Genomic DNA, 46,087 nt, shown 5'->3' with positions numbered 1-46,087 from the left:
TGCGGGCCGACGGGGCCGGAGGTGTGCGGGGGAGGGGGCCCCCCCCCCCCCCCCCCCCCCCCCCCCCCCCCCCCCCCCCCCCCCCCCCCCCCCCCCCCCCCCCCCCCCGGGACCTGCGGTCGGGAGGCCCCGGCGCGCGCTGGGTCGGCGCCGACGCCCTGCGGGAGCTGGAACGGCGGCCTCCCGGTAGATCGTGAGCGCGGTCACTGGCACGATGCCGCCATGCGCGGGCTCATGCAGGACTTCCCCCTCACCATCGACGCGATCTTCCGGCACGTCGAGCAGCACTACGGCGACGGGACGATCGTCACCGGCAGCCCGACCGGACCGGTGCGCAGCACCTACGCCGAGTGGGCAGGGCGGACCCGCCGGCTGGGCGGGGTCCTCGACACCCTCGGCGTCAGCGAGGACGGCCGGGTGGGCACGTTCGGCTGGAACAGCCAGCGGCACCTGGAGCTGTACTTCGCCGCGCCGGCCACCGGCCGGGTGCTGCACACCCTCAACATCCGGCTGTTCCCCGAGCAGCTGACCTACATCGCCAACCACGCCGAGGACGAGGTGGTCTTCGTCGACCGCACCGTCCTGCCGCTGTTCTGGCCGCTGGTCGACACGATGAAGACGGTCAAGCACGTCGTCGTCATGGACGACGGCGGCGACAACGAGATCCCCGACGACCCGCGCGTCCTGGACTACGAGGCGCTGCTGGCGGAGGCCGAGCCGGTCGACTTCCACGTCGAGGACGAGAACCGCGCCGCCTCGATGTGCTACACGTCCGGGACCACCGGCAACCCCAAGGGCGTCGTCTACAGCCACCGCTCGACGTTCCTGCACACCATGGGCGTGATGCAGCCGAACGCCTTCGGGCTGGGCATCCAGGACGTCGCGATGCCGGTCGTGCCGATGTTCCACGCCAACGCCTGGGGCATCGCCCAGGCCGCCCCGGCCGCCGGCGCCTCGCTGGTCATGCCCGGGCCGATGATGCAGCCCGAGGCACTGGCCAAGCTGATCGTCGAGGAGGGCGTCACCTTCACCGCCGGCGTCCCCACCATCTGGCAGGGCGTGCTGCCGCACCTGGCCGGCAAGCCGCACAAGCTGCGCGACATCGGCTGCGGCGGCTCCGCGGTACCCAAGGCGCTGTCGGAGGCCTACCGCGAGCAGGTCGGGCTGCCGATCCTGCAGGCCTGGGGCATGACCGAGACCCACCCGGTCGCCTCCTCCGGCGTCCTGCCCAAGCGGTACGCCGACGCCGACGAGGCGACCAAGGCCGACCAGCGGGCCCGCGCCGGCATCCCGTTCCTCGGCGTCGAGGCCCGGATCGTCGACGCCGAGAGCCTCGAGCCGCAGCCCTGGGACGACGAGGCCACCGGTGAGCTGCAGGTCCGCGGCCCGTGGTGCGCGAAGGACTACTACAACCCCGACGCCGGCGTCGTCCTGACCACCGACGACGGCTGGATGCGCACCGGCGACGTCGCGGCGATGGACCCCTTCGGCTCCATCCGCATCGCCGACCGCACCAAGGACCTCATCAAGTCCGGCGGCGAGTGGATCAGCTCGGTCGACCTCGAGAACGCGATCATGAGCCACCCGAAGGTCAAGGAGGCCGCGGTCGTCGGCATCCCGCACCCGAAGTGGGACGAGCGGCCGCTGGCCTGCGTCGTCCTCAAGGAGGGCGAAGAGGCGACCGAGGAGGAGATCCTCGAGCACCTCCGGCCGCTGGTGGCCAAGTGGTGGATGCCCGACGCCGTCGAGTTCATCGACGAGGTCCCGAAGACCAGCGTCGGCAAGTTCTCGAAGAAGGACCTGCGCACCCGCTTCGCGGAGTACGCGCCCAGGTCCTGAGGCGGGGTCCTAGCGGACGAAGGGCGGCCGGCCGGTCTCGCTCACCAGGGGCCGGCCCGCCGCCTCCCACTCCCCCATGCCGCCGCCGACGTTCACCGCGTCGTAGCCGTTGAGGTTCAGCCACGCGGCGACCCGCGCCGAGCGCCCGCCGCTGCGGCAGATCACGTACACCGGGTCGCCGTCGGGGACCTCGTCGAGCCGGGCCGGGACGTCGCCCATCGGGATGTGCGTGGCGCCCTCGGCGTGCCCGGCCACCCACTCGCCGTCCTCACGGACGTCGAGGAGCGCGGCGTCCTCGGGTACCTCGACGGCGGACACGGTCGGGACCTGCTGCGGCATCACGCACCCCATCCTCCCAGGTGGGGCCCTGCCGCACCGGCGGGCTGGGAGGATCGGGCCGTGACGTCCGCTCCCCCCGCGCCGCCGGTCCGCGAGCCGGCCTGGTCGCTGTCGCGCTCGGCCATCTGGCTGTGGGTCACCCAGGGGGTCGTCGGCACGCTCGTCTACGGCGTGGTCGTGGGGGTCCTCCTGCTGGCCGTGCCGGCGTCGGTGGGCGGTCCGGTGCCGGTGCTGCGGTGGCTGCTGCCGGTGCTGGTCGTCGTGTACGCGGTGGTGGCGATCGGCGTGCGGCCGTGGATCCGCTACCGGGTGCACCGCTGGGAGGTCACCGCGGACGCGGTGCACGCCCTCACCGGCTGGCTCAGCCGCACCTGGACGCTGGTGCCGGTCGCCCGCATCCAGACCGTCGACGTCACCCGCGGCGTGCTGCAGCAGCTCTACGGCCTGGCCAGCGTCGCGGTGCTGACCGCCTCGTCGCAGGGCACCGTCCGGGTGCCGCACCTGGAGGTCGCCGTCGCCGAGCGGGTGGCCGACGACCTGGCCCGCCGGGCAGAGCAGGTGCGGGACGAGGCCACGTGACGGACCCGGTCCTGACGGCGCCCGGGCTCACCGCCCCGCGGCGCACCTCGCCGCTGGTCGTGCTCGTGCACACCGTCACCTTCCGCCAGGCCCGGCAGGTGGTGCCGGCCGCGATCCCCGTCGTCGCCGCAGTCGGCGTGGACGGGCCCGGGGTCGTCGTCGCGCTCGTGGCGACGGTGACGGCGCTGTCGCTGCTGTTCGCCGCGCTCACGTGGTGGCGGACCACCTACCTCGACACCGCGTCCGCGGTGGTGGTCACCCGCGGTCTGCTGGCGCGGTCGGTGCGCACGGTGCCCAACGACCGGATCCGCGGCGTGGAGGTCGAGGCGCCGGCGCTGCACCGGCTGTTCGGGCTGGTCCGCGTCCGCGTCGACGCCGCCGCCGGCACGCTCACCGGCGGGGACGAGGAGGTCGTCGTCGACGGCGTCCCGCGGGCGGAGGGCGACCGGCTGCGGGCCTCGGTGCTCACCCACCGGCGGGCCGCGGCGCCGCTCCCCGGGGCGGACCCGTCCGCCCCGCCGCCGGAGGAGCCGGCCGAGCAGGAGCTGGCCCGGTTCGACCGGCGCTGGCTGCTGTACGCGCCGCTGGTCGCCAGCTACCTGGCGGTGCCGCTGGCCGCGGTCGGCGCGCTGTCGCGGCTGCTGCAGGAGCTGCCCCGGGACCTGCGCCCGGACCTCGACGGCCCCGACCTCACCGACGTCCGCGTCCTCGTCGTCACCGCGGTGGCCGCGGTGGTGCTGCTCGCCGTCGGGGCGGTCGCCGGGGCGGCGGTGGTCAACTGGGGCTTCCGGTTGGTCCGCCGCGGGGGCTCGCTGGTCGCCGTCCGCGGGCTGGTGACCCGGCGGCACACCGAGCTGGAGGTGGACCGGATCCGCGGCGGCACCCTCGCCGAGGGGCTGGGCATGCGGCTGGTGCGCGCCGCGCGGGTGAACGCCCTGGTCACCGGCCTGGGCGCGGCCAGCCGGCGCGGCCAGCTGTTCCCGCTGGGCCCGCGCGAGGAGGCGGTGCGGCTGCTCGGCCTGCTGGTCGACGACCCGGGCCCACTGACGCCGCACCCGCCCGCCGCCCGCCGGCGGGCGGTGGTCCGCGCGGTCGCCACCGGGCTGCTGGTCGCCGCGGCCGGGGCCGTGCTGACGGCCCTCACCGGCTCCTGGGGCGTGCTCGCCGCCGGGATCGTGCTCACCGTGCTCGGCGTGCCGTTGGGCCTGGGTCGCTACGCCGCGCTCGGGCACGCCACCGGGGCCGGCTCGTTCACCGTGCGCAGCGGGCTGCTGGTGCGCGAGCAGGCGGTGCTGCAGCGGCGGGCCGTCGTCGGCTGGCAGGTCCGGCAGACCTGGTTCCAGCGGCGCGCGGGCCTGGCCACCGTCGTCGCCTGCGTCGGGGCGGGCAGCGGCGGCTACGCCGCGGTGGACATGGCCGCCGACGACGTCGCGGCGTTCACCGCCGCCGCGTCGGGACCGTGGGCCACCGCGCCCGGCACGGGAGCGCCCCGCCCGGCCGGCTGACGGTGGATCGCTGGCCCGTCGGGGCCAGTTCACCGGAACGCGGGAGTGTCGATCATCGGCCCGGGTAGCCCGGCGCTCGATGACCGCCGCCCCGCGGCACGCCCGCTCAGTGCAGCCCGCCGGTCTCCCTGCCGAGCCCGACGCGGCCGGCCAGCGCGGCCGCCTCCACGCGGGTGGCCACCCCGAGGCTGCGCAGCAGCGAGGCGACCAGCCGCTTGGCGGTCCGCTCGGACACGTGCAGCGTGGTGGCGATGTCGACGGTGCTCGTGCCGTCGGCCACCAGCCGCCACAGCCGGCGCTCGTCGCTGGTCAGCCGGCCGGCCACGGTCTGCTCGCCGGTCGGCGCGGCATCGTCGAGCAGCCGGCGCAGCAGCGCCTCGGGGACGACCGACCAGCCGTCGAGCACTGCCAGCAGCGGGCGGACGAGGTGCTCCGGGTCGGCGCTCTTGGGCAGGAAGCCCGCCGCGCCCGCCCGCAGCGCCTCCAGCGCCGCGTCGGCCTCGGCCAGCCCGGACAGCGCCACCACCCGGACCACGGGGTCGGCCCGGCGGATCGCCGCGATCGCCCGCACGCCGCCCGGGGGCGGCATGTGCAGGTCCACGACAGCGACGTCGGCGTGGTGCCGGCGCACCAGTGCGGCTGCCGCGGAGGCGTCGTCGGTGGTAGCCACGACGCGCACCCGTCCGTCGCTCACCCCGGGGAGCAGCAGCGACAGCCCCCGGCTGAACAGGGGGTGGTCGTCGACGACGACCACGTCCACGTAGCCCTGACGCCCAGCCCCGGCGTCGGTCGACCCCACGACCCTCCTCCCGGTCCGGTGCGCCCGGCGCACCGGACCCCCCGCACCCGGAGGTGCCCGTGACCCTCGCCCCCGACACACCCCGTACCGCCCGGTCCGGTTCCGGCCGCCTGCTCCCCGACCTGGCCCGCGTGGTGCGCGACCACCTCGTCCGCGCCGCCCGCGGCCCGCGGGCGGGCCAGGAGCCGCTCCCCACACCCGAGGGCGCGCTGCTGCGGGCCATGTGCCACGACATGCGGAGCCCGCTGGCCTCGCTGGAGGCGCTGCTCGGCTCCCTGGACCGCGAGCCCGCGCAGCGCGGGGAGCTGCTGGAGCTCGCCCGCGCGCAGACCGCCCACCTGTCCTCGATGTTGCGCACCGCCGACGCCTCCGGCGGGGCGACGCGGCGGCCCCCCGGGGGCCGGCTGCTCGGCGAGGTGCTCCGCGCGTCGGTGGCCGCCTCCGGCCTGCCGCTGCGCCAGCTGACCCTGGCGGTGCAGGAGTGCGCCGCCGGGGTGACCGTGGCCGACGCCCGGGTGCAGCGGATCCTCACCAACCTGCTGGAGAACGCCCACCGGCACGGGGACGGCGCCGCGGTGCTGCTGACGGTGGTCCACCGCGACGGCTGGGTCCGGCTGGCGCTCACCCAGGACGTGGCGCGCCCCGAGCGGGTCGTGCAGTACCTGCGCCACGACGCGCCGCCGGTCGACCTCACGGGCCTCGGCCTGTGGTCGGTGCAGCGGCACGCGCACGACCTCGGGGGCGCCGTCGTCTGGGCCACCTCCGACGCCGGGCTCACCCTCTGCGTCCAGCTCCCCGACCGGTGAGGGGGACGGCACCCGGCCGCGGTGTCGGCCGGTGGACCGACGGGAGACACGGCCGACGGGAGGCACGGCCCGGGAGACACGGCACGGACGACGTGGCACCGGGGGGCCACGGGACGGCACGGGCGGGCCACCGGACGCGGGCAGATCCGGGGTGTCGCCGCAGCGGCGGCGGCGCGACGACGCAAGCCGAGTGAGGGAGAGCCCGTGTTCACGCACACCCACGCCCTGCAGTACGAGGCCAAGCCCGACGGCCCCGACCCGGACTTCGCCCGCAAGATGCAGGAGGTCCTCGGCGGTCAGTGGGGCGAGATGACCGTCGCCACGCAGTACCTGCTGCAGGGCTGGAACTGCCGGCTGCCCGGCAAGTACAAGGACATGCTCCTCTCGATCGGCACCGAGGAGCTGGCGCACGTCGAGATGATCATCACGATGATCGACCGGCTGCTCGACCACGCGCCGCTCAAGCCCGACTCGGCCGACCGCACCAAGGAGGCCGCCGCCGGCTACGGGCAGCACAACCCGCAGCACCTGATCCAGAACGGCCAGGCCGCGTCCTACATGGACAGCATGGGCAACCCGTGGACCGGCGCGTACGTGACCGCCAGCGGCAACCTGTACGCGGACTTCATGTACAACGCCACGGCCGAGATGCAGGGCCGGCTGCAGGTCGCCCGGCTCTACAACATGACCGACGACCCGGGCGTCAAGGACCTGCTGCGGTTCCTCATCACCCGCGACCACATGCACCAGCAGCAGTGGCTGGCCGCCATCGAGCAGCTCAAGGAGGACGGCCTCGAGGGGCTGCCGGTGCCCGAGGCCTTCCCGCTCGACGAGGAGGTCGGCGACCTGGGCTACACGTTCATCCAGGCCTCCGACGGTCCCGAGGCCGCCAACGGCCGCTGGGCCTCCGGCCCCTCGATCGACGGCCGCAGCGAGTTCCGCGCCGCGGCGATCGAGGCCACCGCCGACGCCCCGACGCTGCCCCCGGGCGACCCGCGGCTCTACAGCACCCCGCAGACCGAGGCCCACACGATGCTGCAGAAGGCCAAGGACCTGCTCAAGTGAGCCGCTGACCCCGACCACCGCGCCGTCGCCGCGCCGGCGGCCGGGCTCCCGCAGCCCGGCCGCCGGCCGGCGGGGTGCATCCCGCGAACGGCAGTCCCCGGAGGTCCCCGTGCACCTGCCTGCTCCCGCCGCCGTCCTGACGGCGGTCTACGCCACGGCGCTCGCCGTCGCCGTGGCCGGCGCCGCCACCGGCTCGGTCCGCGAGGCCCTGGCCGGCCTGGTCGTCCTCACCGCCCTCGTCACCCGCTGGGCGGTGCGCCGCTCCCGCCGCGCCACCCCCACGACCGCGGCCGCCGTGGCGACGGTCGACGCCGCGCTGCCCGACGTCCCCCTCCCCGAGGCCGTCCCTGCCCGCGCCGCCTGACACGCACGAGGCGCGCGCCCCCTGACGGGGACGCGCGCCTCGGCTGGTGCCGTGCTCGGTCGGCGACCCGTCAGTGGGCGACGGCCTTCTCGGCACCGATCCCGGTGAGGGAGCGGACCTCCAGCTCGGCGGTCTTGTCCAGGTCCGGCTTCTCCTTGGACAGGACCGTGCCCAGCCAGCCGAGGAAGAACGACAGCGGGATGGACACGATGCCGGGGTTGTTCAGCGGGAACCAGTGGAAGTCCACGTCCTGGAACAGCGACGGGGACAGCCCGGTGGCCGGGTTGACCGGCGCACCCGACACCACCGGCGAGAAGACGATCAGCACGATGCAGGCGATCAGGCCGCCGTACATCGACCACAGCGCGCCCTGGGTGGTGAACCGCTTCCAGAACAGCGTGTAGAGGATCGTCGGGAGGTTCGCCGACGCCGCGACGGCGAAGGCCAGCGCCACCAGGAAGGCGATGTTCAGCCCGGCCTGCAGGGCGAGGATGCCCAGGCCGATCGAGATCGCGCCGATGACGACGGCGGTGATGCGGGCGACCCGCACCTCGCCGTTGGGCGGCACGTTGCCCTTCTTGATGACCGACGCGTAGACGTCGTGCGCGAACGAGGCCGACGCGGTGATCGTCAGGCCGGCGACCACCGCGAGGATCGTCGCGAACGCGACGCCGGCGATGATGCCGAGCAGCACCGTGCCGCCGAGCTCGAAGGCCAGCAGCGGGGCGGCGGAGTTGACCGCGCCGGGGGCACCGAGGACGGTGTCCGCCCCGACGAGGGCGCCGGCGCCGTAGCCGATCACCAGGCTGAACAGGTAGAAGATGCCGATCAGCCAGATCGCCCAGACCACCGAGCGACGGGCGTCCTTCGCCGTCGGCACGGTGTAGAAGCGCATCAGCACGTGCGGCAGGCCCGCCGTGCCGAGCACCAGGGCCAGGCCCAGCGAGACGAAGTCCAGCTTCGAGGTGCTGGTGGCGCCGTACTGCGCCCCGGGGGCCAGGACGTCGCGGCCCTCGACCGCGTTGTCCTGCGCGGCGCCGAGCAGCGAGGACAGGTTGAAGCCGAACTCGCCGAGCACCCACAGCGTCATGACCAGCGCGCCGGCGATCAGCAGCGAGGCCTTGATGATCTGCACCCAGGTCGTGCCGCGCATGCCGCCGACCAGCACGTAGATGATCATCAGCGCGCCGACGAGGACCACGACCAGCGCCTGCGCGGCCTCGCCGGTGACCCCCAGCAGCAGGGTCACCAGCCCGCCGGCGCCCGACATCTGCGCCAGCAGGTAGAACAGCGACACCGCGAGCGTGGAGATGGCCGCGGCGGTGCGCACCGGGCCCTGCCGCATCCGGAAGGCCAGGACGTCGGCCATCGTGAACCGGGCGGTGTTGCGCATGAGCTCGGCGACCAGCAGCAGCGCCACCAGCCAGGCGACGAGGAAGCCGATCGAGTACAGGAAGCCGTCGTAGCCGTAGACGGCGATCGCCCCGGCGATGCCGAGGAACGACGCCGCCGACAGGTAGTCGCCGGCGATGGCCAGCCCGTTCTGGGTGCCGCTGATGTTGCGGCCCGCGGCGTAGTAGTCCGCCGCGCTCTTGTTGTTCCGGCTGGCGCGGAAGGTGATCACCAGGGTGACCAGCACGAACGCGCCGAAGATGCCGATGTTGAGCGCCGGCGTGCCGATGGTGGCGTCGGCGGCGAGCACGTCAGCGGGCACGCGTGGCCCCCTTCCCGAGGTCGGGGCCACCGCGGCGGCCGGTGGCGTACTCGTGGTGCTCGAGCCGCTCGCGCATCTCGTCGGCGATCGGATCGGTGCGCCGGTTGGCGTGCGACACGTACAGGTGGGTGATCACGAACGTCGACAGGAACTGCCCGAGCCCGAGCAGGAGCCCGATGTTGACGTTGCCGAACACCCGGGTCGCCATGAAGTCCGGCGCGTAGGTGGAGAGCAGGACGTAGAGCAGGTACCAGGCCAGGAAGGCCACGGTCATCGGGAACGCGAAGGCCCGGAAGCGCCTGCGCAGCTCCGTGAACTCCGGCGAGTCCTGTGCCTGCCGGTACTCCTCCGGCGTCAGCAACCGCCGTTCGGCGGGTTCGGTCACGGCTGTGCCCCCTCGTGTCGACCTGTTCCGGACGTGTGACGGCGCTCACCATAGGTCGGGGCCGGTGGGGTCGGAAACCGGCGAAACTTTCGGTGCCAACCCGTGACCTGAGCTTCCGACCGCCGTAACGCCGTGGAAGTGCGCCGGCGGTGCACTGGGGACATGACCGCGACGGCAGGGACGTCGACCGCACGGTCGACGGGGTGGTTCCCGGTGGCCCGCGCCACCGAGGTCGGGACGACGCCGGTGCCGGTGGGCGCCGGCGGGCGTGCGTACGTCGTCGTCCGGCTGCGGCCCGGCGGGGAGGTCAGCGCCTTCCCCGCCCGGTGCCCGCACCGGCTGGTCCCGCTGGCGGCGGCCACCGTCGTCGGGGGCAGGCTGCAGTGCCCGTACCACGGCTGGCGGTTCGACGCCGACGGCCGCTGCGTGGACGTCCCCTCCCTCGGGCCCGACGGCAGCGCGCCGCCGCGGGCGGACCTCCCGGTGCCGTGGGCGGTCGAGGAGCGGCACGGCTGGGTCTGGCTGGCGCCCGAGCCGACCGCCGTCGCCCTCCCGCCGGTCCCCGCCGCCGAGCCGGTGCCCGAGCCCGCCCCGGCCCCCGGGCCGCCGCCGGGGCCGGTGTTCGGCAACCTCGACCCGTCGCTGGAGCACGCCTGGCACCCGGTCGCGCTGTCCCGCGAGCTGCGGCCCGGCGGCTGGCTGCAGGTCCGGCTGCTCGGCCGCACCTGGGCGCTGTCCCGCGGCGCGGACGGCCTGTCGGCCGACCCGCCGGCGGGGGGCGTCCGCGAGCGGTTCGGCGTCGTCTGGCTGGCGCCGGCCGAGCCCCGCGACGTCCCGCTCGAGGTGCCCGAGGACGGCGACCGGCGCTTCGTCCGGGGCTGGCTGGCGCCGGTGCGCTCGCCCGGCCCGGCCGGGCCGCTGGCCGACGCCCTCCTCGATCCCACGCACGGCCCGTTCGTGCACGGCGGTCCCGAGGACGACGCGCCGGCGCCCGAGGTGACGCCGGAGCCGGGCGGGTTCACGAGCGTGCGCGGGCAGGGCGCGACGGTGGCCACCGCCGTCCACCGCGCGCCGTTCCAGCTGCGGCGGCGGGTGGAGTCCCCGGCGTCCGGCGCGGCGACGACGACGCTGTTCCTCCTGCAGCCCGAGGACGCCGACTCCACCCGCGTCTACGGCTGCCTGCTGCTGCGGGCGGGGCACGGCGAGCCGCTGCCCGGGCCGGACGTCGTGGCCGCCGAGGTCACCCGCGCGCAGCAGGCGCTGGTCGAGGACCTCGAGCTCCAGGCGCAGCTGGGGAGCACCGGGCTGCCGCTGTCGGCGCGCGACGAGCTGCACGTGCGCGCCGACCGGCACGGCCTGGCGCTGCGCCGCGCCCTCGCCGACTTCGCCGCCGGCCGCTGAGGCACCGGCCTCACCGTGTGGTGCCCGCCCCCACCGCACGGCGTGAGGGCGGGCACCGCGAGCCGGGGCCCGTCAGGCCGGCTCGAGCTCCTCGCCGCACGCGGGGCAGCGGGTGGGCGGGTCCTCGTCGGCGAGCCGCCCGCACGCCGGGCACACCCGCGTCAGCCAGCACGCCGGGTCCCCGCCCTCGTCGTCCGGACCGGTGCCACCCGCCGGGCGCGGGCGGACCTCCTCCTGGGACATCCCGCCTCCTCGCTGCAGGGCCGACGTGCGCAGGGCCGACGTGCGCAGGGCCGACGGTACGGCGACCGGGACGGTGACGCGGGTCGCGGCGGCCGCCCGGGCCCGGCTGGGAGCATGGACGTCGTGCCGTCGCCCGCCCCGCGCCGAGAACGAGCGCGCCGCACCGCCCTGACCGCCGCCGCCCTGGCCCTCCCCGCGGGCTGGCTGGCCCGCGCGCTGTGGGGCCTGCCCACGGCGATCGGCGCCGGCCGGCGGGAGATCCGGCCCACCGTGGCCGGCTCGCCGCAGTGGTCGCACGGCAAGTTCCACAACACGCTGCCCACGCCCACCCTGCCGCCGCCCAACGCCCGCCGCGGCCTGCTCCGGCAGTGGCACGACGACCGGCACGTGGGCCTGCCCGCCCGCCCGGTGCCGCTGGCCCGCCCGGAGGTCCCGGCCGAGGCCGGCGAGCTCGCCGTCACCTGGTTCGGGCACTCGAGCGCGCTGCTGGAGGTCGACGGCGCCCGCGTGCTGGTCGACCCGGTGTGGGGGTACCGCGTCTCGCCGTCGCCGGTGTTCGGCCCCACCCGGCTGCACGAGCCGCCGGCGCCGCTGGAGTCCCTCCCCCGCGTCGACGCCGTGCTGATCTCGCACGACCACTACGACCACCTGGACCTGCCCACGGTGCGGGCGCTGGTCGAGCAGCAGGACGCGCCGTTCGTCGTCCCGCTGGGCGTGGGCGTGCACCTGCGCCACTGGGGCGTGCCGGAGGACCGCGTCGTCGAGCTGGACTGGGACGGCGCGACGACGGTCGGCGACCTGACGATCACCTGCACCGAGGCACGGCACTTCTCCGGCCGCTACCTCACCCGCGACACCACGCTGTGGTCGTCGTGGGTGGTGGCCGGGCCGCGGCACCGCGTCTTCTTCGGCGGCGACACCGGCTACACCCCCGCCTTCGCCGGCATCGGCGCCCGGCTGGGCCCCTTCGACCTCACGCTGATGCCGATCGGCGCCTACAACGAGGCCTGGGCGCACATCCACATGGACCCCGAGGAGGCGGTGCGCGCGCACGGCGACCTCGGCGGCGGGGTGCTGCTGCCGGTGCACTGGGCCACGTTCAACCTGGCCTTCCACCGCTGGGCCGAGCCGGTGCAGCGGCTGCTGGCCGCCGCGGGGCGCTCGGGCGTGCCGGTGCTCGTGCCGCGGCCGGGCCAGCGGGTCGACGTCCTGGCGCCGCCGCCGCTGGAGGACTGGTGGACCGCGGTCGGCTCGGCCGAGGCCGGCCCCGCCCGGCACGACGACGCCGGCGTGGGCGGCACCGTGCTCGCGCGGGTGCTCTCCCGGCTGATGGCGCTGCGGCTCGGCTGATGCTCAGGCGCTGCGGCGCAGGACCAGCTCGGAGGGGAAGAACACCGTCTCCCCGGCCGTCGACCCGGTGAGCGGGGCGCGGGCGAGCACGGCCCGCACCGCCGCGCCGGCGATCCGCTCCACCGGGTGCGTCGCCGTCGTCAGCCCGGTGACCCCGGCGACGGGGACGTCGTCGAACCCGGCGACCGCGACGTCGCCGGGGACCTCCCGGCCGTGCCGGCGCAGCACCGCCAGGACGCCGAGGGCGACCTCGTCGCAGCCGGCGAGGACCGCGTCGGTGTCCGGCCAGCGGGCGAGCACCTCCTCGGCCCCGGCCTCCCCCGCCGCGGCGTCGAAGCCCCCGGGCACCGTGCGCGCCTCCAGCCCGGCCGCCGCGACGGCCGCGCGGTAGGCCTCGACCGGGCGCTGCGCGCACGGCAGCCACGGCGGGCCGGTGACCATCGCGATCCGCCGGCGTCCCGACCGGAGCAGGTGCGCCACCGACGCGGCGGCGGCCCCGGCGCCGTCCACGTCGAAGGACGGGACGTCCGCGCTGCCCACCCCGATCGACACCACCCGGCCGCGCAGCGCCCGCGGCACGGCGGCGAGCAGCTCGTGCGTGGTGTTGACCAGGACGACCCCGCCGACGGTGCGGTCCCGGGCCAGGGCGTCGAGCTCGGCGCCCGGAGCCCGCAGCGGCAGCCGGCGGACGGCGATCCCGAGCCCCGCCGGCGTGCACACCCGGGCGCCGGCGGTCACCAGCCGAGCCGTGTACTCGCAGTCGAGGATCCCGTCCGACGTGCCGGTGACGGCGACGACGACCCGCGTGCCGGTGCCGCTGGCGAGGGCGCGCGCGACCGGGTCGGCCTCGTACCCGAGCGCCTCGGCGGCGGCGCGCACCCGGGTCAGGGTCTCCGCGGACACCGGCCCGCTGCCGGTGACCACCCGGGACACCGTCGCGCGCGAGACGCCCGCGGCCCGCGCGACGTGCTCGAGGGTCACCGTCGGGGGCGGGGCGTCGCGCACCCGGCCGTCGTACCACCGCGGCGGCGCCGGCGGGACCCCCCGGCGGGCCGGGACCGCTCTCAGCGCAGCAGCTTGCTCATCCGCCGGTCGGCCAGCGGCTTGCCGCCGGTCTGGCAGGTGGGGCAGTACTGCAGCGAGGTGTCGGCGAAGCTGACCTCGCGGACGGTGTCGCCGCACACCGGGCACGGCAGGCCGGTGCGGGCGTGCACCTGCAGCCCCGACCGCTTCTCGCCCTTGAGCGTCGCCGCCGCCTGGCCGACCTGGCGCTCGAGCGCGTCGGTGAGCGTGGCCCGCAGCGCGTCGTACAGCCGGACCAGCTCGTCGTCGGTGAGCCTGTCGGCCATCTTGAACGGCGAGAGCCGGGCGGCGTGCAGGATCTCGTCGGAGTAGGCGTTGCCGACACCGGCCAGCACCGTCTGGTCGGTGAGCGTGCCCTTGAGCTGCGCGTGCCGCCCGGCCAGCAGCGCGGCGAACTGCTCGCGGTCGACGGCGAGGGCGTCGGGACCGAGCCGGCCGATGCCGGGCACCTCCGACGGCGAGCGGACCAGGTACACGGCGAGGCTCTTGCGGGTGCCCTGCTCGGTGAGGTCGAAGCCGTCGGACGGCGTCCCGTCCTCAGATGCCAGGTGGACGCGCAGCGCGAGCGGGCCCTTGCCGGGCTTGGGCGGCGCGGTGGGCAGGCCGGTGCGCCAGTGCAGCCACCCGGCGCGGGCCAGGTGCACGACCAGGTGCAGCCCGGAGACGTCGAGGTCGAGGAACTTGCCGTGCCGGGCGGCGCCGGTGACCTCCAGGCCGGCCAGCGCCGACAGCGGCGGGTCGAACGTCTTGAGCGCCTGCAGCGCGGTCAGGTCGGCGCGCGCGACCACCCGGCCGACGGCGTTCTCGCGGAGGAACGCGGCCAGCGCCTCCACCTCGGGCAACTCGGGCACCCGGCCATGATCCCCGCCGTCGCCGCCTCCCGTCGTCCCCGATCGTGTGCACTTCCGCGGAGGTGCACGGGCCACCTCCGCACGGGGCTCAGCCGACGAACGACGTCCGGTCGGTGACCGTGGCGGTGGCGCCCGGCTCGGCGCGGGCGGCGTCGGCGACCGCGGCGGCCACGGCCTGGGTGACCGCCGGGTCGAACACGCTCGGGATGATGTAGTTCGCGTTGAGCTGGTCGTCGCGGACGATCGCCGCCAGCGCCCCCGCCGCGGCCAGCAGCATCCCGGTGCTGATCTCGGTGGCGCGGGCGTCGAGCAGCCCCCGGAAGACGCCGGGGAAGGCCAGCACGTTGTTGATCTGGTTGGGCAGGTCCGAGCGGCCCGAGGCGACGACGGCGGCGTGCTGCCGGGCCCGGACCGGGTCGACCTCCGGCGTCGGGTTGGCCATCGGGAAGACCACCGCCCGCTCGGCCATCGCGGCCAGCGCCTCCACCGGCAGCACGTTGCCGGCGCTCACCCCGATGAACACGTCGGCGCCGGCCAGCGCGTCGGGCAGCTCGCCGCGCACGCCGGCGGGGTTGGTGCGCCGCGCGAGGTCGGCCTTGGCGGGGGACAGCCGCTCGTCGTCCGGCGAGAGGATGCCCTCGCGGTCCCACACGAGCACCTGCCCGGCGCCGGCCGCGAGCAGCAGGTTGACGATCGCCGTCCCGGCCGCGCCGGCCCCGGCGACGACGGTCTTCACGTCGGCCAGCTGCTTGTCCACCACGCGCAGGGCGTTGCGCAGGGCGGCGAGCGCCACGATCGCCGTCCCGTGCTGGTCGTCGTGGAAGACCGGGACGTCGAGCCGCTCGCGCAACCGCGCCTCGATCTCGAAGCAGCGCGGCGCGGCGATGTCCTCGAGGTTGATGCCGCCGAAGCCGGGGGCGATGAGCTCGACGGTGCGCACGATCTCGTCGACGTCCTGGGTGTCCAGGCAGATCGGCCAGGCGTCGATGTCGGCGAACCGCTTGAACAGTGCCGCCTTGCCCTCCATCACCGGCAGCGCGGCACCGGGCCCGAGGTCGCCCAGGCCCAGGACGGCCGACCCGTCGGTGACGACGGCGACGGTGTTGCCCTTGATGGTCAGCCGGCGCACGTCCTCGGGGTGCTCGGCCAGCGCCAGGCACACCCGCGCCACCCCGGGGGTGTAGGCCATCGACAGGTCGTCGCGGGTCTTGAGCGGCACCTTGGAGGCCACCTCGAGCTTGCCGCCGAGGTGCAGCAGGAACGTGCGGTCGCTGACCTTGCGCACGGCCACCCCGGGCACGGCGCCGAGGGCGGTGACCATCTCCTCGGAGTGCGCGGCGTCGGCGGCCGAGCAGGTGACGTCGACGGTCAGCCCGTCGGGCCGGGAGTCGACGACGTCGATGGCGGTCACCGCGCCGCCGGCCTCGCCCACCGCCGTCGCGATCCGGCCGATGCTCGCCGGGTCGCCGTCGGCGGTCAGCCGCACGGTGATCGAGTAGGAGGCCGAGGTGACCGGCCCGCGCGGGACGGCGGCCGGCTCGCCGAGGGCGGTCGGGTCCGCTGCTGTGTCGCTGCTCACACCCCGATCGTGACACCGCCGGGCGCGGCCCGCGCTCAGCCGCCGGGGATCGGCTCCAGCACGACCTCGAGGCCGCCGTCGGCCGCGGCCGCCACCAGCGCGGCGCCGTCGAGCGGCGGCGGGCCGAGCAGCGTGGCCAGGGCGGCCTGCGGCCCGGCCGGGACGGCGACGACGACCACCCGCGCCGCGGCGTCCCCGCCGGCCACCGACCAGGGCACGCCCCGCGGGCAGACGACGGCCGACCCGGGCGGGCGCGGCCGTGCCGGCGCGGAGCCGACCGCGACCAGCGGGCAGCCGGCAGTGACGACGAGCACCACGTCGGCGCCGCGGGCCACGAGGCGGCGCGGCGGGCAGCCGGGCGGGACGGTCACCGCCTCGGCGGCGGGACGGCCGGGCGGGGGGACGGCGTCGAGCGGCTCCATGCCCCGCACGGTGCGCCCGTGCGCTGGTGGGCCGCTGGTCCCGCCCCCGCCAGCGGCCGACCAGCCCCCGACCAGCCCCGGCCCCGACGGTGGGCGCCGATCGAGACCGACCTCCCCTGGAGCCGCCATGAGCACCGCCCCGTCCATGTCCGCCTCGTCCCTGTCCGCCCCGTCCCCGTCCGCCCCGTCCCCGTCCGCCCCGCCGGCCGCGCCCGCGGCCCGCCCGTCGCCGTGGCGGGAGATCGGCGTCTTCCTCGGCGCCACCGCCGGCCTGCTCACCGTGACGACCGCCGTCGCGGCGGCCGCGGACGCCGACGTCGCGCACGTCGACCAGGAACCGCCGCTGATCCAGGCGCTGCTGTTCGGCCAGGCGCTGATCCCGCTGCTGGCCGCCGTCCTCGCCCGGCTGGTGACCGCCGGGACGCTGCGCCGGCCCGGCTGGGGCTTCCGCCGGACGTCGTGGCGCAGCCTCGGCACCGCCTGGCTGTGGGCCCTGCTGCCGACGCTGGCCGCCGGCGGCCTGCTCTGGGCCACCGGGCTGGCCGGCTTCGCCTCCGAGGGGCTCACGCCGACGGTGGCGCTCGGCCTGACCGTGCTGGTCCTGCCCTACGTCGCCCTCGCGCTGTTCGAGGACGTCGGCTGGCGCGGGCTGCTGGTGCAGCGCCTGGCCGAGGTCGCCGGCCCGCGCACCGTCGTCCTGGTCAGCGGGCTGGCCTGGTCGCTGTTCCACTGGCCGCTGGTGCTCTTCCTCGGCGGCGCGCCCGCCGGGATCCCGGTGCCGTTCGCGCTGCTGTGCCTGACCGTGGGCACCACCTCGCTGGGGGCCGTGCTCGCCTCGATGCAGCTGCGCTGGGGGATCTGGCCCGGCGTCCTGGCGCACGCGGTGCTCAACGCGCTGCTCTACCACGTGCTCGCGCCGCTGACCGCCGACAGCGGGCCCACCGAGTGGTTCTCCACGGAGACCGGCGCCGCGGGGGCCGTCACGCTGCTGCTCGCCGCGCTCGCCTGGTGGCGGGTGGCGCCGCTGCGCCGGTCCCCCGACGGTGGCACGGGAGCCGCCTGAGCCCCCGGAGGGCCCGGACCACCTACCCTCCCCGGCCGTGGACCTGCGGCTGGACGTGCTCGGGCCGACGCGGCTGCTCCGCGACGGCGCCGCGGTGGACCTCGGCGGGCGCCGGCCCGCCGAGGTCCTGGCGCTGCTGGCCGCCGCCGAGGGCCGGACGGTGCAGGCCGCGACGCTGGCCGACCGGCTGTGGCGCGGCGCCCCGCCGGCCACCGCCACGACGACCCTGCAGGGCCACGTCAGCCGCCTGCGCCGGCTGCTCGACCCCGGCCGCGGCGCCCGCGACGCCGCCGTGCTGGTCACCCGCGGCGACGGCTACGCGCTGGTCCTGCCGCGCACCGCCGTCGACGCGCACGCCTTCGCCGACCTGGTCACCGCCGGCACCGCCGCCGACGACCGGGAGGCGGCCCGGCTGCTGACCGAGGCGCTGGCGCTGTGGCAGGACCGGCCGTACGCCGACGTCGCCGACGTGGAGGACGTCGTCCCGGCGGTGGCGCGGCTGGAGGAGCTGCGGCTGGTCGCCGTCGAGCGGCTGGCCGAGGCCCGGCTGGCGCTGGGCGCGGGCGCGGAGCTGGTGCCCGACCTCACCGCGGCCGCCGCCGTCGCCCCGCTGCGCGAGCACACCGCCGCGCTGCTGGCCCGGGCGCTGTACCGGGCCGGGCGGCAGGGCGACGCGCTCGACGTGCTGCGCCGCACGCGGGAGCGGGTCGCCGACGAGCTGGGCCTGGACGCCTCGGCCGAGCTGCGCGACGTCGAGGCCGCCGTCCTGCGGCAGGACGCGGCGCTGGCCGCCCCGGCGCGGACCCCTGCCCCCGTGCCCGCGCCGCGGGAGGCGCCGGCCGGGGACGGCTTCGTCGGCCGGCCCGGCGAGCTGGCCGCCCTGGCGGCGGCGTGGGGCGCCGCGGACGCCGGCCGCGGCACCGCCGTGGTCGTCACCGGCGAGCCGGGCATCGGCAAGACCCGGCTGGTCGAGGCCTTCGCCGCCCGCGCCGGGGCCGCCGTCCGCTGGGGCCGCTGCGCCGAGATCGGCGGCGCGCCGCCGTACTGGCCCTGGCAGCAGGTGCTCGGCGGGCTGCCCGAGGCGGCGCTCGGCGCGGACACCGGCGCCCGCTTCGCCCTCGGCCTGGACACCGCCCGCCGGCTGCGCGCCCTCGCCGCCGAGCGGGCGCTGCTCGTCGTCCTCGACGACCTGCAGTGGGCCGACGGCGACTCCCTGCACGTGCTCGAGGTGGTCCTCTCCCAGCTCCACGGCAGCCGGCTGCTGCTGGCGGTGACCTGCCGCGAGGAGGCCACCGCCGACCCGGTGCTCACCCGCGTGCTGGGCCTGGCCGCCCGGCTGCCCGGCGCGCGCCGGCTGCGGCTGACCGGGCTGGCCGCCGAGGAGGTCGCCGACCTGGTGACCGGGCTGCGCGGGGACACCCCGGCCGGCGCCGTCGTCGCCTCGCTGGCCGAGCGCACCGGCGGCAACCCGTTCTTCGTCACCGAGCTGGCCGCGCTGCCGCCGTCGGCCGGGGAGGCCGTGCCCGCCGGGGTCCGCGACGTCGTCCGGCTGCGGCTGGCCGCCCTGCCCGCGCCCGCCCGCGAGGCGCTGGCCGCGGCCGCCGTCGCGGGCCGGGACGTGCCGGTCGGGCTGCTGGCCGCCGTCCTGTCCGGGGACGACGGCGGGGTGACGACGGCGCTGTCCGCGGGCCTGCTGGTCGAGACCTCCCCCGGCCGGGTGCGGGTGGCGCACGACCTGGTGCGCGAGGTGCTGCTGGCCGACCTGGGGCCGGTCGAGCGGGCGCGCGTGCACGGCCGGACGGCCGACGTCCTGGAGGCCGGGCCCGCGGCGGCGACCGCGGCCGGCGCCATCGCCGTGCACCGCAGCGAGGCCGCGGCCGGCGGGCCGGACCCGGCGGCCGCCCGCGCGTGCCTGCGGGCCGCCCGGGAGGCGCTGGACCGGGCCGGCGTCGAGGAGGCCGCCGCGCTGGCCGACCGGGGGCTGGCGCACGTCCCGCCCGGGGAGGCGGCGCTGGCGGCGGACCTGCACCTGGTGCGCGGCCGGGCGCTGCGCCGGCTGGGGCTGCTGGAGGAGAGCGGCGCGGCGCTGCGCGCGGCCGCGGACCTCGCCCGCGGGGTCGGCGACGCGCCGCGGCTGGCCCGGGCCGCCGTCGCCTCCGCCGGCGGCGGGCTCGGCGGCTACTGGGCCTCGGTCGGCGCGCCGGCGGCCACCGACGTCGCGCTGCTGGAGGAGGCCGCGGCCGGCGCCGACGCGCTGCCGCCGGAGCTGGCCTCGGCGGTGCTCGCCGCGCTGGCGGTGCAGCGGTCCTCCACCGGCGAGGCGGGCGGCCGGGAGCTGGCCGACCGGGCGCTGGCCGCGGCCGGCGACGTGCCGTCCGCGCGGCCCCGGGCGCGGGTGGCCCGGTTCGTGGCCGACTGGACGCCGGCGCACGCGGCGGAGCGGGTGGAGCTGGCCCGGGCGCTGCTGCGCGAGTCGGGGAGCGACCCCGCCGCCGAGGCCACCGCCCTGCACCTGCTGCGCTGCGCGCTCACCGAGACGGTGCAGGCCGACGAGGCCGCGGCGGTGTCCCGCCGGTTCACCGAGCTGGCCACCCGGCGCGGCGACGGCGACCTGCTGCAGCTGGACGCCTGGTGGTCCGCGGGGCTCGCGCTGGCCCGCGGGGACGCCGAGGGCGCCCGGCGGCTGGCCGACGCCGCCGTCCGCGAGGCGCCGACCACCTCCCCGGCCGCCGCCGACGTCACCCGCATGTCCCGGCAGACGATCGAGGGCATCGCCGCCTGGCACGAGCGCCGGATGGGCGCGCTGGTGCCCGAGGTCGTCGACCTGGCGGCGACCGTCGACGCCGGGTTCCTGTCCGTCCTCGCGCTGGCCCACGCGCAGGCCGGGCGGCGGGAGCAGGCGCGCGCCGTCGTCGAGCGGTGGCTCGCGTTCCCCGCGCACGGCGCCCGCGAGCCGGTGCGGGCCGTGCTGCTCGCCGACGCCGCCCTGGAGCTGCGCGACCGCGACCTGGCCGCCTCGCAGCTGCCGGCGCTGGAGGGCTACGGCGACACCGTGGTGGTGCTGTGGGCGGGCACGACCGTCCTCGGCCCGACCGCGCTCTACCGCGGCGGCGTGCTCGGGCTGCTCGGCCGGCCGGGCGCGGCGGCGGAGCTGCGGCGGGCGCTGGAGATCTGCGACGCGTTCGGGTTCGCGCCGTTCGCCGCCCGCGCCCGCTCACTGCTGGCCGAGCACGGCTGACCCGGTCCCGTGCACTCCCGCGGAAGCGCACCGCGCACTTCCGCGGGAGTGCACGAGGGTCAGGCGGGGCCGCGCAGCCGGAACGGCCGGTCCGCGGCGAGCGGCCCGCGCGCCCAGGCCACGAGCCCGGCGACGTCGATCCCGTGCGGCGGCGCGGCCGCGTAGGGCGCCACGTTGCCCGCGCCCCGCTCGACCAGCCGGGCGGCGCCGCGCGCGTTGCCGCGGGCTGCGTGGGTCAGCCCGACGGCGAGCTGAGCCAACCCCCGCCACAGCTGCCGCTCGTGCCCGGGCGCGGCCTTCCAGGCGTCCTCCAGCACCTCGTGGGCGTGGAACGGGCGCCCGGCGTCGAGCAGCCGCTGCGCCTCGGTCAGCGCCTCGTCCGGCGTGCGCGGCACCCCCTCGGGCGCGCGCTCCTCGCCCACCGCCCCGCGGGGCAGCGGGCGGCCGAGGGCGTCGCGGGGCCGGGCGTTGCGCGCCCGCCCCGCGGCGTCCCGGTCCCGGGAGGAGTCCACCGGGCGATCCTCGCGCGAACACCGGACGGCGGCGCGGTGCGTCCTCCGGCCCGGGGGTTGTCACAGGCGCCGTGTAGTGCATGGATGTCAGCCGAGGACGGCCCCTGCACGGAGCCGCCCCCGCACCGACCCGCGGTCGTTCGCGACCGGTCCGGACCTGGAGGGGGTGGGCCCCGTGGGCCCTGCCGTCGAGGAGCGCACCGCGCTCGACCTCGAGACCGCCGTCGCCGCGGTCACCGCCACCGCGCTGCGGCCCGGCCCGGCCGGCCCGGTCGGCCTGGAGCTCGAGGCGCACCTGGTCGACCTGGACGCCCCGGCCGCCCGCGTGCCCTGGGACCGGGTGTGCGCCGCGGTGGCCGACGTGCCGGCCCTGCCCGGCGGCAGCCGGGTGACCCTGGAGCCCGGCGGGCAGGTGGAGCTGTCCGGGCCGCCGCTGCCCGGCGCCGCGGCCGCGGTGGCCGCGCTGCGCGCCGACCGCGCCGTCCTCGCCGCCGCGCTGGCCCCGCACCGGCTCGGGCTGGCGCCGGTGGGCGCCGACCCGCTGCGCCGCCCGGCCCGGGTGAGCCCCGCGCCGCGCTACCGCGCGATGGAGCGGCACTTCACCGCCGCCGGCTGCGGTGCGGCGGGGACGGCGATGATGACCGCGACCGCGTCCCTGCAGGTCAACCTGGACGCCGGCCCGCGCGGCGGGTGGGGCCGCCGGGTGGCGCTCGCCCACCAGCTCGGCCCGGTGCTGGTCGCCGTCTCGGCCTGCTCCCCGCTGCTCGGCGGGCGGGCCACCGGCTGGCGCTCGTCGCGGCAGCAGGTGTGGGGCGCCCTCGACCAGGCCCGCTGCGGCCCGATCCTCGGCGGCGCCGACCCCGCCGGCGAGTGGGCCGCGTACGCGCTGGCCGCGCCGGTGATGCTGGTCCGCGACCCGGACACCGGCGACGCCGAGCCGGTGCTGACCCGCACCCGCTTCGCCGACTGGGTGACCGGCGCGGTCCCCCTGGGCGGGCGCCGCCCCACCACGACCGACCTGGACTACCACCTGTCCACGCTGTTCCCGCCGGTGCGGCTGCGCGGATACCTGGAGATCCGCTACCTCGACGCCGCGCCCGAGCCGTGGTGGCCGGCCCTGGCCGCCGTCACCGCCGCGCTGCTCGACGACCCGGCCGCCGCCGACGCCGCCGCCGAGGCGACCGCGCCGGTCGCCGGGGCGTGGACCCGCGCCGCCCGCGACGGGCTGGCCGACCCGGAGCTGCGGGCCGCCGCGGTGCGCTGCCTGGCCGCGGCGCTGCCCGCCGTCGACCCGGACCTGGGGGGGGGGGGGGGCGGGGGGGGGGGGCGGGGCGCGGCGGGCGGGGGCGGGCGGCGCCGCCCCCCCCCCCCCCCCCCCCCCCCCCCCCCCCCCCCCCCCCCCCCCCCCCCCCCTCGCCGAGCTGGCCGGGCGCGGCCGCGGCCCCGGTGACGTCCTGGCCGACGCCGCCCGCGCCGGCGGCCCCGCCGCCGCCCTGGCCGCCGCCACCGAGACCGCCCCGCAGACCACCCCCGTCGTCCCGGAGGTGCACCCGTGACCACGGCGCACGAGCGGCTCGCCCGCGAGCTGGAGACCGCCCGGCGGCGGACCCTGCTGCTCACCGACCTCGACGAGCCCGAGCTGCTGCGCCGGCACAGCCCGCTGATGAGCCCGCTGGTGTGGGACCTCGCGCACGTCGGCCAGCAGGAGGACCTGTGGCTGCTGCGCCACGGCGACGCCCGCCGCGCCGGCCTGCTGCCGCCCGCCGTCGAGGCGCTCTACGACGCCTTCACCCACCCGCGCGCCGTCCGGGACCGGCTGCCGCTGCTGCCGCCGGTGGAGGCGCGCGCGTTCGTCGCCGAGGTGCGCGGCCGGGTGCTCGACCGGATCGGGCGCGCCGGGCCGGACGACGACCCGTTCGACGTCGCGATGGTCGTCAGCCACGAGGCACAGCACACCGAGACCATGCTGCAGGCCCTCGGCCTGCGCGTCGGGCCGCCGGTGCTGGGGACCGGCGGCCCGACGCCGGCCGGCCGGCCCGGGGTGGCCGGGACGTCGGTGCTCGTGCCCGCCGGCCCGTTCGTCCTGGGCGTGGACGCCGCCGACGAGCCGTACGCGCTGGACAACGAGCGCGGCGCGCACGTGGTCGACCTTCCCGCGTTCCGCATCGGCCGGGTGCCGGTGACCAACGCCGAGTACGCGGCCTTCGTCGCCGACGGCGGCTACGACACCCCCGGCTGGTGGTCGCCGCGGGGCTGGGCGCACCGGCGGGAGGCCGGGCTCGAGCGGCCGCTGTACTGGGGCCCGGGCGGCGCCCGCACCCGCTTCGGCGTGCTCGAGGACGTCCCGCCCGACGAGCCGGTCCAGCACGTCACGTTCTTCGAGGCGGAGGCGTACGCGGCGTGGGCCGGCGCCCGGCTGCCCGCCGAGGCGGAGTGGGAGAAGGCCGTCGCGTGGGACCCGGCCGCCGGCCGCCGGCGCCGCTGGCCGTGGGGCGACGCCGACCCGACGCCGGCGCTGGCCAACCTGGGCGGGGCGGCGCTGCGCCCGGCACCGGTGGGCGCCTACCCGGCCGGCGCGTCCGCGTACGGCGTGGAGCAGGCGGTCGGGGACGTCTGGGAGTGGACGTCGTCGGGGTTCGAGGCCTATCCCGGCTTCACCCCGATGCTGTACGCCGACTACTCGGCGCCGTTCTTCGGCGGCGACTACCGGGTGCTGCGCGGCGGCTCGTGGGCGGTGGACCCCTCCATCCTGCGGCCGTCGTTCCGCAACTGGGACCACCCGGTCCGGCGGCAGGTGTTCAGCGGCATCCGGCTGGCCTGGGACGTGGACTGACGATGTGCCGTCACCTCGCCTGGCTGGGGCGGCCGCGGTCGGTGGCCTCGCTGGTCCTCGAGCCGCCGTCGTCGCTGCTGGTGCAGTCCTGGGCGCCGCGGCGGCAGCGGTACGGCACCGTGAACGCCGACGGCTGGGGCGTCGGGTTCTTCGCCCCCGGCCGGACCGAGCCGGTGCGGTGGCGCTCGGCGCGGCCGCTGTGGGCCGACCCGTCGTTCGCGTCGGTGGCGCCGGTGCTGGTGTCCGGGTGCGTGGTGGCCGCGGTCCGCTCGGCGACGGTGGGCATGCCGCTGGAGGAGAGCGCCGCGGCGCCGTTCACCGACGGCCGCTGGCTGCTGTCGCACAACGGCCGGGTCGCCCGCGCGGTGCTCCCGCCGGTGCGCGACGCCGAGTCGACGGTGGACAGCGCGCTGCTGGCCGCGCTCGTCTCCTCCCGCGGGATGGACCGGCTCGGCGACACCGTGCGGGAGGTGGCCGCCGCCGACCCCGCCGCCCGCCTCAACCTGCTCGCCGCCGACGGCACCCGGCTGCTGGCCACCACCTGGGGCGACACGCTCTCCGCCCTGGTCACCGACGAGGGGACGGCGCTGGCCAGCGAGCCCTGGGACGACGACCCCGCGTGGACCGACGTGCCCGACCGCTCGCTGGTCGAGGTGACCCCGGACGGCCTGACCGTCACCCCGCTGACCTGACCCGACCGCGAGCCGAGGAGACCCGTGACGACGACCCGCCACCTCGCCCCCGACGACGTCGCGGCCGCGCTGCGCGCCGACGCCCTCGCCGGGCTGACCGCGACGCCGAAGGCGCTGCCGCCGCGCTGGTTCTACGACGCCCGCGGCAGCGAGCTGTTCGACGAGATCACCCGGCTGCCCGAGTACTACCCGACCCGCGCCGAGCGGGCGGTGCTGGCCGCGCACGCCGGCGAGGTCGCCGCGGCCTCCGGTGCCGAGGTGCTCGTCGAGCTGGGCAGCGGCACCTCGGAGAAGACCCGCCTGCTGCTGGACGCGCTGACCGGGGCCGGCACGCTGCGGCGGTTCGTCCCCTGCGACGTCGACCCGTCGGTGCTCGCCGCGGCCGCCGAGGCGGTCACCGCCGAGTACCCGGGCATCGCCGTGGACCCCGTCGTCGGCGACTTCACCGCGCACCTGGGCGTGCTGCCCCGCGGCGGCCGGCGGCTGGTGGCCTTCCTCGGCTCGACGATCGGCAACCTCGAGCCCGGCCCGCGGGCGGCGTTCCTCGCCGAGCTGGCCGGCACGCTCGCGCCCGGCGACTCCTTCCTGCTCGGCACCGACCTGGTCAAGGACCCCGGCCGGCTGGTCCGCGCCTACGACGACGCCGCCGGCGTGACCGCGGAGTTCAACCGCAACGTGCTGCGGGTGCTCGACCGCGAGCTCGGCGCCGACTTCGACCCGGCGGCGTTCGACCACGTCGCGGTGTGGGACGCGGCGGACGAGTGGATCGAGATGCGGCTGCGCGCGCGGGTCGCGCAGGTCGTCACCGTGCCGGCGCTGGGCCTGACCGTGCGCTTCGCCGCGGGCGAGGAGATGCGCACGGAGGTGTCGGCGAAGTTCCGCCGGGCGGGCGTCGAGGCCGAGCTCGCCGCGGCCGGCCTGCGGACGACGCACTGGTGGACCGACCCGGACGGCGACTTCGCCGTCTCCCTGTCCATCCCGTCTGAACCCCTGTAGCGCTGTCGGCTCCCGGGGCCTGCATCCGGACCTGCGGGAACGCCGGAAGAGGAGGTGTCAGCACCCCCGACCCCGGAGGACCCCGTGACCCGGACCCGCACCCTCGGCCTCGCCACCGTCGCCGGCGCCGGCGCGCTCGTCGCGCTCGGGACCACGCCGGCCGCAGCGGCCGACACCGCCACCGTCTCCGTGCTGCACGCCGTCCCGGACACCCCGGTCGACGTGTACGCCAACGGCGAGCGGCTGATCGACGACTTCCAGCCCGGCACGCTCACCGACCCGCTGTCGCTGCCCGCGGGCTCCTACGACCTGGCGCTGTTCCCCGCCGACGCCGCCGACGGCTCGGGCACGCCGCTGCTGTCCGCGGACGGCGTCGCGGTCCCGGCCGGCGCGAACGCCACCGTGGTTGCGCACCTGACCGCGGAGGGCCAGCCCGCGCTCACCCCGTTCGTCAACGACACCTCCGCGGTCGCCGCGGGGCAGGGCCGCGTCGTGGTCCGGCACGTCGCGGCGGCCCCGGCGGTCGACGTCCGCGCCGGTGGCCAGGTGGTCGCGCCGGGCCTCGCCAACCCCGACGAGGCGTCGCTCGAGGTCCCCGCGGGCACGGTCAGCGCCGACGTCGTCCTGGCCGGCACCTCCACCGTCGCGCTCGGCCCGGCCGACCTCGCGGTCACCGAGGGCGCCACGACGGTCGTGTACGCGTGGGGCTCGCAGGACGCCGGCTTCGAGCTCGCCGTCCAGACGATCAGCGGCGGGCACTCGGCGCCGTCCGGGGTCCCCGGCGGGAGCGCCGGGCTGGCCGACGACGACGGCCTGCCGCTGCCGCTGCTCGGCCTGTCCGCGCTCGGCCTGGTCGGCGCCGGCGTGGCCGCGCGCCGGCTGGCCACCACGCGGGCCTGACGTGCGACCCGCCGCCGCCGGCGTGGCCCTGGGCCTGGCCCTCGCCGTGGGCGTGCCCACCGCGTGGGAGCTGACCCGGCCGCCGGCGGCGGCGGGCGCGCCGGTCGAGCAGGTGCTCGGCACGCCGGCCGCTCCCCCTCCGACACCGGCACCGGGGCCCCCGGCCCGCGACGCCGCCCCGGCGTCGGCACCCGCCGTCGCCCCGCCCGTCCGGCTGCAGGTGCCGGCGCTCGGCGTCGACGCCCCGGTCGACCCGGCCGGGGTCGCCGGCGACGGGCAGATGGCGCTGCCCGGCGACGTCACGCGGGCCGGCTGGTACCGGTTCGGCCCGGCTCCCGGGGCGCCCGGCTCCGCCGTCCTCGCCGGCCACGTCGACGACGCCGAGCAGGGCCTGGGCGCGCTCGCCCCGCTGCGCTCGGCCGAGCCGGGGCAGGAGGTGCTGGTCACCGACGCCGCCGGCGCGACGACGCGGTGGCGGGTGGTCGCGCGGGAGGTGCTGGACAAGCGGGCGCTGCCGGTGGACCTGCTGTTCACGCGCGAGGGGCCGCCGCGGCTGACGCTGGTCACCTGCGGCGGACCGTTCCTCCCCGACGTCGGCGGCTACCGCGACAACGTCGTCGTGGTGGCGGAGCCGGTCCCGTGACAGTTGAAGGACCTCCCTGCCCCCCACCGCTCGCACGCTCGCACCGGGCCCCTGCAGGGAGGCCACCCCGGACCGGCCGGACGGGCCCTAGGGTCGGACGGGTGACCACCGAGGCGGAGCCGGCGCCCTGGGGCGCGGGCGAGCCCGACGACGCCGAGGTCGCCCGGCGCTTCGCCGCGGGCGAGGAGCAGGCGCTGGCCTGGGCCTACGAGCGGTGGGCGGCACTGGTGCACGGCATGGCGGTGCGCGCGTTCGGCCTCGGTCCCGACGCCGAGGACGTCACCCAGCAGACCTTCATCTCGGCCTGGACCGGCCGGGCCGGCTACCGCGCCGACCAGGGACCGCTGCCGGGCTGGCTGGTCGGCATCTGCCGCCACAAGATCGCCGACACGTGGGCGCGGCGGGACCGCCAGCGGCGCGCCGCCGAGGCCGCGCTCGCCGAGGCGCAGACCGTGCCCCGCGGTGGAGCGGCCCCGGTGGACAGCACGGTCGCCGACCGGGTGCTGCTGCTCGGCGAGCTGGACCGCCTCGGCCAGCCGCAGCGCGGCATCATCGAGCTCGCCTTCTTCGCCGACCTCACGCACGCGCAGATCGCCGAGCGCACCGGGCTGCCGCTGGGGACGGTCAAGAGCCACATCCGGCGCACCCTCGAGCGCCTGCGCGACCGGTTGGAGGTGGACGGTGCCGCACTGCACGCCTGAGGACCTCGCGCTGGCCGCGCTCGGCGAGCCGCTCCCCGACGCCGCCGCCGCGCACCTGGACGGCTGCGCGTCCTGCGGCGCCGAGGTGGCGCGGCTGCGCCGGGCCGTCGACGCGCTGGCCGTGCCGGAGTTCGCCGCCCCCGGCCCGCCGGTCGCGCCGCCGCCGTCGCTGTGGGCGGGGATCGCCGCGGCCACCGGCGTGGGCGTCACCCCCCGCCCGGACGTCGTCGCGGCGTCGGCGCCCCCGGCCGGCCCGGTGCCCGACGTCCTCCCGGCGGCCCCGCCCGCCCCCGAGCCGGCCGCCCCGGTCGCGCCGGTGGTGCCGGTCGTGCCGCTGCGGCCGCGCCGGTCGCGGCTGGTGCTCGCCGCCGCGGCGGCGCTGGTGGCCGGGCTGGCCATCGGCGCCGGGGCGGTCGCGCTCGGCAGCCGGGACGACGCCGGCGTGGAGGTCGCCGCGGCCGTGCTCGACCCGCTGGAGGGCAGCGACGCCTCCGGCCGCGCCGAGGTGGTCCAGCGTGCCGACGGCACCCGGGTACTGCAGGTCGAGCTCACCGCCGGCGCGCCGGAGCAGGGCTACTACGAGGCGTGGCTGCTCACCGAGTCGGTGTCCGGGCTGGTCCCGCTCGGCGTCGTCCGCGCGGGCACCGAGCAGTTCGAGCTGCCCGCGGGCCTGGACCTGGCCGAGTACCCGGTCGTCGACGTCTCCGTGGAACCGCTCGACGGCGACCCCGCCCACTCCGGGGTCTCCATCGTCCGCGGGCAGCTGTCCTAGCGTCGGGGGGTGACCACGCTCGACCTGCTGCTCCCGCACGCCGACCTCGCCGACTCCTGGCGCGCCGCCCGCCCCCGCCCGGCCGGGCGGCACCTGGACTCCGCGGCGTGCAGCCGGCAGAGCAACCGGGTGCTCGAGGCGGTCGCGCACCACGCCCGCCACGAGGCGGAGCTCGGCGGCTACGTCGCCGAGGCGACCGCCGCCGACCTGCTCCAGCAGGGCCGCAGCGTCATCGGCGGGCTGGTCGGCATGGCCGCCGCCGACGTCGTCTTCGTCGAGTCCGCGCAGGCCGCGCTCACCGCGCTGCTGGCCGCCTGGCGCCTGCCGGCCGGCGCGCGGGTGGCCTGCCCGCCCGGGGAGTACGCGCCGAACGCCGCCCTGCTGCGCGCCGCGGGGCTGGTGGTCGAGCCGTTGGCGGTCGACGCCGACGGGCGGGTCGACGTCGCCGCGCTCGAGCGGGCCCTGGCCGCCGGCCCGCCGCGGTTCGTGCACCTCACCCACGTGGCCAGCCACCGCGGCGTGGTCCAGCCGGCCGCCGAGGTCGCGGCGCTGTGCCGGGCGCACGGGGTGCCGCTGGTGCTCGACGCCGCCCAGGCGCTCGGGCACGTCGACGTCGACCTCGGCGCCGACGTCGTCTACTCGACCTCCCGCAAGTGGCTGGCCGGCCCGCGCGGGGTCGGCGTCCTCTGCGCGCGGCCGGCGGTGGCCGCGGAGCTGGTCCCGGCGCTGCCCGCCCCGGCCGACCTGCCGCCGCTGCGAGCGCTGGAGAGCGGCGAGGCGCACGTGGCCGGCCGGGTCGGGCTGGTGCTCGCCGTCGGGGAGCACCTGGCCGCCGGCCCGCACCGGGTGCGGGAACGGCTGGCCGCGCTGGGCCGGGCGGCCCGGCAGGTCCTCGACGGCGCCGGCGGCTGGCGGGTGGTGGAGCCGCTCGACGAGCCCACCGCCACCACCACGCTGCGCCCGCCGGACGGCGTCGACGTCGTCGCCACCCGGGCACGGCTGCTCACCGAGCACGGCATCGTCACCACGGCGATCGAGCCCGGGCGCGCGCCGGCGGAGCTGACCGGCTGGGTGCTGCGGGTGTCCCCGCACGTCGACGGCACCCTCGACGACCTGGAGGCCCTCGCCACCGCCCTCTGAGGAGCCTCTGTGGTGCCGTTGGCGCCTCCGGGAGGAGCCAACAGCACGACGAAGGCCCTACAGGGCCGCCTGCACGCGCTCGCTCACCCGGCGGTGGACGGCGAGCTGCTCGTCGAGGCCGGGGTGCACCGGCACGCCGTCCTCCACCACGAACCGCCCGCCGACGACGGTGTGCCGCGCGGCCACCGGCCCGCAGCGCAGCCACGCCTCCACCGGGTCCGACAGCGCGCCCGCGAACGCCGGCCCGGTGAGCGGCCAGACGGCGAGGTCGCCGCACGCGCCCACCGACAGCTCGCCGATCTCGCCGGTCCGCCCGAGGCAGGCCGCGCCGCCGCGGGTGGCGATCTCCAGCGCGTCGCGGGCGCTGAAGGACCCGGCGCCGTGCCGCAGCTTGCCCTGCAGCATCGCCGTCCGGGCCTCCAGCCACAGCGACGCCGCGTCCGCGGACGCCGACCCGTCCACGCCCAGCCCCACCGGAGCCCCGGCCGCCCGCAGCTCCGCCACCGGCGACAGCCCGCTGCCCAGGACCATGTTCGACGACGGGCAGTGCGCCGCACCGACCCGCGCGGCCCCGAGCCGGGTCACCTCGTCGGCCGAGGGCCACACCACGTGCGCCAGCCACACCCGGTCGGTCATCCAGCCGACGTCGGCCAGGTAGTCGACCGGGCGGCGGCCGAAGCGCTCCAGGCAGAACGCGTCCTCGTCCCGGGTCTCGGCGAGGTGGGTGTGCAGCCGGACGTCGAGCCGCTCGGCCAGCTCCGCCGTCCGCGTCATCAGCGACGTCGACACGCTGAACGGCGAGCACGGCGCCAGCGCGATGCGGGTCAGCGCGTGCGGGGAGCGGTCGTGGTGGGCGTCCACCAGGCGCTGGGACTCGGCCAGGATCTCGTCGTCGTCCTGGACGACGGAGTCCGGCGGCAGCCCGCCGTCCTTCACCGACAGCGACATCGACCCGCGGGTGAACTGCGACCGCATCCCCAGGTCCTGCGCCGCCCGCACCTCGGCGCCGATCAGGTCGCCGCCGCCGCGCGGGTGCACGTAGAGGTGGTCGGTCGAGGTGGTGCAGCCGGCCAGCGCGAGCTCGGTGAGCCCGACGTAGGCCGACACGTACGCCGCCTCCTCGTCCAGCCGCGCCCACAGCGGATAGAGGGTCACCAGCCACTCGAACAGCCCGCCGGTCAGCGCGGGGGCGAACGAGCGGGTGAGGTTCTGGTACAGGTGGTGGTGGGTGTTGACCAGCCCGGGCGTCACCAGGCAGCCGCGCGCGTCGACCGTGCGGGCCGCGGCCGGCCGCGGGTCCCCCGGCCCGCCGACGCCGCTCACCACCCCGCCGGTCACGGCCACCCAGCCGCCGGCGATCTCCCGCCGCCCGTCGTCGGCGGTGGCGAGCAGGTCGGCGTCGTGCACCAGCAGGTCGGCGGTCGTCTCCACCCGCGGCATCCTGCCGACCGCGTGTGAACGCGGCGAGTCGCCACGTGCCGTCGCGCAACCCGGCCGGAACGAACCGGGGCTACCGTGACCGTCCCCCGGGAACGCGGCCCGCCCGATCCGACGAGGAGCGACGATGGACTTCCTGCAGCCCACGACGTGGGCGGAGGCGCTGGAGGCGAAGGCCGCCCACCGCGACGCCGTGCCCATCGCCGGGGGCACCGACGTCATGGTCGCGATCAACTTCGGCCGGCTCCGCCCGTCGTTGCTGCTCGACCTCACCCGGGTCCCCGAGCTGCAGGGGTGGGACACCGTCGACGACGGCGTAGTGCGGCTGGGTGCCGGCGTCCCCTACGCCCGGGTCATCACCGAGCTCGGCGACCGGCTGCCGGGGCTGGCGATGGCCGCCCGCACGATCGGCTCGCCGCAGATCCGCAACCGGGGCACCGTCGGCGGCAACCTGGCCACCGCCTCCCCGGCCGGCGACGCCCACCCCGCGCTGCTGGCCGCCGGCGCCGAGGTCGAGGTGGCGAGCGTCCGCGGCACCCGCCGGATCCCGGTCGCCGCGTTCTACACCGGCGTCAAGCGCTCCGCGCTGGCCGACGACGAGCTGATCGCCGCCGTCCGGATCACCCCGCCCACCGGCCCGCAGCAGTACAGCAAGATCGGCACGCGCAACGCGATGGTCATCGCCGTCGCCGCGTTCGGGCTGGCGCTGCACCCCGACCGCCGCGCCGTCGGCACCGGCATCGGGTCGGCCGCCCCCACGCCGCGCCGCGCCGCCGCCGCCGAGGAGTTCCTCGCCGGGGAGCTCGACGGCCTGTGGGACTCCCGCGCCGAGCTGCCGGCGGCCACCGCCGCGCGCTTCGGCGAGCTGGTGGCCGGCGCGGCGGCGCCCATCGACGACGTCCGCGGCACCGCCCGCTACCGCGTCCACGCACTCTCGGTCATGGCCCGGCGCACGCTGACCTGGGCCTGGGCCGACTACCGGAAGGGAGACCCGACGTGCGCCTGAGCTGCACCGTCAACGGCACGCCGCAGCAGGTGGACGACGTCTGGGAGGGCGAGAGCCTGCTGTACGTCCTGCGTGAGCGGATGGGCCTGCCCGGCTCGAAGAACGCCTGCGAGCAGGGCGAGTGCGGCTCGTGCACGGTCTACCTCGACGGGCTGCCGGTGTGCGCCTGCCTGGTCGCCGCCGGGCAGGCGCAGGGCCGACAGGTCGGCACCGTCGAGGGCCTCGCCGGCGGGGACGGGCTGCACCCGGTCCAGGAGGCGTTCCTCGAGGCCGGCGCCGTCCAGTGCGGCTTCTGCACGCCGGGGCTGCTGGTGGCCACCGACGACCTGGTCCGCCGCGCGCGGGACGAGGGCCGCACGCCCGCCGACGCCGAGATCCGCGAGGCGCTGGCCGGGAACCTCTGCCGCTGCACCGGCTACGAGAAGATCCTGGACGCCGTCCGGCTCGCGGCCGACCGCATGGCAGGTGACGCGCGATGAGCACCCCCACCCGCGCCCCGAGCGGCGCCCCCTCGCACCTGACCGGCCCCGGCAGCGGCGGCGGCGGGGTGGGCACCGACGCGCAGCGCCCCGACGGCGTCCTCAAGGTCCGCGGCGAGTTCGCCTACGCCAGCGACCTGTGGACCGACGACATGCTGTGGGGCGTCACGCTGCGCAGCCCGCACCCCTACGCCCGCATCCGCTCGATCGACGTCGGCCCGGCGCTGGCCGTCCCCGGCGTGCACGCCGTCCTCACCTCCGACGACGTGCCCGGCGAGAAGGTCTACGGCCTCGAGCTCGCCGACCAGCCGGTGCTCGCCCTCGACGTCGTCCGCTACCAGGGCGAGCCGGTGGCGCTGGTCGCCGCCGACCACCCCGACACCGCCCGCCGGGCCGCGGCGCGGATCGTCGTCGACTACGACGTCTGGGAGCCGGTCACCGACGCCCGCGCGGCGCTGGGCCACCCCACCTGGAACCAGGTGCACGACGCGCCGGCCGAGGTCACCGAGCTCAGCCGGGAGAGCGCCCACCTGCACCCGCACGGCAACCTGGTGCGCCACCTCAAGGTCCGCAAGGGCGACCCCGCGCCCACCGCCGACGTCGTGGTGGTCGGCGAGTACGAGGTCGGCATGCAGGACCAGGCCTTCCTCGGCCCGGAGTCCGGGCTGGCGGTGCCCGGCGAGGACGGCGGCGTCGACCTGTACGTGGCCACCCAGTGGCTGCACGTGGACCAGCGGCAGATCTGCTCGGCGCTGGGCATGCCGCCCGAGCGGGTGCGGCTCACCCTCGCCGGCGTCGGCGGCGCGTTCGGCGGCCGCGAGGACCTGTCGATGCACGTGCACGCCTGCCTGCTCGCGCTGCACACCGGCCGGCCGGTGAAGATGTCCTACAACCGCGAGGAGTCCTTCTTCGGACACGTGCACCGCCACCCGGCGACCATGCGCTACGAGCACGGCGCCACCCGCGACGGCGACCTGGTCTACGTGAAGGCGGAGATCTACTTCGACGGCGGCGCCTACGCCTCCAGCACCCCGGCGGTCGTGGGCAACGGCGGCACGATGGGCATCGGCCCCTACGTCGTCCCGAACGTGCACGTCGACTGCTACGGCGCGTACACCAACAACCCGCCGTGCGGCGCCATGCGCGGGTTCGGGTCGGTGCAGACCGCCTTCGCCTACGAGGCGCAGATGGACGCCCTCGCCGCCGAGCTCGGCGTGGACCCGGTCGAGCTGCGCTGCCGCAACGCGATGGAGCAGGGCTCGGAGACGCCCACCGGCCAGGTGGTCGACAGCCCCGCGCCGGTCGCCGAGCTGCTGCGCCGGCTGGAGGCGATGCCGCTCCCGCCGGCGCCCGCCACCGGCGACGACGTCGACCTGCGGCACATGCCGGGCGGGGTCTCCAACACCACCCACGGCGAGGGCGTGCGCCGCGGCGTCGGGTACGCCGTCGCCTACAAGAACGTGGCCTTCTCCGAGGGCTTCGACGACTACTCGACCGCGCGGGTGCGGCTGGAGGTCGTCGGCGGCGAGGCGGTCGCGACCGTGCACACCGCGGCCGCCGAGGTCGGCCAGGGCCTGGTCACCGTCGAGCAGCAGATCGCCCGCACCGAGCTCGGCGTGGACGCCGTCGTCCTCCACCCGAAGGACACCGGCGTCGGGTCGGCCGGGTCCAGCTCCGCGTCCCGGCAGACCTACGTCACCGGCGGCGCGGTGAAGGCCGCGTGCGAGGCAGTCCGCGGCCGGGTGCTCGAGCGCGCGCGGCACGCCGTCGGCCGGCCGGTGACCGACCTGCGGCTGGACGGCGGGAAGGTCGTGTCCGACCTCGAGGGCGTCGCGCTGCCGCTGGCCGACGTGCTCGGCGACGAGGCGGTCGAGGAGACCGTCGAGTGGCGGCACCGGCCCACCCAGGCGATCGACCCGGAGACCGGCCAGGGCTTCGCGCACGTGCAGTACGCCTTCTCCGCGCACCGGGCCGTGGTCGACGTCGACACCGAGCTCGGGCTGGTCAAGGTCGTGGAGATGGCCTGCACGCAGGACGTCGGCAAGGCGATCAACCCGCAGGCCGTCGTCGGGCAGATCCAGGGCGGGACGGCGCAGGGGCTGGGCCTGGCGGTGATGGAGGAGGTCCTCGTCCGCGACGGCCGGGTGCAGAACCCGTCGTTCACCGACTACCTCATCCCGACCGTGCTCGACATGCCGCCGATGCGCATCGAGGTGCTGGAGTACGCCGACCCGCACGCGCCCTACGGCCTGCGCGGCGTCGGCGAGGCACCCAACATCTCCTCCGGGCCCGCGGTGCTCGCCGCGATCCGCCAGGCGACCGGCCTCCCGCTGACCCGCGTGCCGGTCCGGCCCGAGCACGTCACGGGTACGTGAGGGGGTGCGCTGACGCCGTACTCCGGGCGCCGGGGTGCGGCGCCGGCGCACACGCTCAGCCCTCGGGGTGACCCCGGATGGGCCGCCGGGTGGACGCGCGGGCTGCCCGGGATCGCCTCCTGCTCCGACGCGCGGGGACGACGCCCGGCGACAGGGTGGTCGCCGTCCCGACCACCCCGGTCCGGGGGGTCGGCGCATGCACGGCCGGCCCGGATCGCCCCGCCGAGGAGGCCTCCCATGGCCCCGACCCGCCCCGCCCCCGCCCGGCCCGCGCCCCACGTCGTCCCGGGCCGGACGCCGACCCGGTACGGCCGCGGCGGGCGACCGGTGCGGCGGCGCCGGCCCGGCCCGGTGCGGCTCGCGACGCTCGTCCTCGCCGCCGCGGCGGCCGTCGTGGTGGTGCCGGCCGTCCGCGACACGCTCGGCGGCTGCCGCGGCGACTCGGCGGTCCCGGCGGCGGCGGTGGGCGCAGCGGCCCGCACGGGTGCCGAGGCGGGCCTGCGGGTCGGGGTCGCCGTCCTGGACACGGCCTCCGGCGCGTGCCTGGTGGCCGGCGACCGGAGCGGGGAGTTCGCCACCGCCTCGGTGGTGAAGGTGATGGTCGCGGCCCGGTTGCTGACCGAGGGGGCGATGACCGGCGAGACCGAGGTGCTGGCCCGTGCGATGGTCAGCCTCTCGGACGACGCCGCGGCGAACGTGCTGTGGGAGCGGGCCGGCGGCCCGGACCTCGAGCCGTGGATCGAGGAGCACTACGACCTGCCGGAGCTGGGGTCCCCCAACGGGATCGTCGGCCGGTGGGGCAACACCCACGTCACGGCCCTCGGCCTGGCGCGGCTCTATGCGGCCCTGCGTGCGGACGCCGTGGTGTGGCCCTGGCTCGGCGCCGCGCTGCACGACGTGCGGGCCGAGGCCGCGGACGGCACCGACCAGGGATTCGGCCTGCAGGCGGTCGCTCCCGGCGCCGCGGTCAAGCAGGGGTGGGCGAACGGCTCCGCCGACGACGCGGGCGACGCGGTGGTCAACAGCACCGGTCTCCTGGCGGGCGACCGCTACGTCGTCGTCCTGCTGACCGAGGGCGACGGCAACGTGTCCGGGTGCGACGGCCGTGGGTTCCACGCCGGCCAGGCGGCGGTCGTCACCGCCATGGCGCAGCAGCTCGTCCCGTCCCTGACGGGATGAGGGACCGGCCGCTCAGGCCACCACACCCGCCCGGCGGTCCATCGCGGCCAGCACCCGGTCCTGCAGGTCGTGGTCCTCCAGGGTGCGGGGCGTCCGCGCCGGGCGGCGGCCGGCGGTGTAGCCGCCGGGCCAGTCGCCGGCCGCGGCGTGCGCCACCCGCGCGCCGCCGTCCTCGACGTCTCCGGGTGCGCCCGGGGAGGCGAGCTTGGTGCGCACCCAGCCGGGGTCGACCGCGCCCACCCGCAGGTGCGGCAGGCGGCGGGCCCAGCCGAGGGCCAGGACGACGTCGAGCGCCTTGGAGTCGGCGTAGGCGCGCCCCGGCTCGCGCGGGCCGCCGAGGTCGCCGGGGTCGACGCGCCCCGAGCCGACCATGCCGCTGCCGAGGAAGACCAGCCGCTCGCGCACCCGCTCCCGCAGCAGGGCGGTGAGCAGGTGCGGGGCGAGCGCGTTGACGGCGAAGGCGAGCTCGTGGTCCTGTGCGCTGGTCGGCGCGCCGTCCGGCGGCCACACGCCGGCGTTGTGGACGAGCACGTCGAGGTCCCCGAGCTGCCCGGCGAGCGCGCGGACCTGGTCGAGGTCGGCCAGGTCGCCGGTGACCAGCCGGACGTCGCCGAGCCGGCCGAGCTCCTCGACGACCGGCGCGCCGCGCGACTCGCTGCGGGCGTGCAGGACGACGGTGTGCCCGCCGGCCAGCAGCCGCCGCGCGGCCGCCCGGCCGATGCCGTCGGTGGACCCGGTGACCGCGATCGTCGCCATGCCCCGCCCCTACCCGCCGAGGGCGGCAGGAATGGCCGTTCCTGCCGCCCTCAGCCCCGCGCCGTCCCCTCCCAGCGGCGGATCAGGGCGGCGCGGCCGGCCTGGGTCGGGCGGCCCCACAGCCGCAGCCGGGCCATGCCGCCGTCGGGGAAGACGTCCATCCGCACCGCGGTCACCGCGGCGTCGCCGGGCAGCACGAACCGGTGCCGGGTGTCGGGCTGCAGCGGCGTGCGGGGCAGCAGCTCGACCTCGGCGCCGTCCGCCGTCCTGCCGGTCAGGGACGCCGCCCCGGGCGCGTTGCCGAGGAACCACGAGGTGTCCAGCTCGGCGAGGGTCACCGTGCCCTCGCAGGCCAGCGCCACCTCGACCCAGTCGTTGCCGTCGTCGCGGCGGCGGGCGTTCTCCCACCCCTCCCCCATCGAGCGGGCCTCACCGCGGCCGATGAGCTGGTGCGGGCTGCCGTAGAAGGCGTTGCTCACCCCGGTGATCCGCCCGCCGTTCTCCAGCGCGGCGAGGTCGCACGGGCCGGCGTCGAGCAGCCGCGGGTCGGGCACCACCTCGCCGTGCACCCGCAGCCGCGCCACACCGCCGTCGGGGTGGATGGACAGCCGCACGTGCGTCACCCGCGGGCCCGGCTCGACGGCGAAGCGGTTCGCCGTCCCGCCGGCCAGGTCCGACAGCGGCAGCAGCGGGGTCCAGTCGGCGTCGGCCAGCGCGGACGCCGGCGGGTGCCCCTCGACGGACGCGCCCTCCAGCGCGGCCCGCGGCGGGTAGTTGCCGAGGAAGAACGCGGTGTCGACGACGACGGCGTGCACCACACCCGGCATGCCGAGGCGCACGACCGCCCAGTCGTGCCCGGGCCCGCGCCGCCGGCGGGTCTCCCAGCCGTCGTACTCCTTGCCACGGGCGCCGAAGTCGTCGCGCGCCCGCGCCGGCCCGGGCAGGACCAGGTTCTCCTTGCCGGCGAAGAACTCGTCGTTGGCGGCCACCACGGCGCCGCCCTGCGTGCGGACGGCGAGGTCGGGCAGGTCGAACGGGTCAGGCATCGGTCTCCTCGTCGGCGGCGGTCGCGGGTCACTCTGGCACGGCCGGGGTACCGGGCCGGGGTCCGCGAGAGATCCGAGGAGGACCCGTGTCCGAACCCACCGACGACCTGCGCGAGCGCGCCCGCGAGCACGTCCAGCAGATGCCCGCCGAGACCGCGCTGGGCAACGCCGACCCCGCCGGCGGCTCCACCGACGACCCGCAGATCATGGACGACGCCGCCCGTGAGGAGGGCGAGCAGTCCAGCTGAGGCTCACCGGCCCCCTCGGCCGAGCAGCCGGCCGAGGGGGCTGCCGTCGGCCTCCCGGCCCCGCAGCCAGGTCCGCCGGACGACGCCGGTGAGCTCCCGCCCCGCGTAGGGCGTCACGGGGTTCCGGTGCTCGAGCCGGCCGACCGTGAACCGCTCGTCCGGCGCGAAGGCCACCAGGTCGGCGTCCCGCCCGACGGCGATCGCCCCCTTGCCCGGCAGCCCGGCCAGCCGCGCCGGCGCCGCCGACATCCACTCGACCACCCGATCCAGCGGGATCCCGCGGGCGCGCGCCCCGGTCCACACCGCGGGCAGCGCCACCTGCAGCCCCGCGATGCCGCCCCACGCCAGCCCGAAGTCGCCGACGTCGAGCCGCTTGAGCTCGGGCGTGCACGGCGAGTGGTCGCTGACCACCATGTCAATCACAGCAGGGCCGCCGTCCCCGGCCCGCAGCGCCCCCCACAGCGCCTCCCGGTGCGCCGCCTCGCGGATCGGCGGGCAGCACTTGTACGCGGTGTCGCCGTCGGGCACGTCCTCCGCGGCGAAGGTCAGGTAGTGCGGGCAGGTCTCCACGGTGATCCGCACGCCGGACGCCCGGGCGGCGCGCAGCAGCGGCAACGCGTCACCGTCGGCCAGGTGGACGACGTGGCTGCGCGCCCCGGTGTCCCGCGTGGCCGCGACCAGCCGGCCGATCGCCGTCTCCTCGGCCGCGGGCGGGCGCGAGGCGAGGTAGGCCGCGTAGCCGGTGCCGGCCGGCTCCGGCGCCGCGGCGATGACCTGCTCGTCCTCGGCGTGCGCGATGAGCAGCCCGTCGAAGGACGCCAGCTCGGCCAGCGCGGCGCGCAGCCCGGCGTCGTCCAGCGCCGGGAACTCCGGGACGCCGGAGTCGAGCAGGAAGCACTTGAACCCGACGACGCCGGCCTCGTGCATCGGCCGCAGCTCGCCGGTGTTGCCCGGCACCGCCCCGCCCCAGAACGCCACGTCGACGGCGACCTGCCCGGCCGCGACCTCCCGCTTCACCCGCAGCGCCTCGAGCGAGGTCGTGGCCGGCACGGAGTTCAGCGGCATGTCCACGATCGTGGTGATCCCGCCGGCGGCCGCGGCCCGGGTGGCGGTGGCGAAGCCCTCCCACTCGGTGCGGCCGGGCTCGTTGACGTGCACGTGGCTGTCGACCAGCCCGGGCAGCAGCACCTCGTCGTCGGCGAGAGTGACCGCGCCGGCTGGGACGTCGTCGAAGCCGGTGACCGCGGTGACCACGCCGCCGGCGGTGTGCACGGCGGCGGCCCGCTCCCCGTCGGGCAGCACCACCCGCCGCGCCCGGACGACGAGCGTCACGCCACCGCCTCCACCGCGCGCACCACGGAGTGCAGCTCGGTGCCCCAGGCGGTGGCCACCCAGCCGTTCTCCAGTGGCAGGCGGACGGCGTCGCCGGCGGTCAGCACCCCGGCAGCCTGCCCCACGTGGACCGTGGACGCCCAGGCACGCGGCGCGACCGGCGGCAGCCAGGCCGGCGCGCCCGGTCCCAGGCCGATCGTGGTGTGCACCAGCGGGCGGCCGTCGACGACCACCCGCGTCGTGCCGGTCCACCGGCCGGGCTCCTCGCCGGTGCGCCCGAGCAGCACCTGCTCGCTGGCGGTGAGGACTGCGCCCGCCTCGAGCGTGGCGGCCAGCTCGGCCCGGTGGTGGGCGCGGACGGCGACCACGGTGGGTTCGGGCCGCAGGTCCAGCTCCCCGGCCACCTCGGCGACGACGCGCTGCACCGAGGGGCGGTCACCGTCGCGGGCGGGCAGCGCGACGGCGGCGGCCACCGAGCGCACCGCCAGCGTGGCGCCCTCCTCGACCACCAGCCGGACCTCCGCGTCGTCGCCGCCCAGCGGGCCGAACGCCGTCGCCACGAGGTGCACCGAGGACGGACCGGTCCGCCGCACCGCCAGCTGCCCGCTCGCGCGGACCACCGGCAGCACCGTGCGCCCGCCCGGGCCGCGCCGCGCGACGACCTCGACCCGCGTCCTCACGCCCGCTGCAGCCGGCGGGCGCGCACCTGCCCGCGCACCCACTCCGCCACGGCGGCCGCCGTCGGGTCCTCCCGCAGGGAGATCAGCAACGTCGGCTTCTCCCCGCGGACCATCGCGGAGTCCCGCCGCATGACGTCGAGGTCGGCGCCCACCAGCGGCGCGAGGTCGGTCTTGTTCACCACCAGCAGGTCCGACGCGGTGACCCCCGGCCCGCCCTTGCGCGGCACCTTGTCCCCGCCGGCCACGTCGACGACGAACACCTGCACGTCGACCAGCCCGTAGCTGAAGCTCGCCGTCAGGTTGTCCCCGCCGGACTCGACGAACACCAGCTCCAGTCCTGGGTGGCGGGCCTCGAGCAGCTCGACGGCGTCGAGGTTGGCGGTGATGTCGTCCCGGATGGCGGTGTGCGGGCAGCAGCCGGTCTGCACCGCCTCGATCCGGTCGTCGGGGAGGACGGCGTTGCGGCGCAGGAAGTCGGCGTCCTCGGTCGTGTAGATGTCGTTGGTGACGACGGCGAGGTCGTACTCGGTGCCCAGCGTGCGGCACAGCGCGGCGGCCAGCGCGGTCTTGCCCGAGCCGACGGGGCCGCCGAGCCCGACGCGCAGCGGCCCGCCGTGCCGGTGCGGCACCTCCGCGTCGACGTAGTCCTGCAGGTCGTGGTCAGGAGGCAAAGAAGCGGTCCTTCCGTGCGGCGTGCACCTCGGCGAGGAGGTCGAGGAGCGGGTCGGTGTCGGCGGGTAGGGAGCCAACAGCGCTACAAAGGCACCTCTCGGCGACGGCGTCGATCTCGGGGGCCAGCCGCGCGGTGACGGCGGCGACGGTGAGCGGGTCCATGGCCAGCAGCCGCTGGGCCGCCGTCGCCGGGCCGCTGACCGACAGGTACGCGGCGGCCGCGGCGGCGTCCCGGGCGGTCAGCCCGCCCGCGGCCGCGGCGACCCCCAGCGCGACCGGGTGGTGCGGCGCGGCCGGCAGCGCCTCCCAGACCGGCGACGGCCACGCGCGGCGGCCCACCCGCACCAGGCCGCGCCCCTGCTGCCGGGACGCCGTCCGCAGCGCCGGCGACGGCGTCCGCGCGTCGGCCTCCGCATCGAGCGCCGTCAGGTCTCCTCCGTGGCACGCCGCAGCGGCGAGACCGGCGGCGACCCGGCCGGAGGTCTGCAGCCGGCGCAGCAGGAACGCCGCCAGCGACGCCGGGTCGCGCACCAGCCCGGCCGCGACCGCCTGCTCCACCCCGCCGGAGTGGGTGTGCCCGCCGGCCGGCAGCCGCGAGTCGGCCAGCGTGAGCAGCGCTGCCGTCATCAGAACAGGAAGTACCGCTGCGCCATCGGCAGCTCGCGCACCGGCTCGGGCTCCCACACCTCGCCGTCCACGGTCACCGTGAAGGTGTCCGGGTCGACGCGGATCTCCGGCAGCGCGGTGTTCTCCGGCATGTCGGCCTTGGTGAGCCGGGTGGTGTCGGTGACCGCGGCCAGCCGCCGGTCGACCGCCAGCCGGTCGCCCAGCCCGGCCTCCAGCGCGGCGGGCGCGACGAAGTGCAGCGAGGTCCGCGCCGGCACCCTGCCGTAGGCGCCGAACATCGGCCGCGGGAGCTGCGGCTGCGGCGTCGGGATGGAGGCGTTGGCGTCGCCCATCTGCGCCCACGCGATCACCCCGCCCTTGAGCACCGCGTGCGGGCGGACGCCGAAGAACCGCGGGTCCCACAGCACCAGGTCGGCGAGCTTGCCGGGCTCCACCGAGCCCACCTCGCCGTCGATGCCGTGCGCCACCGCCGGGCAGATCGTGTACTTCGCGACGTACCGGCGGGCCCGCAGGTTGTCCGCGGCGCCGTCGCCGGCCAGCGACCCGCGCTTGCGCTTCATCACGTGCGCGGTCTGCCAGGTGCGCAGGACCACCTCGCCCACCCGGCCCATCGCCTGCGCATCCGAGCCGATCATCGAGATGGCGCCCAGGTCGTGCAGCAGGTCCTCGGCGGCGATCGTCGTCGGCCGGATCCGGCTCTCGGCGAAGGCCAGGTCCTCCGGCACCGAGCTGTCCAGGTGGTGGCAGACCATCAGCATGTCGAGGTGCTCGTCGAGGGTGTTCACCGTGTGCGGCCGGGTCGGGTTGGTCGACGACGGCAGCACGTTCGGGTGCCCGGCGACGGTGATGATGTCCGGCGCGTGCCCGCCCCCGGCGCCCTCGGTGTGGTACGCGTGGATCGACCGGCCGGCGATCGCGGCGAGGGTGTCCTCGACGAACCCGGCCTCGTTGAGGGTGTCCGAGTGCAGCGCCACCGGGACGCCGTGCCGGCCGGCGACGGTGAGGCAGGCGTCGATCGCCGCGGGCGTCGAGCCCCAGTCCTCGTGCAGCTTGAACCCGCTCGCCCCGCCGCGGAGCTGCTCCTCCATCGACTCCTGCGAGACGGTGTTGCCCTTGCCCAGCAGCGCGACGTTCACCGGCCACGGGTCCATCGCCTCGAGCATGCGGGCCAGGTACCAGTCACCCGGGGTGATCGTGGTGGCCTTCGAGCCCTCCGCCGGGCCGGTACCGCCGCCGATGAGCGTCGTGACGCCCGAGCCCAGCGCCGTCGGGACGATCTGCGGGCAGATGAAGTGCACGTGGCAGTCGATGCCGCCGGCGGTGAGGATCCGGCCGTTGCCGGCCATCACCTCGGTGCCGGGCCCGATCACCAGGTCCGGGTGGACGCCGTCCATCGTGTCGGGGTTGCCGGCCTTGCCCAGCGCGACGATCCGGCCGTCCCGGACGCCGACGTCGGCCTTGACGACCCCCCAGTGGTCCAGCACGACGGCGCCGGTGACCACCAGGTCGGGAGCGCCCTGCGCGCGGGTGGCGCGGCCCTGGCCCATCGACTCGCGGATCACCTTGCCGCCGCCGAACACCGCCTCCTCGCCGGCCCGGCCCGGGCCGCCGCAGCGGTCCTCCTCGACCTCGACCAGCAGGTCGGTGTCGGCCAGCCGGATCCGGTCGCCGGTGGTGGGCCCGTACAGCTGGGCGTAGCGCTCGCGGGACAGCCGCACCATCAGCCGAGCCCTCCCTCTGCGGTCAGGCCGGGGACGACGCGCGCGCCGGCCAGCGGCACCAGCGTCACGGTGCGGGTGATGCCGGGCTCGAACCGGACGGCGGTGCCGGCGGCGACGTCGAGCCGGTGACCGCGCGCGGCGGCCCGGTCGAACGCCAGTGCTCGGTTGGTCTGCGCGAAGTGGACGTGCGACCCCACCTGCACCGGCCGGTCACCGGTGTTGGTCACCTCGAGCTCGATCCGCGGGGCTCCGGGCAGCGTCTCGATGACGCCGTCGGCCGGGATCACCTCGCCGGGGATCACGGGATGGGCTGGTGGACCGTGACGAGCTTGGTCCCGTCCGGGAAGGTCGCCTCCACCTGCACCTCCTCCAGCAGCTCGGGGACGCCGTCCATGACGTCGTCGCGGGTGAGGACGGTGCGGCCCGACTGCACGAGCTCGGCGACCAGGACGCCGTCGCGGGCGCCCTCCAGCACGTGGTCGGTGACGATCGCCGTCGCCTCCGGCAGGTTCAGCCGCAGCCCCCGAGCGCGCCGTCGGCGGGCGAGCTCGGCGGCGTAGGAGAGCAGCAGGCGCTCCTGCTCGTGCGGGGAGAGGTGCACGCGGGGTCCTCCGGGGTCGGCGGAGCCCGGACGCTAGTTCCCGGATGTGTCGCGGCGGTTACCGGAGCGGGCGGAAGAACTCCCGGACGTCGGCCACCAGCTCCGCCGGGCGCTCCATCGCCGCGAAGTGCCCGCCGCTGTCGTGCTCGCGCCAGGCCCGCAGGTCGGTCAGCTGCCGCTCCGCCCACGCGCGGGGCGGCACGAAGATCTCGCCGGGGAACATCGACACGCCGCTGGGGACGTCGACCCGCGGCGTCCGCTCCCCCGGCGCCCGGGCCATCTCCCAGTACATCCGCGCCGACGACGTCGCCGTGCCGGTGAACCAGTACACGGACACGTCGTCGAGCAGCCGGTCGGCGCCGAGCGCCCCGACCGGGTCGCCGCCGGTGTCGGTCCAGGCGTGGAACTTCTCGAGGATCCACGCGCACTGCCCGGCTGGGGAGTCGGTGAGGCCGTAGCCGAGCGTCTGGGGCCGGGTGCGGTGCTGGTGGCTGTAGGCCGAGCCGTCGTCGCGGAAGGCCCGCATCCGGTCCAGCGCCCGCTGCTCGCGCTCGTCGAACTCGCTCCGCCCCTCCGGCGGGAGGGTCACCACCATGTTGAGGTGCACGCCGACCACCCGGTCGGGGTGCCGCGCGCCCAGGTTGGCCGACACGAACGACCCGATGTCCCCGCCCTGGGCGCCGAACCGCTCGTGGCCGAGCCGGCGCATCAGCTCCGCCCAGGCGTCGGCGGTCCGTGCCGGTCCCCAGCCGGGCGCGGTCGGCTTCCCGCTCCACCCGTAGCCCGGCAGCGACGGGACGACGACGGTGAAGGCGTCGCGCGGGTCCTCGGGCTCGGTGAGCGGGCCGATCACCTCGAGGAACTCGACGACCGAGCCGGGCCAGCCGTGGGTGAGGACCAGCGGCAGGGCGTCGGGGTGCGGCGACCGGACGTGCAGGGCGTGCACCGACAGCCCGTCGATCTCGGTGACCACCTGCGGGAACGCGTTGATCCGCCCTTGCCGGGCCGGCCAGTCGTACTCCTCGGCCCAGTACCGGCAGACCTCCTGCAGCACGGCCGGCGGCACGCCCTGGGTCCAGCCGTCCGCCGTCGGCGGGTCCGGCCAGCGGGTGCCCTGGAGCCGGCGGCGCAGGTCCTCCACCGCGTCCGCCGGCACGTCGACGGTGAAGGGCCTGACGACGTCGTCCACGAGCGCCGACCGTAGCCGGGGGTGACGCCGCCGACGAGCCGGTTCTACGGGTCATCACATGAGTGATCAACCCAGGGACCTCGGGGACCCTGGCGGCGGCCGGCGTCCCCAGTGAACGAGGACGCGGGCCCGATCTTCCGGCAGGTCGCCGCGCAGATCGAGAACGCGATCGTCGACGGCTCCCTCGCCGAGGAGAGCCAGGCGCCCTCGTCCAACGAGCTCAGCGCCTTCCACCGCATCAACCCCGCCACCGCGGCCAAGGGCCTCAACCAGCTGGTGGCCGACGGGGTCCTCCACAAGAGACGAGGAGTCGGGATGTTCGTCGCCACGAGCGCCCGCGAGCAGCTGCTCAAGCGCCGCCACAGCGAGTTCGCCGACCAGTACGTCCGCCCCCTGATGACCGAGGCGCACAAGCTCGGCATCTCCACCCGCGAGCTGGCCACCATGATCGACCGCTGGGAGGACGAGCGGTGAGCGACGCCGCCGCCACGCTCACCGACGTGACGATCCGGTACCGGGAGCACACCGCTCTCGACGGCGTCACCACCGGCTTCGCCACCGACGGCATCACCGGCCTGCTCGGCCGCAACGGCGCCGGCAATGACCGAGCAGCCGATGGTCACCCTGGCGGTCCTGGCGCCGGCGGTACTCGGCGTGATCGCCGCGGCTCTGTCCTTCGCGGGCCTCCGCCGCATCGTCCCCTGAGGTCCGGTCGGCCTGGACGAACAGACACGACCCCCGGTTCCGTCAGGACGGAACCGGGGGTCGTTCTCCGTACAGATCCGGACATCGTCCAGAAATGCAGTGGGGCCCCGCACCGGGATCGGTGCGGGGCCCTGCTGAATGGTTGTCCGGCGGCGTCCTACTCTCCCACCCCGTCTCCGGGGCAGTACCATCGGCGCTGAGAGGCTTAGCTTCCGGGTTC

At 77.3% G+C, this 46,087-nt stretch carries 46 protein-coding genes and 1 rRNA gene; 25 read left to right on the top strand and 22 right to left on the bottom strand.

Annotated elements, in window-relative coordinates; all coding sequences use genetic code 11:
* Positions 1-222: 222 nt before the first annotated feature.
* The gene (locus tag ACI798_RS20190) at positions 223-1,839 is read left to right on the top strand and encodes a long-chain fatty acid--CoA ligase (RefSeq protein WP_457048773.1); all 1,617 of its coding nucleotides are present in this window, start codon (positions 223-225) and stop codon (positions 1,837-1,839) included.
* Between the two features lie 9 nt (positions 1,840-1,848).
* Here ACI798_RS20190 and ACI798_RS20185 read toward each other — a convergent pair whose 3' ends face one another.
* Entirely contained in the window at positions 1,849-2,178 is a 330-nt protein-coding gene (locus ACI798_RS20185) for a rhodanese-like domain-containing protein (protein WP_457048774.1), read from the bottom strand.
* A gap of 60 nt (positions 2,179-2,238) precedes the next feature.
* Here ACI798_RS20185 and ACI798_RS20180 point away from each other — a divergent pair, with 60 nt between their 5' ends.
* Positions 2,239-2,757 (top strand): PH domain-containing protein, encoded by a 519-nt coding sequence (locus ACI798_RS20180; protein WP_456943061.1) that lies wholly within the window; start codon positions 2,239-2,241, stop codon positions 2,755-2,757.
* Positions 2,754-4,262 carry a PH domain-containing protein gene (locus ACI798_RS20175; RefSeq protein WP_457048772.1) on the top strand — a complete coding sequence of 503 codons (1,509 nt, stop codon included), beginning with the start codon at positions 2,754-2,756 and terminating at the stop codon, positions 4,260-4,262. Before ACI798_RS20180 ends, ACI798_RS20175 begins: the two co-directional genes overlap by 4 nt.
* A gap of 106 nt (positions 4,263-4,368) precedes the next feature.
* On the opposite strand, the gene ACI798_RS20170 is transcribed toward ACI798_RS20175, so the two are convergent.
* Entirely contained in the window at positions 4,369-5,061 is a 693-nt protein-coding gene (locus ACI798_RS20170; protein ID WP_456943063.1) for a response regulator, read from the bottom strand.
* 59 nt (positions 5,062-5,120) lie between these two features.
* Between ACI798_RS20170 and ACI798_RS20165 the strand changes: the two genes are divergently transcribed.
* The 3 genes from ACI798_RS20165 (at position 5,121) to ACI798_RS20155 (ending at position 7,296) form a co-directional block, all read left to right on the top strand.
* The gene (locus tag ACI798_RS20165; RefSeq protein ID WP_457048771.1) at positions 5,121-5,867 is read left to right on the top strand and encodes a sensor histidine kinase; all 747 of its coding nucleotides are present in this window, start codon (positions 5,121-5,123) and stop codon (positions 5,865-5,867) included.
* 204 nt (positions 5,868-6,071) lie between these two features.
* Positions 6,072-6,932 (top strand): manganese catalase family protein, encoded by an 861-nt coding sequence (locus ACI798_RS20160; protein WP_456943065.1) that lies wholly within the window; start codon positions 6,072-6,074, stop codon positions 6,930-6,932.
* Between the two features lie 109 nt (positions 6,933-7,041).
* Positions 7,042-7,296, top strand: coding sequence for a hypothetical protein (locus ACI798_RS20155; protein ID WP_457048770.1), 255 nt, complete (start codon positions 7,042-7,044; stop codon positions 7,294-7,296).
* 70 nt (positions 7,297-7,366) lie between these two features.
* Here ACI798_RS20155 and ACI798_RS20150 read toward each other — a convergent pair whose 3' ends face one another.
* Together ACI798_RS20150 and ACI798_RS20145 are read right to left on the bottom strand one after the other, a co-directional pair.
* Complete coding sequence (locus ACI798_RS20150) at positions 7,367-9,010, bottom strand: solute symporter family protein (RefSeq protein WP_456943067.1); 1,644 nt, start codon at positions 9,008-9,010, stop codon at positions 7,367-7,369.
* Positions 9,000-9,395: a DUF485 domain-containing protein gene (locus tag ACI798_RS20145; RefSeq protein WP_456943068.1), complete on the bottom strand. Its 396-nt coding sequence runs from the start codon at positions 9,393-9,395 to the stop codon at positions 9,000-9,002. The genes ACI798_RS20150 and ACI798_RS20145 overlap by 11 nt, the downstream gene beginning before the upstream one ends.
* A 162-nt stretch (positions 9,396-9,557) precedes the next feature.
* Here ACI798_RS20145 and ACI798_RS20140 point away from each other — a divergent pair, with 162 nt between their 5' ends.
* The gene (locus ACI798_RS20140; protein WP_457048769.1) at positions 9,558-10,796 is read left to right on the top strand and encodes a Rieske 2Fe-2S domain-containing protein; all 1,239 of its coding nucleotides are present in this window, start codon (positions 9,558-9,560) and stop codon (positions 10,794-10,796) included.
* A gap of 72 nt (positions 10,797-10,868) precedes the next feature.
* On the opposite strand, the gene ACI798_RS20135 is transcribed toward ACI798_RS20140, so the two are convergent.
* Positions 10,869-11,039, bottom strand: coding sequence for a hypothetical protein (locus ACI798_RS20135; RefSeq protein ID WP_456943070.1), 171 nt, complete (start codon positions 11,037-11,039; stop codon positions 10,869-10,871).
* Positions 11,040-11,153: 114 nt separating this feature from the next.
* Here ACI798_RS20135 and ACI798_RS20130 point away from each other — a divergent pair, with 114 nt between their 5' ends.
* The gene (locus ACI798_RS20130) at positions 11,154-12,389 is read left to right on the top strand and encodes an MBL fold metallo-hydrolase (RefSeq protein ID WP_456943071.1); all 1,236 of its coding nucleotides are present in this window, start codon (positions 11,154-11,156) and stop codon (positions 12,387-12,389) included.
* Positions 12,390-12,392: 3 nt separating this feature from the next.
* Here ACI798_RS20130 and ACI798_RS20125 read toward each other — a convergent pair whose 3' ends face one another.
* From ACI798_RS20125 to ACI798_RS20110, 4 genes are all read right to left on the bottom strand, one after another.
* Positions 12,393-13,394 carry a LacI family DNA-binding transcriptional regulator gene (locus tag ACI798_RS20125; protein WP_457048768.1) on the bottom strand — a complete coding sequence of 334 codons (1,002 nt, stop codon included), beginning with the start codon at positions 13,392-13,394 and terminating at the stop codon, positions 12,393-12,395.
* A 59-nt stretch (positions 13,395-13,453) separates the two neighbouring features.
* Positions 13,454-14,323 (bottom strand): Fpg/Nei family DNA glycosylase, encoded by an 870-nt coding sequence (locus ACI798_RS20120; protein WP_456943073.1) that lies wholly within the window; start codon positions 14,321-14,323, stop codon positions 13,454-13,456.
* A gap of 88 nt (positions 14,324-14,411) precedes the next feature.
* Positions 14,412-15,902: a malic enzyme-like NAD(P)-binding protein gene (locus ACI798_RS20115; protein ID WP_456943074.1), complete on the bottom strand. Its 1,491-nt coding sequence runs from the start codon at positions 15,900-15,902 to the stop codon at positions 14,412-14,414.
* A 35-nt stretch (positions 15,903-15,937) separates the two neighbouring features.
* Complete coding sequence (locus tag ACI798_RS20110; protein WP_456930142.1) at positions 15,938-16,324, bottom strand: hypothetical protein; 387 nt, start codon at positions 16,322-16,324, stop codon at positions 15,938-15,940.
* A gap of 127 nt (positions 16,325-16,451) precedes the next feature.
* Here ACI798_RS20110 and ACI798_RS20105 point away from each other — a divergent pair, with 127 nt between their 5' ends.
* Together ACI798_RS20105 and ACI798_RS20100 are read left to right on the top strand one after the other, a co-directional pair.
* On the top strand, positions 16,452-17,387 hold the full coding sequence (locus ACI798_RS20105; protein WP_457048767.1) for a CPBP family glutamic-type intramembrane protease: 936 nt from the start codon (positions 16,452-16,454) through the stop codon (positions 17,385-17,387).
* A 37-nt stretch (positions 17,388-17,424) separates the two neighbouring features.
* Positions 17,425-20,625: a BTAD domain-containing putative transcriptional regulator gene (locus ACI798_RS20100; protein ID WP_457048766.1), complete on the top strand. Its 3,201-nt coding sequence runs from the start codon at positions 17,425-17,427 to the stop codon at positions 20,623-20,625.
* Between the two features lie 59 nt (positions 20,626-20,684).
* Here ACI798_RS20100 and ACI798_RS20095 read toward each other — a convergent pair whose 3' ends face one another.
* Positions 20,685-21,137 (bottom strand): DUF309 domain-containing protein, encoded by a 453-nt coding sequence (locus ACI798_RS20095; protein WP_456943076.1) that lies wholly within the window; start codon positions 21,135-21,137, stop codon positions 20,685-20,687.
* Positions 21,138-21,312: 175 nt separating this feature from the next.
* On the opposite strand from ACI798_RS20095, the gene egtA reads away from it, so the two are divergent.
* From egtA to egtE, 9 genes are all read left to right on the top strand, one after another.
* Positions 21,313-22,587: an ergothioneine biosynthesis glutamate--cysteine ligase EgtA gene (egtA, locus tag ACI798_RS20090; protein ID WP_457048765.1), complete on the top strand. Its 1,275-nt coding sequence runs from the start codon at positions 21,313-21,315 to the stop codon at positions 22,585-22,587.
* A 102-nt stretch (positions 22,588-22,689) separates the two neighbouring features.
* The gene (gene egtB / locus ACI798_RS20085) at positions 22,690-23,970 is read left to right on the top strand and encodes an ergothioneine biosynthesis protein EgtB (protein ID WP_456943078.1); all 1,281 of its coding nucleotides are present in this window, start codon (positions 22,690-22,692) and stop codon (positions 23,968-23,970) included.
* Between the two features lie 2 nt (positions 23,971-23,972).
* Positions 23,973-24,662 (top strand): ergothioneine biosynthesis protein EgtC, encoded by a 690-nt coding sequence (egtC, locus tag ACI798_RS20080; protein WP_456943079.1) that lies wholly within the window; start codon positions 23,973-23,975, stop codon positions 24,660-24,662.
* A 24-nt stretch (positions 24,663-24,686) separates the two neighbouring features.
* Positions 24,687-25,658, top strand: coding sequence for an L-histidine N(alpha)-methyltransferase (gene egtD / locus ACI798_RS20075; RefSeq protein WP_456943080.1), 972 nt, complete (start codon positions 24,687-24,689; stop codon positions 25,656-25,658).
* 84 nt (positions 25,659-25,742) lie between these two features.
* Entirely contained in the window at positions 25,743-26,558 is an 816-nt protein-coding gene (locus ACI798_RS20070; protein WP_456943081.1) for a DUF4397 domain-containing protein, read from the top strand.
* Position 26,559: 1 nt separating this feature from the next.
* Positions 26,560-27,201 (top strand): class F sortase, encoded by a 642-nt coding sequence (locus tag ACI798_RS20065; RefSeq protein ID WP_456943082.1) that lies wholly within the window; start codon positions 26,560-26,562, stop codon positions 27,199-27,201.
* A 101-nt stretch (positions 27,202-27,302) separates the two neighbouring features.
* Positions 27,303-27,902 carry an RNA polymerase sigma factor gene (locus ACI798_RS20060; protein WP_457048764.1) on the top strand — a complete coding sequence of 200 codons (600 nt, stop codon included), beginning with the start codon at positions 27,303-27,305 and terminating at the stop codon, positions 27,900-27,902.
* Entirely contained in the window at positions 27,883-28,674 is a 792-nt protein-coding gene (locus tag ACI798_RS20055; RefSeq protein ID WP_457048763.1) for an anti-sigma factor, read from the top strand. The genes ACI798_RS20060 and ACI798_RS20055 overlap by 20 nt, the downstream gene beginning before the upstream one ends.
* Before the next feature lie 9 nt (positions 28,675-28,683).
* Entirely contained in the window at positions 28,684-29,814 is a 1,131-nt protein-coding gene (gene egtE / locus ACI798_RS20050) for an ergothioneine biosynthesis PLP-dependent enzyme EgtE (protein ID WP_457048762.1), read from the top strand.
* Positions 29,815-29,871: 57 nt separating this feature from the next.
* Here the strand turns inward: egtE and ACI798_RS20045 are convergent, their stop codons facing one another.
* Entirely contained in the window at positions 29,872-31,254 is a 1,383-nt protein-coding gene (locus tag ACI798_RS20045; RefSeq protein ID WP_457048761.1) for an 8-oxoguanine deaminase, read from the bottom strand.
* Between the two features lie 124 nt (positions 31,255-31,378).
* On the opposite strand from ACI798_RS20045, the gene ACI798_RS20040 reads away from it, so the two are divergent.
* The 4 genes from ACI798_RS20040 to ACI798_RS20025 all read left to right on the top strand — a co-directional run bounded on the left by ACI798_RS20040 (position 31,379) and on the right by ACI798_RS20025 (position 36,290).
* Positions 31,379-32,257: an FAD binding domain-containing protein gene (locus ACI798_RS20040; RefSeq protein WP_456943087.1), complete on the top strand. Its 879-nt coding sequence runs from the start codon at positions 31,379-31,381 to the stop codon at positions 32,255-32,257.
* Entirely contained in the window at positions 32,248-32,736 is a 489-nt protein-coding gene (locus ACI798_RS20035; protein ID WP_456943088.1) for a (2Fe-2S)-binding protein, read from the top strand. Before ACI798_RS20040 ends, ACI798_RS20035 begins: the two co-directional genes overlap by 10 nt.
* The gene (pucD, locus tag ACI798_RS20030) at positions 32,733-35,111 is read left to right on the top strand and encodes a xanthine dehydrogenase subunit D (protein WP_457048760.1); all 2,379 of its coding nucleotides are present in this window, start codon (positions 32,733-32,735) and stop codon (positions 35,109-35,111) included. Before ACI798_RS20035 ends, pucD begins: the two co-directional genes overlap by 4 nt.
* 237 nt (positions 35,112-35,348) lie before the next feature.
* The gene (locus tag ACI798_RS20025) at positions 35,349-36,290 is read left to right on the top strand and encodes a serine hydrolase (RefSeq protein ID WP_457048759.1); all 942 of its coding nucleotides are present in this window, start codon (positions 35,349-35,351) and stop codon (positions 36,288-36,290) included.
* A gap of 12 nt (positions 36,291-36,302) precedes the next feature.
* Here ACI798_RS20025 and ACI798_RS20020 read toward each other — a convergent pair whose 3' ends face one another.
* Positions 36,303-37,046, bottom strand: a complete 744-nt coding sequence (locus tag ACI798_RS20020; RefSeq protein ID WP_457048758.1) for an SDR family NAD(P)-dependent oxidoreductase — start codon at positions 37,044-37,046, stop codon at positions 36,303-36,305.
* Between the two features lie 50 nt (positions 37,047-37,096).
* On the bottom strand, positions 37,097-38,092 hold the full coding sequence (gene alc, locus ACI798_RS20015; protein WP_456943092.1) for an allantoicase: 996 nt from the start codon (positions 38,090-38,092) through the stop codon (positions 37,097-37,099).
* Between the two features lie 86 nt (positions 38,093-38,178).
* Between alc and ACI798_RS20010 the strand changes: the two genes are divergently transcribed.
* The gene (locus ACI798_RS20010; RefSeq protein WP_457048757.1) at positions 38,179-38,340 is read left to right on the top strand and encodes a hypothetical protein; all 162 of its coding nucleotides are present in this window, start codon (positions 38,179-38,181) and stop codon (positions 38,338-38,340) included.
* A gap of 3 nt (positions 38,341-38,343) precedes the next feature.
* On the opposite strand, the gene allB is transcribed toward ACI798_RS20010, so the two are convergent.
* Genes allB through ACI798_RS19970 form a run of 8 tightly spaced genes read right to left on the bottom strand, consistent with a single transcriptional unit; the run spans position 38,344 to position 45,162 of the window.
* The gene (gene allB, locus ACI798_RS20005) at positions 38,344-39,672 is read right to left on the bottom strand and encodes an allantoinase AllB (RefSeq protein WP_457048756.1); all 1,329 of its coding nucleotides are present in this window, start codon (positions 39,670-39,672) and stop codon (positions 38,344-38,346) included.
* Entirely contained in the window at positions 39,669-40,352 is a 684-nt protein-coding gene (locus ACI798_RS20000; RefSeq protein ID WP_457048755.1) for an urease accessory protein UreD, read from the bottom strand. The genes allB and ACI798_RS20000 overlap by 4 nt, the downstream gene beginning before the upstream one ends.
* Positions 40,349-41,023, bottom strand: coding sequence for an urease accessory protein UreG (gene ureG / locus ACI798_RS19995; protein WP_456943096.1), 675 nt, complete (start codon positions 41,021-41,023; stop codon positions 40,349-40,351). The genes ACI798_RS20000 and ureG overlap by 4 nt, the downstream gene beginning before the upstream one ends.
* Positions 41,013-41,651 (bottom strand): urease accessory protein UreF, encoded by a 639-nt coding sequence (locus ACI798_RS19990; protein ID WP_457048754.1) that lies wholly within the window; start codon positions 41,649-41,651, stop codon positions 41,013-41,015. The genes ureG and ACI798_RS19990 overlap by 11 nt, the downstream gene beginning before the upstream one ends.
* Complete coding sequence (locus tag ACI798_RS19985; RefSeq protein WP_456943098.1) at positions 41,651-43,372, bottom strand: urease subunit alpha; 1,722 nt, start codon at positions 43,370-43,372, stop codon at positions 41,651-41,653. The genes ACI798_RS19990 and ACI798_RS19985 overlap by 1 nt, the downstream gene beginning before the upstream one ends.
* A complete protein-coding gene (locus tag ACI798_RS19980) occupies positions 43,372-43,674 on the bottom strand; it encodes an urease subunit beta (RefSeq protein WP_456943099.1) in 303 nt (100 codons plus the stop codon). The genes ACI798_RS19985 and ACI798_RS19980 overlap by 1 nt, the downstream gene beginning before the upstream one ends.
* Positions 43,671-43,973, bottom strand: a complete 303-nt coding sequence (locus ACI798_RS19975; RefSeq protein WP_456943100.1) for an urease subunit gamma — start codon at positions 43,971-43,973, stop codon at positions 43,671-43,673. The genes ACI798_RS19980 and ACI798_RS19975 overlap by 4 nt, the downstream gene beginning before the upstream one ends.
* Positions 43,974-44,031: 58 nt before the next feature.
* Positions 44,032-45,162, bottom strand: a complete 1,131-nt coding sequence (locus ACI798_RS19970) for an epoxide hydrolase family protein (RefSeq protein WP_457048753.1) — start codon at positions 45,160-45,162, stop codon at positions 44,032-44,034.
* A 111-nt stretch (positions 45,163-45,273) separates the two neighbouring features.
* Here ACI798_RS19970 and ACI798_RS19965 point away from each other — a divergent pair, with 111 nt between their 5' ends.
* A complete protein-coding gene (locus ACI798_RS19965; protein WP_456943102.1) occupies positions 45,274-45,636 on the top strand; it encodes a GntR family transcriptional regulator in 363 nt (120 codons plus the stop codon).
* Positions 45,637-46,011: 375 nt separating this feature from the next.
* Here ACI798_RS19965 and rrf read toward each other — a convergent pair.
* Positions 46,012-46,087 (bottom strand): 5S ribosomal RNA (gene rrf, locus ACI798_RS19960); the annotation flags it as partial.

The organism is Geodermatophilus sp. SYSU D01045, from assembly GCF_054050295.1.
Note: the sequence above shows the minus strand (reverse complement) of the source record. Positions and strands in the feature narration are given on the sequence as shown.

Coding starts and splice junctions, on each gene's coding strand:
- ACI798_RS20190 (WP_457048773.1), top strand. CDS start 223: ATGCGCGGGCTCATGCAGGACTTCCCCCTCACCATCGACGCGATCTTC.
- ACI798_RS20185 (WP_457048774.1), bottom strand. CDS start 2,178: ATGCCGCAGCAGGTCCCGACCGTGTCCGCCGTCGAGGTACCCGAGGAC.
- ACI798_RS20140 (WP_457048769.1), top strand. CDS start 9,558: ATGACCGCGACGGCAGGGACGTCGACCGCACGGTCGACGGGGTGGTTC.
- ACI798_RS20135 (WP_456943070.1), bottom strand. CDS start 11,039: ATGTCCCAGGAGGAGGTCCGCCCGCGCCCGGCGGGTGGCACCGGTCCG.
- ACI798_RS20130 (WP_456943071.1), top strand. CDS start 11,154: ATGGACGTCGTGCCGTCGCCCGCCCCGCGCCGAGAACGAGCGCGCCGC.
- ACI798_RS20110 (WP_456930142.1), bottom strand. CDS start 16,324: ATGGAGCCGCTCGACGCCGTCCCCCCGCCCGGCCGTCCCGCCGCCGAG.
- ACI798_RS20105 (WP_457048767.1), top strand. CDS start 16,452: ATGAGCACCGCCCCGTCCATGTCCGCCTCGTCCCTGTCCGCCCCGTCC.
- egtC (WP_456943079.1), top strand. CDS start 23,973: ATGTGCCGTCACCTCGCCTGGCTGGGGCGGCCGCGGTCGGTGGCCTCG.
- ACI798_RS20045 (WP_457048761.1), bottom strand. CDS start 31,254: ATGCCGCGGGTGGAGACGACCGCCGACCTGCTGGTGCACGACGCCGAC.
- ACI798_RS20040 (WP_456943087.1), top strand. CDS start 31,379: ATGGACTTCCTGCAGCCCACGACGTGGGCGGAGGCGCTGGAGGCGAAG.
- pucD (WP_457048760.1), top strand. CDS start 32,733: ATGAGCACCCCCACCCGCGCCCCGAGCGGCGCCCCCTCGCACCTGACC.
- ACI798_RS20025 (WP_457048759.1), top strand. CDS start 35,349: ATGGCCCCGACCCGCCCCGCCCCCGCCCGGCCCGCGCCCCACGTCGTC.
- ACI798_RS20020 (WP_457048758.1), bottom strand. CDS start 37,046: ATGGCGACGATCGCGGTCACCGGGTCCACCGACGGCATCGGCCGGGCG.
- alc (WP_456943092.1), bottom strand. CDS start 38,092: ATGCCTGACCCGTTCGACCTGCCCGACCTCGCCGTCCGCACGCAGGGC.
- ACI798_RS19990 (WP_457048754.1), bottom strand. CDS start 41,651: ATGACGGCAGCGCTGCTCACGCTGGCCGACTCGCGGCTGCCGGCCGGC.
- ACI798_RS19985 (WP_456943098.1), bottom strand. CDS start 43,372: ATGGTGCGGCTGTCCCGCGAGCGCTACGCCCAGCTGTACGGGCCCACC.